Raw genomic sequence first — 57,671 nt, forward strand, 5'->3', positions numbered from 1 at the left:
TACGGGGAATGGCTGCCGCGCGGGCAGGGCGAAGACGTGGTGTCCGGACGCTCCGACGCACTCGCTCTGGCCGACCTGGATACCGCGCTACCGCAGGTGCACGCCGGCCTGCTCGCCGCCGCCGCGACACTGGAAGCCGACGGGGGAGATACGCAGGACATCGAGTTCACCGTGGAGAGCGGCACCCTGTGGCTGCTCCAGGCGCGGGCCGCGCAGCGATCTCCGGAGGCCGTGATCCGCCATGCCGTCCTGTTCGGGCGGGAAGGTCTGATCACCAGGAGCGAGGCGCTCGACCGGGTATCGCCGGACCAGCTCCGGACCCTGCTCACCCGCCGGCTCGACCCCGCCGAAGTCGCCGCGGCCGCCTCGCTGGCGACCGGGAAACCGGCCTGCCCGGGTATCGCGGCCGGTCGCGTGGTCACCGATCCCGACGACGCGCTGGAGCGCGCGGACCGGGGTGAGGCGGTGATTCTCGCCCGGCCGACCACCGATCCCGATGATGTGGCGGCGATGTCGGTGGCCGCCGCGGTGATCACCGAACTCGGCGGATCGACCTCGCACGCGGCGGTGGTGTGCCGGGAACTGTCCGTACCGTGCGTAGTCGGTTGCGGCCCCGGAACAGTCATGCCGCTGGCCGGGCGGATCGTCACTGTCGACGCCGCGACCGGCACCGTCTATCCGGGGGAGTTGACCGTTGTGCCCGCCACCCCGGCCGACGATCCCGATATCGAGCTGCTCACCCGCTGGGCACGCGCGGAATTCGAGGACGGCGCACCGGGTTCACTGCCCGAGCTGCTCCGCCGACGCACAAGAGAGAAGAGTCGATGAGCAGCCGCGAAATCGTCGAGGAGACCCTCGACAATACGACGATCGATCCGTCGGTCACCTGGACGACCGGCAATGTCGCGGAGGCGTTCCCCGGCGTTTTCACCACACTGGGCTTCACCTTCATCAACGCCGGTGTGGAATTGGCGACGCGCACCACGTTCAAGAACCTGGGCGTCCTGACAAAGAAGCAGGTCCACGTACCCGACCAGCCCGAGGAAATGTTCTGGACGCTGTTCGCCGGGCGCGCCGCGGCCAATATCGACAAATTCCGCGAGATCGCGAACATCACCCCGGGCACCTCGGCGACCGCGGTCGAACAGCAGCTCTTCGGCTACGTGCGGCCGGAGACCGTGGACGCGAACAGCGCGCGCCGCTATCCGGTCATCGCCGCCAAGGCGCCGGGAGCCGTCCTGCGGTTGCCCAAGCGCCACGACCGCGAATTCGCCGAGCTGCGCCGCTGGCGCCTGGCGCACCTGGACGGTATCGACACCCTCGACCATGCGGGCTGCGTCGAGTTGCTGGACGACGCGCGGGCACGTTTCCAGCGCATGCTGACCAAACATATGCTCGTCGCCTTCGTCAGTTCCGGACTCGCGGACCGGGTGACCGATATGCTGGCCGGCCTCGACCTGGGACATCTCGGGCCCGCGCTGCTGTCGGGAGTCGGATCGGACGAGAGCGAGGTCGCCCACGACCTCTGGGCCCTGGCCCACGAGCTGATCACCCTGCGCGAGTTCACCGATCGGCACGGCTACCACGGCACCAACGAAGGTCAGCTGAACGGGGTGACCTGGCGCGAGGATCCGGCCTCGGTACTCAACCGGCTCGCCGACTACCGCGCCATCCCCGCGGACAGCCCACGGGCGCCGCTGAACCGGAGCCGGGAGCAGATCGAGGCGCGGCAACGTGCCCTGGCCGAGGTCCAGTCGGCGCTGCCCTGGGGCAGGCGTGGTACCGCGGCCTGGACCGTACGGATGGCCGGGCGCTGGATCGCGCTGCGCGAACAGGGCAAAGCCGGATACCTGCTCACCTTCGATATCGCGCGGGCGGTGATGCGCCGGCAGGGTGCGCTGCTGGTCGCGGCGGGCGTGATCGACGAGGTCGACGATGTCTTCCACCTGTCCTACGACGAGGTGTGCGCCGGTGTCACGCAGGATCGGCGCGTGCCGGTCGCGGAACGCCGGGCGCACTACGACCAGCGGTGCACCTACCGGCTGCCGCAATCGTGGTCGGGCGTCCCGGCACTGAGCAAGGTGGGCGAGGAGGATGTGCCCGCGCTGGGCGTCTCCGAGGTCGTCACCGGGGTCGCCGCCAGCGGTGGGGTGGTGGAAGGCCGGGCGCGGGTGGTGCGCGATCCGTCGACCACCGAACTCGACGACGGCGATATCCTCGTCTGCGAGACCACCGATCCGAGCTGGGTGTCGCTGTTCCTCGTCGCGGCCGGTGTCGTCACCGACTACGGCGGCCTGCTCAGCCACGGTCCGATCGTGGCGCGCGAACTCGGCATTCCCTGCGTCTGCGGGACCGATAACGGCAGCTATCGGATCCGTGACGGGCAGCGTATCCGGTTGGACGGTGACCAGGGCACGGTCACTGTGCTCGGGTGACCCGCCGGCCGCGGTGCAACTCGAATCGAACCGGACGCTACGCGAGGGCGCCGCGCAGCAGGCCGGCGAATTGATCGACCATCGGCTCGAGCTGTTCCCGCGTGCCGACGAATCCCGCGTACATGGCCATTCCCCAGATCGCCGCGATCAGCATTTCCGTGACCGTGGGTATATCGATGTCCGGCCGGATCTCCCCCTCGGCCGCGGCGGTTTCCAGCGCCGCCCGCAGGAAGCCGCGGACGTAGTCGATCTGTTCGGTGGCCCAGTCGCCGAGGTCCGGGTTGCGCAGCGCGTCGAACAGCGAGGCCGCGAGGAACCGGGTGTGGACGGGGTCCCCGGCATCGACCTGCATGGCGGTGCGCAGGAATATCGCTATCCGGTCAGCGAGATCGGTCCGGGCCTGCGCATCGGCGATACCCGCGGTGAGCACACTGCCTTTATCCGATTCGAACAGCGTGCGGTAGAGGTCGTCCTTGCTCCGGAAATAATGGTTGATATTGGTGCGGGTGATATCGGCGCGGGCCGCGATATCGGTGAATGTCGTCCGGTGATAGCCGACTTCGCTGAACAGTTCACGCGCCACCCGCAGAATCCGTTCCCTGGTATCGGCTCCGTCGGAGCCGGCGGGGCGGCCTCGGCCGCGCCGCGGCCGTGCTGCCGGGTCGGACACCACCGCCCACCTCTCGTCCGCCCACATCGTGATCCCGTCGCCGGCCGTCACCCCGCTGCCGGCGATGCCGCCGGCGCGGATTCCCGGCGGTGGAACGCCCTTCCGCTCGGACAGCGCCGGCCCCAGTCTAGCTCGATCGTTGCCGCATTCGGCGCGAGCCGTGCGGAGCGGGCGCGCGCCACCACTTTCCGTCCGCCGAAGTCGCAGTACACAGTTCGCACTACGTCACGTCCGTTTGGAGTCTTTCTTGAGTACCTTCGAGTCCGGTGTGCCCGCCCCGGCCTGCCCAGTACGCCGCGATCCACCGTTCGATTCCGCCGAGCCGCGGATCCCGTTGTTCACACCGGAGTTCGCCGCCGATCCGCACGCCTACTACCGGGAAATGCGTGACCAGTACCAGCCGTTGATGCCCGTGGAATTGGCGCCGGGGGTGCCGGCGACGCTGGTGATCGATTATCAGGCCGCGGTGCAGATTCTCAACGATCCCGAGCATTTCTCCGCCGATCCGCGCACCTGGCAGAAAGATGTCCCCGCGGACTGCCCCGTCCTGCCGATGATGGAGTGGCGGCCGATGGCGACCCGGTCCGCCGGGGCAGAGGCGGCGCGCTACCGCCGGGCCACCACCGAGAGCGTCGCTGCGGTCGATCTCTACGCGCTGCACACCACGGTGGAGGAGATCGCGGTCTCGCTGATCAACACCTTCTGCGCCGACGGTCACGTGGACCTGATCGGCCAGTACACCTTCCCGCTGATCTTCGGCGTGCTCAATGTCGTGTTCGGCTGCCCGCCGGAGGTGGGACAGCGGATGGCGGCCGGGATGGCGTCGATCGTGGAGGGCGTCGATGCCGAGGCCGGTAACCAGATGATCAGTGGGGCGATGCTGGACCTGGTGACCCTCAAGCGGACCGACCCCGGTAACGACATCACCTCCGCACTGCTCCGGCATCCGGCCGGGCTCGACGATCTGGAGATGGTCCACCAGCTGGCGAGCCTGTACGGGGCGGGGATCGAATTCCAGCAGAACCTGGTGGTGAACACGCTGCTGGTGATCCTGACCGACGACAGCGTGGGCGGCGGTGTCCTCGGCGGCAGCCTGTCCACCCGCGAGGCGCTGGACGATGTCCTGTTCAACGACCCGCCGCTGGCCAACTACCTGCTCACCTACCCCCGCCAGCCGATCCTCATCGGTGACGCCTGGCTTCCCGCGCATCAGCCGATCGTCATCAGCATCGCGGCGTGCAACAACGACCCCGCGGTGCGCGCCGACGATCGCACCGGCAACCGCTCCCACCTGGCATGGGGTGCCGGTCCGCGCACCTGCCCCGCACAGTCGATGGCCTATCTGATCGCGCAGGACGCTATCGATCAGCTGCTCGACGCACTACCCGAGATCCGGTTGACCGAGCCGCCGGTCTGGCGGCCCGGTCCGTTCCATCGATCCCTGTCGTCGCTGCCGGTCGAGTTCCCGCCGTCCTCGCCGCTGCAGGTGTTCTGAACCGCGACAGGCCGGTGCCGGGCGATCAACCGACCGCCGCTCGTGCTGATCCAAGGGCTCGCGCTGGACCACCATGGATGGGACTCCGCCATTGCGGATTTCCGCGGTCGCTCGACCATCGTTTTCGATCACCGGGGGACGGGTGCGAGTGCGGACCGGTTCACCGGCGACTGGTCGGCCCGTGACTTCGCCCGCGATGTGATCTCGATCCTGGATGCGGCGGGCATCGATCGCGCCCACGTCTACGGGCATTCGATGGGCGGGCGCATCGCCCAATGGCTCGGCGCGGAGCACGCCGAACGGATCGTCTCACTCGTCCTCGGCGCGACAACGATCGGCGACTCGACCGGTGTCGCCCGCCCGGAACACGCGACGAAGTCGCTCGCGTCGGGAGATCCGGCCGAGCTCGCCGCGTTGTTCTACCCGCCGGCGTGGCTGCGCGAACATCCGGAAGAAGCAGGGAGCGTGCTGCCGGCAGCCGCTTCCCCGGCGGCGATGCGAGCCCACCTCGGCGCCGTCGCCCGGCACGACGGGCCCGATCCGCGACACATCGCTCCAGGTACGTTCGTGCGGCTTCGGCGTCGTTCTACACCGGAGCCGAGATTGCCGACGAGAAGGTCGAACCCGAGATCTACGCGGCGATCGACCGTGCAGTGCGGCGTGCCGTCGCCGATATCAACGCAGATGTCACGCCGTACCTGCACTACTTCACCGAGGAGATTCCCGAGGAGCTGGGCACGCTGGACGAATCGGATATCAGCGCCTGGCGGCTGCGCTTCGCCGACCCCCAGCCGTACGCACCCGAGCAGTTCGACCAAACCTATCGCTGGCTGCTGAAGTGGGGCCTGATCGAATCGGGCTCCGATTTCAAGAAGCTGGTCGACAACCGAGCGCTGTCGTCCTGAGCCGGGGATGACGCCGGGTGGCGCCTCCCGTGACGCGCCACCCGGCCTGCGCGTGGACCGTGCTCACATGGGCGGCGGCTCGATATCGCAGACACCGCGGTGGCGGGCGCGGGCGGCCTGATATTCGGGGTGGTCGTCGCCGAGTGTCTCGAAATAGCGTTCCAGGGTGTCGGTTTCGAGGGCGTCCGCTTCCGCCACCCGTCCCAGCGTGCGCAGGTCGAGCGCCAGGTTGACGGCCGTTTGCAGCGTGTAGGGGTGGTCGAGGCCGCGGATCCGGCGACAGCGATCCAGGACATCGGTGCCGAGTTCCGCGGCTTCCGCTGTCCGGTCCAGGCCGGCGAGGTCCGAGGCCGTGCCGGTCCGCGCCGCCAGAGTGTACGGGTGATCGGCGGACAGCCGGGAGGTGAAGATCTCGCCGGCTTCCTGGTCGAGGACCAGTGCCTCCCGGTAGCGGCCGGCGGTGCGGAGCGCGGCGGCGTAGTTCACCGCGCAGGCGGCCGTGTACGGGTGGGCCGGGTAGCTGTCCGCGCAGCGCCGGTAGGCCGTCTCCGCATGTTCGAGTGCCTGCTCGGTGTCGCCGAGGACTCGGTAGTCGTTTGCCACATTCGTGTGCGCGGCGAGGGTTTCCGGGTGGGTGGGTCCGTACACCTGCAGATGATTGGCGAAAACACTGCGCTGGGTTTCCAGCGCCTCCTGATACCGGCCGGCCTTGCGGTACGACACACCGAGATTCTTGCGCGCCCGCAGGACATGCTGCTGACGGGGGCTGCCCAGGAGTTTCAGGAAGTCGGCGAGGACTTGTTCCTGGAGGACCACCGAGGTCGCGGCCCTGCCGAGCTCGCGATAGTTGCGGGCGACGTTGTTCACGCAATGCAGCCGCATGATCGAGCTGTCGGCGAGCATCGGATCGTTCTGGAAGCGGTCGTAGTTCGCGGAATCGATCCGCATGGCGTCGGCGAAGCGGCCCATCACCCGGTAGGACACGGCCAGGTTGTGGGCGGCGCGCAACGTTTCGATATTGCCCTCGCCCAGGCATTCGAGTGCCCACGCATGGGACTGTTCGTTGAATTCGACGGCCGCCGCCCAATCGCCCGCCATGCGCAGGCACGCGGCAACCAGGTCGCTCGACCAGATGTACTCCTCCGGATAACTGGCCCGGACCTGCTCGACACCGTCGCGTGCCTCCGCGGCCGCCTCCCGCGCCCGCTCGAGGTCGCCCATCTCCCAGAGCGTGTTGCCGGTGACGATCCGAATCCTGACCACGCCGATATCGGTCTCGCCCAGCAGTTTCGACCACGCCTGGGCGGCCTGCAGACCCAGACCGGCCGCAGCGGTCAACTCGCCCTGGACCCGCAATGCCGCGACGACATGGCGGACCAGTTCCGGTAGTTGCGCGCACGGATCACCCGGCTGCGCGACCCGCGCGCACGACAGGACCTCGGTATGCATGATCTGCTGCCACAACCACAGGTATCGGCCCCACAGTTCAGGTAGGTCGGTGCGCTGCGGATTCGCGTCGCACAGTACCTGGTGCGCGATATGCCGGTTCGATTCGGCGAGATCCTTCGGCAGGAAATCGCGGACACCGTGCCACGGCACCGTATGAACCCGCAGGGCCCGCCCCCGCTCGGTCAGCGGATCGACGCAGATCTCGGCCACCGAATCGCGGACGGCCAGGTCCAGTACATTGCGCCGCCGGTGTTCGTTGGCCAGTGCGTCGGCGAGTGGTTCGGGCAACCGCACGCCCGCGCGGCGTTCCGAACCGGGCAGCTGGGAGGTCAGCAAGGCCATCGAAATCGACTGTCCGGGTGCGAAACACGCCAACAGCCGCAGCAGTTCGCCGGCTGCCCAGGCGTCCGATCCCACTGGTTCGTCGAGCAACGGTCGCAGCGAGTCACCGAAAATGGACGCGGCGCGCCGGTAGGACCTGGACAGTTCGTCGTTCAGCACCACGAACGGTGCCGGCTGAACTTGATCGAGCAGCGCTTCGTCCACCGGCTCGCTACCGCGCGCACCACGGTGGGCCAGGGCATTGAGCAGAACAGGGCTGCCGTCGAGGGCCGTGCTGAAACGCCGCGCCAGCTCCTCGGAGATATCGCCCACATGCCGGCGCAGAAAATCGGCGCCCTCGCCGACGGTGAACATGGGCACCCGAATCTGCTGCGGCGAACCCCAATCGGACACCTTGGAGGTCAGCAGGACATGTCCGGAGCCGTCCCACGGCACCATCTCCGACAGCAGTGCCGGTTTCCGGGGCAGCGGCAATTGTTCGCGGGCGCTGCGGTGGTGATCCGGAGTGACGTTGTCGTAGACGAGCAGGTAGCGCTTCCCGGTCCGGCGCAGCGCGGCGACCACATCGTTGTGCCGGCTCGCCCGGCGCGGGGATTCGGGCAGTCCGAGCGGCTCGGCCAACTGGCCGAGTTCGGTGCGCATCACGGTGCCGTTCTCACCCGAAATCCAGGCGATGAGATCGTATTGCGAACGGAAGCGGCGGACATAGGCCGCCGCCAGCCAGCTCTTGCCGCTGCCGGCCACCCCGGTGAGCACGGCCGCGCCGGTCTTGTCCAGACCGTCCCGGATCGCGGCGAGTTCCGTTTCCCGGCCGTAGAACCAGTCGGATTGATGCTGCGGCAGGGTTTTGCTCTGGTAGTCCACGAACATCTGCTCGTTCGGATACCGGACCCGCATCCGGCCGGCCCGCCCCAGGGTCTCGGGTGCCGTGGTCGCGCTGCCGGGCCGGCCGAACGCGCGCAGTACCTTCGCCTGGGCGGCGGTTTCGCTGGGCAACAGCCGCAGATCGACCGCTGCTATCCGCTCGGCGGCCGGAGGTACATCGGCCGTCGTGACGATCACCGCGAGGACGCCGGCCGGCTCGGTTCCGTATCGTGCCCAGTCCTCGGGCGTCGCACCGGTGGCGCGCATGAAGCTGTCGCTGATCACCAGGACCACTGTCCGGCCGGGGCCGGCGGACGGTAACCCGGCGCCCGGGTCGATACGCAGGAGCCCGATATCGAGCCCGGCATCGGCGCCGACCTGCTGTAACCACATTCCCCACACCGCGTCCTCACCCGCATGGGCGACGATGATCGGCTCGGCCGCGGCCGGCTCAGCGGGTGTATGCGCCACGTTCGGTACTCCCGTCACACTGTCTGCGCGGCCGGGTGGCCGTCGAAATCGGCTGCGGCGGTGTGCCGCATCAAGGTCACGAAACGCCGGCCGGCCGGTGTCAGCCGATCCGATTCGAGCAGGGTGTCGCATGCGGTCAGGGTCTGCCGGCGCACCGGATCGGCGTCGGGCACCGCCCCGGGACCGAGGTGTCCGGCGGCCAGTCGCAGAAAGCGGCTCACGGCCAGATGCGCGTAGCTACCGTGCAGGAGCGCACTCGCGGGTCTGGGCTCACGACGCCACGGTGACGGCAGATCAGCGGGGCCTTCCACGGCGATCAACGGCCGGATCTCCATCAGCACGCTCAGCTTCGAATGCTGGAATTCGTGCAGTAACCCGGCCGCCACCCGGACCGCGTCGGCCGGCAGGACCATGGCGGCGGCGCCGAACGAATCGGCGAGAGTGGAGGTCACGAACGGGTACGAATCGCCGGCCCGGGGCAGCACCGCGCGAATCCCGCGGGTCAGCGGGACGGCGAGTTCGGGAACCACGGCGACCAGCAGCTCCATCGCCTCCCCGAATATTCTTTGCCAGTCCTCGAATTCGGCCTCGTCCCACGGTGTCCAGCGGCCGTCGTACCCCGCGATATCCACCGCGGGCCACGCCGACGGGGTCGGCGGCAGATCGTCGAATTCGATATCGACGACACCGCTGGGCAGCCGTGCCGTCAATCGCCGGACCGGTGTCCAGCGGTATCCGTCCAGCGTGGCTGTTCCTCCTCCGTCGTGGCGGACGCGGGCGGGAAGTGTCGCGGGACCGGTCCAGCAGCCGAGACCCGGCAACACCACGGCATCACCGACTCGCGGTAATTCGAGTTCGAATTCCAGGCCGGCCCGCACCGCCGCCGCCGCGGCGAACGAGGTGAGATGCGCCAGCGGAGCGTCGGATACACCGTCGTCGCCGGTGCCGACCGCGCACACCGCCACCCAGGCGCCGAACCTGGGGTGCTGGAATATTTCCTGCGCCGCCGCGGCGTCCCGCCGCTGGACATCGACCAGGAGATCGAAACCGGTGCGCGCCGGCCGGCTTTGGGCACTGTCGTTCCCCTCGCGCAGGATCACGGCCAAAAAGGCCAGGTTCCGGCTGATCCGGGCACGCTCGAGCAGTGGCAGGATCTGCGGTGGGTCGGACAAGGTGGCCAGGGCATCGAGTTCGATATCGGATACGTCCAGGACGGATCCCCGGCCCGTGGTCCGGATACGCTGCTTTCCGGTCGTTTTCGATCTCATGATCACGTCCCGCCCCCCGCACTGTGGCCGGCGAAGACGATCCCCACCGCGGCGCGGCGGCGCAACGCGATCTGCACCGCGTGATTCACCTCGGGCCGGCTGTTCAGCAGCTCGTCGAGCGGCAGATCGGCCAAATCGGGTAGGCCGGGCGTGGCCTCGGGCTCCATCGGGCACCCCTCCCCGGATGAGCCGGGCCGATCCCGGCGACGGGACCGGATTCCGCCGATGAGTCGATTCGGCCCGGCTCTTCTCCTCATGTCATCTGCATTCAACATAACCGAATTGATCAATTGCCGGTAAGGCCCTGGAGATCGAGCGGCCTCCTGGCTCGGGAACAAGGTGATGTCACGGGTGCACACCGTGGCGAGGACCACCGCGATCAGCAATCCGGCGGGAGGTACCAGGTAACCGGCGATCTCGACGGCGAAAACGGTGGCGGCCAGTGGCGCCCGCACCGACGCACCGAGACAGGCCGCGACCCCGGCAATCGTGCAGGCCGCGGCCGGCCCGGGGTCCAGGCCGGTTTCCACGGCCAGCCGCCAGCACAGGGCGCCGGCCGTCCCGCCGATGACGATCGCCGGCCCGAACACCCCGCCGACACCGCCCGCGTGCAGGGTGACGGCGGTGGTCGCGATCTTGACAAACGGCAGGGCGAGCAGCAGCCACAGCGGCAGTGCGAGAACCGCGCTCTGTGAAAGTCCGAGCGACACTGCGCCGTAGCCGGTTCCGAGCGCCATCGGCACGAAGATTCCGACCGTCCCCACGAGGGCACCCGCCACCGCGGCGGTGATCACGGGCCGCTTCCGCGCCGGCCGGAGCAGGCGGCCGACCCGGTGGAAAGTCCCCACGTAGGCGCGGGCCAGGAGGGCACAGGCCAGACCGACCACCGCGAGTACCGCGGTGGCGACCGGATCCCACGGCGCCCCGAAATCGGTGATCTCGAACATCGGGTGGTAGCCGTAGACGAGAACGAAGACGCCGAAGGCGATCGGTGCGGCGGGGGCCGCGTACAGCAGGGCCTGCCCGCGCATACCCCGCCGCCGCAGCAGTTCGGCGCTCAGGATGGCGCCGCCGACCGGTGCCTGGAACAGCGCCCCCACCCCCGCGCCCAAGGCGGCGGCGACCACCAGGCTCGCCTCGTCCTCGGTCACCCGCAGCCGCCGCGTGATCGCGGCACCCAGTGAGGCAGCCACCTGCGCGACGGGGCCTTCGGTACCGCCCGAACCGCCGGAACCGAGAGTTACCGCCGTACCGGTCAATTTGGCCGCCGCGCCGCGGACGGTCAGGCCGTGCAGGTCACGGGAGTTGACCGCCCCGATCACACCGTCGGTCCCGTTGACCTGCGGCCCGCCGAAGCGGGACAGCAGCACCGCGGTCACCATGCCCCCGGCCACCAGTAGCGGGACCAGGAGCGCGCCCCGCCCCTCGAGCGGTCCGGCCGGCGCATGCCACAGTCCGTCGGCGATCGGTTCGAGCCGCAGCACCGAACCGAGCAGGACCTCGGTGACCAGTTCGAGCAGCGCGCGCAACGCAACAGCGCCGAGCCCGGCCGCGACCGCCGCCAGTAGCAGCGCGGCACACAGCGCACCCCACCGCCGGCCGGGCCCGGGACGCTCGGTCATTGCCGGTGGTCGTCGGCGCCGACCGAGTCGAGCATTCGCCGAGCCTCGGACAGGGCGATGCCGCTGTGTGTGCTCGCCCGGACGAGAGCGGTGGACAGATCGGCGGCGAAACGCGGCGGTAGCGCACCGGTACGGACGGCGCGGACCGCACGCTTCACCACATCGAGCAGGGCGGACTCGGCCTCGCCGGATTCGTCCGCCGCCGCCCCCGCCGCATGCCGGAAGTGTTCGACGACCCGGTCTTCCAGGTCACTGCTCGAGTTCGCCGACATGGTCGCGATATCGAGATACGCCCGCGCGAGTTTGAACATCAGTACGGCGCCACGGTCCGGTTCGTCGCTCTCGGTGTCGGCCGCCGCCGGATAGAGATCGACCGCTTCCCACGCATAGAGCGGATCACCGGTGATTTCGCAGCGCCGGAGCAGGGCGTCGGCGAGACGCTCCGACAGTTCCGCGCGCCCGGGGTCGTCGGGCTCGGTGCTTTCGACCGCCGAGCGCAGCACCCGGGTCGCGTCGGTCAGGAAGTCGGCACCGCCCACCACCTCGAACCGGTGCAGCAGCAGCTCGCCCAGCCCGATCATGGTCGCGGACCCCACCTCGGTGTCGTCGTCGAACTCGGCGAGGGCGGCCTTACCCACCGCGATCGCTTCGTCGAGGTCACCCGGGTTACCGCTGTCCTCCCACCGGCTCCGCAGCAGCGTGATCAGCCCGTTCAACAGTGCAGGCCGCTCGGGGTGACCCATCGGCAGGGTTCCCAGGGCGTGCCGGCACGCCGCGAGCCCGCTCTCGGTATCACCCAGCCGTATCGCCTCGTGCGCGGCCCGGGCCAGCGCCCGGTAGTGCTGTTCGTCGTCCGCATCGGGCGGTTCCGCCGGTGGATCGGGAAAGTTCGGGGCGATCCGGCGCAGGGTTTCGGGGGACAGGTACGCGAACGGCGAGCCGCCGGCCGAGGGCTGCGAAATCACCGCGCGGAACACCCGGCCGGGGACGTCGTAGTGCTGGGCGACGAACCGCGAGGCCGCGGCGAGGACCCGGGCCGCTTCGCTGCGCGGCAGGGCATCGCGCAGGATCTTCGCGACATCCGGCCGGAACGCGAAGACCCGGCTGTCCTCGGGGATGCTGTACGGCGGGGCGGAGCCGGTGCCCGCATCCTCGATCAGCCCACCCGCCAGGACCTCGGCGAGCACACTGCGTTTACTGCCCGGCAGCACCGCCTGCTGGACCAGCCGCATGATCGGCGGCAGCAGGGGAACCTGAGCCAGGCTCGCCGCCAGGCGGAACGCTTCGGGCGACGAGGCGGACCGGAACCTTCGCACCCGTTCCAACGGGTTACGGCCGAGTTCCTCGTCCTGTCGCACGGCCAGGGGCCGCGGCCGCTCCACCCGCGGATCCGGAAGCCGCAGCAGGGGATAGCCGGCCGAGCGCCGTTCACCGGACAGCAACTGTGCCCAGGGCCGGATCCAGCCGGGGGTCAGTTCGAGCACCGGAATCGGAACGACGGCCGGGTCCGCGGGGGCGATGAGCCGCAAGGGGGACGGGCGTTCGGGAACCATGGCGGTGACGCGGCCGTGTCCCCATTCGAGACCCGTCCGCCGCCACAGATTGCTGGGCAGCGGTTGGACGATCGCCACCGGGGACTGCGCCGCCAGCCGGGCCAATTCCGTTGCTGCGGCACCCGATACCCAGGCATCGCCGAGGCTGGCGGTGAACACCATGATGACGCGCCGGCCGGTCGGGTCCGACAGCGCCGACAGCGAGCGGTCCGGTGCACCGCGCGGCGTCGTGGCCAATCGTGGTGCGCCCGCGGCGTCTTCGTCGAGATACCACACCGCCACCCGGCGGAATCCGACCGTGTTCACCAGATTCCGCACCGCGTCGGCGAGTCCGCTCCAGGCGGCCATCGACGAATGCCGGTCGAACACCAGGGCCGCCTCCCGCTGACGGACCGTGTTCTCCTTGGTCATCGGCCAGGCGACCGCGGTGCGGGCGGTCCGTTCCACGGTCGCTTCCTCGTCGAAGACCCGCTCGTGTGGATCGGGAATCCGGCGAGCCAGCGGCCGCAGCTCACCGAGGACATTCGCTTCCGAATCCAGCGGCGAGGGCGCGGGGATATCGGCCTCGATCCGGTACGGCCAGGCGGGAGCACGGCCCACCGTTGACGGCAGCGGCGATTCCCGCGGCAGCACCTGCTGTGCGACGGCCGGGTCCAGCGTGACCGGAGGGGTATCCGCATCGAAATCCGCGGGTTCCGGTTCTTTCCCGGGCCCGGCCGAACCCGGCTGATCCGCGATGTACTTGGCGAGCCAGAGCGCCTCGGCGACAGTGCCGCCGTCGACATCGAGTCCGCGGAGCGCGTCGAGGAGTTCGGACAGGCTCGACATCTCAGCCTCCGGAGTCCGTGGGTTGCATCAGCCGCTCGGCCAGGCGTTGCCGGTCCAGCCGGTCCGTGCCGTCCACCCGGCCGGCCTGGGTCAGCACATGCAGCGCGATCAGCAACCGGTCGGTCGGCAGGGTCCCGAGTTCACTGCGCCGACGTACGAAATTGTCGATGATATCGCTGTATTCGTCTACCGCGGCACTTCCCAGGTGTGCGGCTACCACCCGTTCCAGCTGCGCGCGTTCGGGTTTCTCCAAGCGCAGGTGCAGGCAGCGGCGCAGGAAAGCGGGCGGGAACTCCCGCTCTCCGTTACTGGTCATGATGATCACCGGGAAGGCATTGCATTGCACGAAACCGTCACGGACAGCGACGCGTTCGCGGCCTTCGTGGGTGAAAACCTCGACCTCGGGCCGGTGGGCGCGGATCCGGCGCAGCTCGTCGATCTGGTATTCACCGTTCTCGAAGACGTGCAGCAGATCATTGGGCAGATCGATATCGGCCTTGTCGATTTCGTCGATCAGCAGCACCCGCGGCCGGTGGTACGGGAGCAGCGCGGTCCCGAGCGGACCGAGGGTGATGTAGTCGGCCAGACCGGCCGCGCCGTCACCTTCGGCGCGGTTACCGGGAAGCTGGGCCTCCTCGAACCGGCGCAGGGCATCGTAGTGGTACAGGCCGTCCTGCAGGGTGCTGCGACTGGTGATCGGCCAATGCAGCACCGGCCCCAATCCCAGCTCACGAGCGATCAGATAGGCCAGCGATGATTTGCCCAGGCCCGGGGCGCCGGTCGCCAGCAGCGGACGCCGGCACAGGAGCGCCGCATTGATCACGTCGAGATCGTCGGAACGCAGCTGATGGGCGCCGATTCCGCTGCGGCCGAGCTTACGATCCATCTGGGCGGGCTGGTCGGGTTGCGGTTGCGGCGGGGGAACCAGCGGCTGTCCGGTGAAGGTACGGGAGATCATCGGTGCGGGCACGGCATCCCAGCCGTCCGGGCGCGGCTCTCCCGAGCCGTGGAAGACATGCCACGTCGGCGCTGTCATATCAACTCCCTCGTAGCCGGCCCGGCGAGCGGAGGAGGACATCTGCTTTCCCCGGGTCGATCGATAATGCAAACGATCTTGCGCCAGAACTCGTCCCGATCCGCGGAACCGGCATGATCTCGCTGTTCGCGCCAGATCGCAGCGTACCAATCCACCGGTGATTGTTCATCGATGCGGGCACTCATGTCAGCTCGGAACGACGTGCCGTCACATACCTCGCCGCCGTCGGGGTGCTCGGCGCAACCCGAGGTATGCCAGACGGTCACCGGCAGTGCGTTCGAACCGGCCGCGGTGAGCACCGCGACGGTCGGCGGCTGGGAGACACCGACTCCGTCGGGCGGGCGGCGCGGGACGAACAAGTCCTGCACCGTGCGCAGGTCCTGTGCCCGCGCGTCGCGGCAGCCGAACCAGATCATCCCGTCGGATGCACTCTGTTCCAGGCGGTCCCAGCGCTCCTGGAGCTCGGCGACCTCCTCGTTGGTCTTCTCCCAGGTGCTACTGCGCCGGAGCCGCATCGTGAACTTGCTGAACGGGCGCTCCTTCGACCGGCGCCACTCGTAGAGTGGGTCGTCGGTCAGATGGTCGTCGGGCAGGGCGACCACGATCTCCACGGCTTCCGGCGGTTTCGCGATCTCGCCCAGTTTGCTGTCGAGGGCCCGTTTCAGTTCTTGTTTGGCGCGTTCGTAGCTGTCGAACCGCCCTTCGGATTTCGGTGAGATGATCTCGCGCCGACCCGTTTTCACAGCCAGCTCGTATCGGTGCGGGATAGGCGCGCGACTGTCCAGCCGTGGTCCCTCGTCCGGCACGATCACGCCGAACAGGGTGGTCATCTCGAACGATTCCGGGTGGGCGGCGGCGACAGGCTGCTCGAGTTCCGGATGAGCGGGGGAGGCGAGCTGTTCCGATTCCGGGCGCGTGGCCGTCATGCTCTTCTCGAATTTCGGGTATTCCCACGGCAGCAGGATCTTCCTCGGGAGCTCGTCCAGCCCGTGGACAACGTCGGGTGGAAGCAGGAGGAAGCCCGGTGCGAGCTTGCAGAACCTGGACAGTTCCATCTTCCAGTTCGTGCTCTCGGTGCCGATGTATTCGACGAGGTCGCGCAAGGTGGGTAGACGCTTCATGTCGGGCTCCAGCAACGAGTCACGGAACAACTCGTCGACAAGACCTTGTGGGGGAGGGCATTCCGTATCCGCCGGGATTCTGGCCAGCCAGCCGTGTGTTTCCACCATCCGACGACGGATCAGGACCTCTTTCCTTCTCTCGTCGTCCTCCTCTTTCTGCTCGCGCAGCAGATCGACCCACACCTGTTCGTCCCGATGGTGGGCATCGTGCGCGGTGACGATGTCCCGGTAGAGGCCGGGTTCGCGGCCGGGGTCGCGTTCGCGCCGCCGCAGACCTTCCAGCAGGCAGGAGACCGCACCACCCTGAGCGGAGTCGATGTTCTCACTCGCCTTGACCAACCCCACGACCCCGCCGAGCCGCACCGACCACACCGGTGCACCGGACATTCCGGGCCGCACTGCCCGATCGCCGTCGACGGTGTAGTAGTGCGGTTCCGGATTGTCCCGTACCCGGTACTTCTCGTAGTGCTCGAGAAACCGCTGCTGCTCGGAATAGCTTGCGTTGAGGGCGCAGATGAGCAGCTCGTCGTCGGCCTGGAGCACAGGTTCGGCCATGAGGACGGACGGTGCCCGGAGGTCGCCGGGCCGGTCCAGCCGCAGGACCGCGAGATCGTCGAAACCCCAGGGCGGGCCGTGCTGCCGCTGTGGGGTGGCGGCCGCGAGGGTGGCACCGCATTCACTGCCTTCGCCGAAGGTCAGCCACAGCCGGGGCCCGGCCGGAACCGCGACATGGGCTGCCGTCACCGCGTAATCCGGGGCGATCCGGAAGGCGGTACCGATCGGTTCGGCATCCGGCCGGTCGGCCGAGACCATGGCGGTAGCGGCCTTCAGCAGCTTCTTGAGATCGGGGTGTACCGGCACGGCATCGTCAGCCTTTGCCTACTCGGGGGGCGTTCCGGTGGATCCGGCGGCCGGCCCCCAGTCGAGCTTCACCTTGAGTGAGGCCTTCGCCCCGCCCGAGGCGAGTACCGCGACGACCTTGCCGGCGTCGAGCGATAGTTCCAGACCGAATTCGACGGATACCGTGTCCGGTTTCAGCCCCGCCACACTGTTGTGCACCGTAGCGGCGACGCTCTGGATCGTCGGACCGAGGTTGTCGAGCTTGAACCGATCGCGGAGCCCGACATCCACCCCGGAGGAACCGGACGTGTCCTTGTCGACCCGGGCGTAGATCACGGACCCGTCCGGCATCTCCACGCGCTCGATATGCGTCATCGGCTGCCCCCGCTCTCTGCGTTGCCGCGCAATCAACAGTACCGCCGGATTCGCCAGACAACGTCGAGAACGGCGGATCGCATGCAGGCACGCCCACAGCTCTCCCATCCGGATCACTCGAACCCTAACACCGAAACATAATGAGCGGCAATCGGTCTCCCGCCTCGGAATCAGGCCGTGTACTGGTATGCCGGGTAGGTGAGATACCCCGTGTCGCCGCCCTGGTAGTAAGTGGTCTCGTCGGCGGGGGCGAGGGGGAGGGCGTTGCGCAGCCGTTCGACGAGATCGGGATTGGCGAGGAAGGCACGGCCGAAGCTGATGAGTTCGGCGCCCAGGGCGAGCCAATGATCGGCGTCGGTGCGTCCGGTCTGCTTCGGGCCCATCGGAAGTGACGGGTTGATGATCAGGGTGCCCGGCCAGGTCCGGCGGAGGTCGAGCAGGGCCTCTTCGTCGGCGGTGTCCTCGAGATGGATGTAGGCCAGGTCGAGGCCGGCCAGTTCGGTCAGCAGCGCGGTGTACAGCTCGGGGACATCGGTTTCCGTGACACCCCAGAAGGTGCCGCCGGGGGAGAGCCGGATACCGGTTCCGGCAGCGCCCACGGCCGCGACGGTCGCCGATACCGCCTCGACGGCGAACCGGATCCGGTTGGTGATCGAGCCGCCGTACCGGTCCGTGCGCAGATTGGCGTCGGCAGAGAGGAATTGGTATCGGGCACAGCAGCTACGCTAAAACCTGACATCAATGTCAGAGGCAAGGCTTGTGTCACGAGTCACGTGGGAGGACGCGGTGCGCATCGGAGAGCTGTCGGCGCGGACCGGGGCCAGTGTGCGTTCGCTGCGCTATTACGGGGAACAGGGCCTGCTCACCAGTGCCCGCAGCCCCAGCGGGCAGCGGCACTACACGCCGGATGATATCGAGCGAGTGGAGCTCATCCAGCGGCTGTATGCCGCGGGCCTGTCCAGCCGCACCATCGCCGAAGTGCTGCCCTGCGTCGAATCGCCCAGTACCGATAATTCGGACGCCGCCATGGAGCGAATGGCGCAGGAGCGCGACCGGTTGTCCGAGCATATCGCCGACCTCACCCGGACCCGGGACGCGCTCGACGAGCTCATGGCCGTCAACCGGGCGCATCGCGAGAGTCTGGTGGAGCGGTAGCGGCGGGCCGGTCGCTACCGCCGATGCTCGTGCGGACCCGGTGCCGCAGCTGTCATTCCGTGGCGTCGAGCCAGGTCGTGTCGACAGGGCCCGGATGGTCCGGGTACGCCGCTGCGGCGGCTTGCAGAATCAGCGCGGCGGCCGCCGCACCCGGGTCGAGGACACCGCGCGCCACCTCGCCGACATAGCTCGCCCGGCCGCGTGCGGCCACCAGCGAGACCGTGGACGATGCCCCGGTCACCGCGGCGTCGGCGGTCGCCCGCAGTGCCGCCTCGGGCTCATCGCCGGCGGCGACGTGGGCGGCGAGGGTTTGGGCTGCCGGGGCGAGCGCGTCGACCATTGTCTTGTGCCCGACCTCGGCCTTTCCGTACCGCTGCACGGTGGCGAGCCCGGCGCTCAGGCCGGTGGAGAATTCCGCCGGGGAGGGTTCCGGGCCCCCGGTGCAGCGGGCGAGTTCGCGGAAGAACATGCCGAACAGCGGCCCGCTCGTCCCGCCGGTGCCGAGGAAACCCCGGGATACCGCGGTCAGCCACGCCGAGTACGAGCCGGGTGGCTCGGTGGCGATGTTCTCGCGCGCCCGGCGCAGCGCGGCTGCGATATTGGCGCCGAAATCGCCGTCACCGGCGCGTCGATCGAGATCGGCAAGGGCTTCGGTGCGGTCGAGGAACGCGTCGAACATCGTGTGCACCCATCGCTGCCCGAATCCCGCGGGCAGTGCTTCGTCGGTCATGAGCAGGCTCCTTCACCAAGTCAGGGCCGGGGTACGGACGGGCGCGTCCCACAGCGGAAGCAGATCGGTATCGGCGGGCAGCAGGGTGAGCGACACCCCGACCATATCGAGTGAGGTCACATAGCTGCCGACCAGAGAGCGGGCAATGGTGATCCCGCGCTCCGCGAGCCGATGGTGCACGGCACGGGCGGCGATCGAGAGCTCGATGGGGTAGGCGCCGCCGAGACCGTTGACGATCGCGATAACGGAGGATCCGCGCGCCGCTCCGAGGTCGGCAACCAGCGGATCCACCAGCAGCGATATCAGCGTATCGGCGTCGGCGAACGGGACCCGTCCCGTCCCGCGCTCGCCGTGGATCCCCACGCCCAGTTCGACTTCCCCGGGGTCGAGGGTGAAGGCCGGTTCGGTATCGCCGGGATGGGTGCCCGCGCTCAGGGCGAAACTCAGCGTGCGCGCGTTACGTGCCACGCGGCGGCCGAGTTCGGCGACCGTGCTCAGATCCGCCCCGGCTTCCGCGCTCGCACCGCAGATCTTCTCGACCGCGAGCACGGCGGCGGTGCCGCGGGCGCCCGGTCCGTCGTCGCTGCGGGTGGCGAGATCGTCGTCGACGAGTACGGTTTCGGTCGCGACCGCGTCGTCGTCACCGGCGAGTTCACCGGCGATCCGGAAGTTGAGCACATCACCGGTGTAGTTCTTCACGATCTGCACGACACCCCGCCCGGAGTCGGCGGCCACGGTGCCCTCGTGGACCTGCAGCGCCGTCGGACTGGCGAATACGGCGCCGGGCACCGCCACATCGAGCATGCCCTGCCCGACGAAGCCGGCGTGCAGCGGCTCGTGCCCCGATCCGCCGCCGGAGACGAGACCGACCTTGTCGTGCGCCGGGGTGGCCCGGGTGATGATTCCGCGGGCCCGGTCGTAGGCGATATGTGCCGGATGAGTGAGCGCGAGCCCTTCGAGCGCCTCCTCGGGAGCGTTCTCCGGCAGGTTGCGTATCTGTCGGCGCACGGTTCGTTCTCCTTCGATCGGTTCACGGAGTCTGTTTGTGCTCGGCGCGGCCCGGGGTGCTTGCCTTTGTCCCACGACCGACCGTGGTTGTGCACTTCGCGGCTCACCTCGGGGCCAGTGTGACAGCTTCGCCGGAGGGTGGTCCCGTGCACCGGGCACCGGCTCGCCGCGTTCGGCGGCGGCTGCCTCGCCGTGTGATCGCGGCAGGCGTCGGAGGTGGTGAGTTACCGTCCGGGTGCCGGACCGGAGGCATCGTCAGACCAAGGGCGGTACCGGCGCGAATGTCACCGGGAGCGAGGTCAATGAACGGTGGAACGGGCCGGGTCGCCACTCCGGACCCTCGGGGAGATCCAGTTCCATATCCGGTAGGGCGTCCAGCAGCTGATCGATGGCCTCCTGGGCCACCAGATAGGCCGGAGTCTGCGCCGGGCAGGTGCGCTGGCCCAGGCCCCAGGACAGATGGGAGCGGTTGCCGCGCTGATCGTCGGTGCGGATCGCGGGATCGTGATTACAGGCGGCGATGCTGATGACGACCGGTTGGTGGGCCGGGAGCCAGACATCGTCGATGAGGGTCGGCTGGCGCGGGTAGGTGATCAGGAAGTTGGCCATCGGCGGGTTGTCGAACAGCACCTCGTCCAGCGCGTCCCTGGTGGACAGGCTGCCGCCCAGCACGCTGCCGCCGACGCCGTCGTCCGCGAGGATCAGCAGCAGGGTGTTGGCGATGAGGTTCTGCTGGAGTTCGATCACCGCGCCGTACAGGCCGGCCAGCTGGTGGACCATCTCCTGCTCGTCGAGCTGGGATTCGTGCCGCAGGAGTCGCGTGGTGACATCGTCGCCGGGATCAGACCGTTTGTAGGCGACCAGTTCGGCGAGCGCCGAGTTGATCATTGCGTTGCCCTCGCCTGCGTCGACGCCTTCGAACATGGCGGCCATCCCGGCGGAAACCCGCTGCCCGATCTCCGGCGGACAGCCGAGGAGCGTATTGCAGACACCGAAGGTCAGCGGGAATGAGTACTGGAGGAGCAGGTCCGCGCTGCCCGTTTCGCAGAAGGAACTGATCAGGGGGCCGCGAGCCCTTCCACGGCCGAACGCATGCCGTGCAGGTCCACATCCGCCAGGGCAGCGACATTGGCCGACCGGTAGCGCCGGAAGGCATTGCCGGTACTGCGGGCCGGCACCGGCCGCCACTCCATGATCGGCAGCACCGGGCAGTCGGCGGGCATATCCTTCTGCCACGCGCGCGGGTCGGCGGGGAAATGCTCGTGATCGTTGAGGATGCGCACCGCCACCCCGTGTTCGATCACCAGGGTCGCGGGCACGCCGGGAGCCAGGTCGACCGGCACCATCGACCGGTGGCGGCGGCGCATCTGCCGGTACACCCGGTGCGGGTCGTCGGCGAATTCGGGGGCGTACAGCGGGATCCGCGGGCCGCCGTCGGCCGTGGGGGATCCGTGCACGGGGCGGGAGACGGGGGCGTCGAACTGTCGGGTCGTCACGGGGGCTCCATACTGTTTCACGCTGCGTGCCGAGAGAAGATGAGCGGTTCCGCCGACCCACGGCACCCTCGTGAACATTACGCGATCGAGACACATATTGCCTTGTGGCTCAGGAGATTTACGTGGAATGTCCGATCCTTTCGCCGACTGTCACCGGCTCTGAACCGGGTCCGCACGGCGATCGGTGAATTCGGTGGACGGCCTGGTCGCCACGGGTTGCGCGGTCGGTTTCCGGGCAGGCTTTCGGGCATACTGACACTCGAAGGCGGCTGTGTCAGGATGCTGCGCGCCGAGGTTCGGCGAGTGGTCGCTGCGACCACGTGAGGGACCTGCGCGCTGCCGGTGTCGGGTCGGTTGCGAAAGCACATTCACCATTGGAGACAGCCATGGGCGTTCTCGTCGATTCGCGGGGCGGTCCGCCGCCGTGTGCTGTAGGCGTGGATATCGGGCGCACGAAGATCGCGGCCGGGGTCGTGACGGGTGACGGCCGGATACTGGAACGACGAACCGTCGCGGCACCCTCACATCTGGACCAGCCCGCGGTCGCGGCCCAGGTGACCGCGCTCGTCAAAGAACTCACCTATGTCTGTCCCGAGGCGCGCCTGGTCGGGGTGGGGACACCGGAAGTGGTGGAATGGCCGTCGGGCTCGGTGCTCGACGCGGGGGGATCGGGGCAGAATTTCGCGTTGCGCGCGCTGCTCGAGGATTCGGTGTCGCTGCCGACCGTGGTGGACAGTGACGCCAATGTGGCGGCGTGGGCGGAGTATCGGAGCGGGTCGGCGGTCGGCACCCGGAACGCGGTGATCGTCACGGTCGGCACCGGCGTCGGCGGCGGGATCGTGGTGGACGGGCAGCTCTACCGGGGTTCCGCGGGGTTCGCGGGGGAGATCGGGCATATCGTGGTGCAGCCGGCGGGGGTGGCCTGTCAGTGCGGTAACCGGGGTTGCCTCGAAGCGCTGGCCTCGGGGAGTGCGCTGTCGCGCAACGGCAGGCGGGCGGCCGAAGCCGATCCGGACGGGATGATCGCGCGGCTGGCCGGTTCGATCGACCGGGTCACCGGGGAAACCGTTTTCGCGGCAGCCCAGCAGGGGGATGCGCGGGCCCGCGCGCTGTTCGACGAGCTGGGGCATTGGCTGGGGCTGGGAGTGGCCGCGATCATGCTGTTGTTCGATCCCGACGTGGTGGTCATCAGCGGCGGCCTGGCCCGCACCGGCCACCTGCTGCTCTCCCCGGCGGTGACGTCGATGCAGGCCAACTGCGCGGTGCGCGGCGGGCGGGTGCCGCGGCTGGAGCTGGCCGGTCATTCGGCCTCGGCGGGGCTGGTCGGAGCGGGAATGCTGGCCCTGGACACCTTCGCGGCACCGCGGTAGTTCACTCGCGTACCCGCGACCAGACGGTGGTCACCTCGGTGCGGGCGCCGCTGCCGATACTGTCCGCGGCGGCCTGCAGGATATCGAGGATATGCAGCGCGCGGCGCTTCCCCAGCAACGATTCCGACATGTCGTGGCCCCGCAACATATGGACCACTCCGATACCGCGCTGCCACGGAACCGCCGGTGCGGTCCGCGGTAGTACCGACCACGCACGGGCACCGTGTGGCCGGTAGCGCACCGTGCCCCGGCCTTCGAACATCGGCATATCGCAGATCAGCGAACCTTTCTCGCCGAGTATCTGCAGCGGTGGGGCGGTGGTGGCCGGCCAGTCGAAACTCATGGCCAGCGTGCCCACCGCGCCGGACCGGAACTCGATCAGCACCGCCACGGTGAGGGGGACCTCCGCACCCGCTCGTCCGCCACCGCCTGTCCCGGGCGACGCGTCCACCGCGGTCACGGCGACCGCGGGCCCGGCCAGATCGAGCATTGTCGTGACCCAGTAGGGACCGAGGTCGAGCAGTGGCCCGGCCCCGCGCTGGTAGAACATCTGCGGCCGGGGATGCCACGTCTCGTGTCCGGACCACGCCATCTGACCGTGCAGCAGTAGCGGCCGGCCGATGAGTCCGGCGTCCACCAGCCGCCGCAGCTGCTGCTGCGGGCCGCCGAACAGGGTGTCGGGCGCGCACATCAGGGCGATCCCACGCTCATCACTGCGCGCCACCAGCGCCCGCGCGATCCCGAGTTCGTGGGCGAGCGGCTTCTCGGTGTACACCGGAATGCCCAGGTCGAGCAGGGTTTCGGTGACGCTTCCGTGTTCTCGCGGTGGGGTCAGGTTGATCGCCACATCGGGGGAGTGGCGGCGCAGTCCGGCCGGCTCGGTCACCGCGACCGAATCCCAGCGGGCGGCGAAACGTTCGGCGCGGGCGGGGTTCACATCGAGGCAGGCGGTGATCCGGGCACCGTGGGCGCGGAGGGTGCGCGCATAGCTCGACGCGATATGTCCGGTGCCGATGATCGCCGCGCGCACGAAGGTGTCCGAGCTAGATTCGACGGGTGTCGCGGGCGTCCCGCGGGATCGTGCCGGACAGCCGGCGGACCTTGTCGACAGCGTCCAGCAGGTCGGCGGTATCGGGCCATCGGTCCAAGAAGGCTTCGTGCGCGATCACGATCCCGGCCTTCTCCGCGACGTGTTCACCCACCGGGCACCGCGCGTCCGCGCCCAGCGACCGCGGGCCGGGGTACTGCCGCCGCCCGGCCACCCACGCCGGTGCTCGATACACCACCGGATGCGGCAGGAACACCGGCACGCCCTCGGCGGCGAGAGCGGTGACGATCAGGTCGGTGCAGGTGCCGGCGAACTCCCGGGTGTCGATGGTCAGTGGGAGAGCGATGAAATTGCGGCGGGTGATCCGCGGGTCGGGGTCGTGCAGGGTGAGGCCCGGAATTTCGCCGAGACCCGCGCGAAAGTTCGCCACCTGGCGGGTTTTGGCCGCGATATGGTCGTCGACCCGCCGCAGCTGTGCCCGCAGGATCGCGGCCTGGAATTCGGTGAGCCGGTAGTTTCCGCCGAACCACCGGTCGGCCTCCGGTCTGCGCTTCCGCCCGCAATTCATGAGTCCGTAGAGACGGTCGGCGAGGTGCGGATCGGCGGTGACGGCGAGGCCACCCTCACCGGCGGTCATGGTCTTGGACTGCTGGAAGCTGAAGCAGCCGATCCGGCCGAGCGTGCCGGCGGCGCGGTGGCGCCAGCGCGCGCCGAAGACGTGCGCGCAGTCCTCCACAACGAACAGTCCGTGGTCGTGGGCGAGGTCGAGCAGCCGGTCCATATCGGCGATATGCGCGTAGGTGTGGACCACGAGAATCCCGCGGGTGCGCGCGGTGATCGCGGCCTCGACGGCAGCGGGGTCCAGGCACCACGTCCGCGGATCGATATCGGCGAACACCGGGACCCCGCCGTTGACGACCACGGCACGGGCCGGCGCGGTCCAGGTGAGCGCGGGCAGGATCACCTCGTCGCCCGGGCGCAGGTCCAGCGCGGCCAGCGCGATATCCAGCGCGGCCGTCCCGCTGGCCACAGGTATCGCGCACTCGATGCCCAGATAAGCCGACAGTGCTTGCGCGAGTTCGGCTTCGCGTGGACCGTCGAAGGACCAGTGACCGCTGTCCACCACCTCGAGCACAGCGCGTCGCTCGCTGTCGTCGTACCGCGGCCACCGATACGGTGTGGCGCGCACCGGAGTTCCGCCGTTGAGAGCGAGGCGTTCCGGCGGTGTGCCGCGGGACTCGGTGCGCGCGGTCATCGCGGTCTCGGATCGACTCGGCGGGCCCGGTCAGCCGAGACTGCGCAGATATGCGGGATCCCAGAACAACATTGCGGCGCCCTGCCAGCCACCGTGCAGCGGCTCGAAACTGTAGCCCACATTGCGTCCCCCTAGGACATAGTCGTTCCAGTAGTTCCAGAGGTGGTTGCGGAGCCCGAGGCGGTCGAGGTCGTCGATGACCGGGCCGCTGATCACGACATGCTCCAGATCCAGTGTGTTCACCAGGTTCGCGATACCGATGGTCAGCACCCGCGCGTATTCGCGCACGACAGTGTCCAGATACAGCGCGATCCGGGGATCGTGCGTCACGGCCCGCACGACCTCGCGCGGGACATCGGCCGGTGCCACCCCGCCGGTGGACACCCCCGCGGCGCGGACGAGATCACGGCCGGCCGGTGGACGGCCGAATGCGGTGGCCAGCCGGTCGAAAGTATCCGGGTCGCAGGCCAGCGCGAGGCGGGCCAGGCCCCGGATACCGGCGAGCGCCTCCCAATGCACCCCGGGCAGCTGGCAATCGCATCGATCGATCCCGACCGGCGTGCCGGCCGGCCCCGGCGCGATCAGTTCGGTGCCCAGATGCACGGTGGTGTGGCCGATCTCGCCCTCGCTGCTGTGGCTGCCGTAGTAGATCTCGCCGCCCAGGACCAACCCGGCACCGACACCTTCCACTACGAGCACGCAGGCGTAGTTGCGCCAGGCACCGGCATTGCGCGAACGCTGGTGCAGGTCGTGCCGGGCGAAGGAGCGCGAGTCGACGTCCAGATGGATTTTTCCGAGCAGATCCTGTTCCTCGAACTCGGGGTATCCGGAAGCGCCGAAACTGTGCCGAATCCGGGTCCGGTGCCGCACCCACAGAATTCGGGCCAGACCCGCGGCGAGTTGTTCGTTCACCGGGAAGGGCCCGGTGGTGGAAACCGAGGTTTTGGAACGGATATCGATGGAACTCGGCGTGGTGATCGCGATACCACCGACAAGTGCTCGCGGCCCGAGCATATGCTCGAGATCGGTGAGGAGATCGACGACCACCGCGGCCAGATCGTCATAAACTTCGCCGGTGCTCTCCCCGAACTCGAGCGTTCTGGTTCTGGTCGGAATCACTTCGGCCGGATGAATTCTCGCGAGCGGTGAATCATCCGGTTCCCGGCCCGTGGTGTATTCGACCGAGAGCGCACCGTAGTAAATGGCCTCGCGGGCGACTTCGATACCGAGGACCAATTGCCCGCCCAGGACCGCGGGCCCGGTGGACTCGATCCGCGGGATCGATGCCTGCCGCGCCGGCCGCCGCAGGGTGAGCAGCCCCGAGGCGATGGTGAGCCCGAGTAGAACGACACCGGCGGCGAAAAACCCGCCGGCGAGAATATTGCCGATTGTCGTACCGGCGAAACGGATATCGGTGAATGGCTGTTTCGTGGATGCCAGGAAAGCGGCTCCGAATGCCAGAAAACCGAGTAGGAGCAGCCGCAGAGTCCGTACGTCGAAGGCTCCTTCGAATGCCTCGCGCGCGTTTTCGATCACCTGACCGATCCAGTCGCGTTCATCGATGGGCATGGTCGAGACCTTTTGCGCGGGACAGCCGGACAACGCTGTTCCATCCAATAGTACGCGTCCGGAGTCCACCGCGGTGAAAGGTGCTGACGCATCCGGCTTTCAGGGCCGGAATTTTTCCGAATGCACAGAGGTCCGGATCGCCTGTCGGATCGGTCATTCCGGGGGCGTCCGATGCCGGTGATCCGGTATGCCGCCAGAAACCCTTTTCCGCACCGTCTCTCACCCGGCCGCAACCGCTCCACGGCGCCCCCCCGGTCACAGGACCTGGCAGCGTGCGACCGGTGGCGTTGGCGCAGTTCGTTTATCGCGACTTCCGGCGCCGTTGTCGGCGCGGCCGATTCACATCCGGGTGGATCGCGGTAGGCCACGATGATTGCCGGACAGGCGCCTGCCTTCCGCCGAACGCGGCCACCCGTTCCAGTGCTGCGGCGCCGATGCCGATCGGGCGCATATCCCCGGATATCCGCGGCCGCCGGCCGTGCCCGTCGCGCACCGCGATGGCGGGCATCGCTTCGTGGTCCGAGATGCCGATCGGGAACAGTGGTGACCGGGGTGTTCGCCCGGCAAGAAATCGCCGGGGTTTGCGGAGCGGGCTCGTGGAGGCCGACAATTGGTGCGGTCCGGTAGCGAGCCGACCGGGCGTTTCGACGATCGAGCCGGCGGCCGCGGGCGCTACTGCTCCGGAGGGCGCGACATGCCGTGATATCCGAGTTCCACCGCAGAACGAGGAGCAGACCATGACGCAGTCCGTATCCGGTGATCTGAAGACCAAGCACCGAGCCATATGGGCCTCGGGTGATTACCCGCGGGTGGCCGCCGATGTGATACCCGAGCTCGGGCGCCGCCTCGTGCACGCCTGCCCGATCGGGCCGGGGAAGAAAGTTCTGGATATCGCCGCCGGGGCGGGCAATGCCGCGATCCCGGCCGCGGTGCGCGGTGCCGAGGTCGTGGCCAGTGATCTGGCCCCGGAGTTGTTCGAGGCCGGCCGCCGCAATGCCGCCGAGGCCGGCGTAGAGCTCACCTGGGAGCAGGCGGACGCGGAAGCGCTGCCCTATGCCGACGGCGAGTTCGATGTGGTGATCTCGTGTGTGGGGATCATGTTCGCGCCGTTCCATCGGACCGCGGCCGATGAACTGGTCAGGGTCACCAGAAGCGGCGGGACGATCGGGCTGGTGAACTGGACACCCACCGGTTTCATCGGTCGCATGTTCGCCACCATGAAACCGTTCGCCCCGCCACCGCCCGCCGGGGCGCAACCACCGCCGCTGTGGGGGTCGGAGGAACACGTCACCGAATTGCTGGGGGACCGGGTGACCGGCCTGGATATGCGGCGGGAGCACGCGCTGGTGGACTGTTTCGCCGACGCCGATGCGTTCCGCGAATTCTTCAAGACCAACTACGGCCCCACGATCGCGGTCTACCGGGCGCTGGCCGGCGAACCGGAGCGGGCCGACCGCCTGGACCGGGAACTCACCGACCTCGCCGCCGAACACGACCTCGGCGACGGGCGGATGGAATGGGAGTATCTGCTGGTCACCGCGCAGCGCGTCTGACCGCGGACCGGCCGGGGATTTTCCGCGGTGTCCCGCGCGTTGAACCGGGGGCCGATAATGAGGGGGACGAAGGAGGAAGCGTGACGGAAACGCGTAAGGCGATCCTGGCCGGTGGCTGCTTCTGGGGTATGGAGGAGCTGATCCGGAAGCAGCCCGGGGTGCTGAGCACCCGGGTCGGTTACACCGGCGGGCAGAACGACCATCCGACCTACCGCAACCATCCGGGGCATGCCGAGGCGGTCGAGATCGTCTACGACCCGGCGCGGACGGATTACCGGGCTCTGCTGGAATTCTTCTTCCAGATCCACGACCCGACCACGAAGGATCGTCAGGGCAACGATATCGGTACCAGCTACCGCTCCGAGATCTTCTATCTGGACGACGAGCAGAAGCAGGTCGCACTGGAGACCATCGTCGATGTCGAGGATTCCGGGCTCTGGCCGGGCAAAGTGGTTACCGAGGTATCGCCGGCGGTCGAGTTCTGGGAGGCCGAACCCGAGCACCAGGACTATCTGCAGCATTTCCCGAACGGCTACACCTGCCATTTCCCGCGCCCGGGATGGAAACTGCCGAACCGGCGGACCACCGCATAGGTGGCGGCGGGATTCCGCGGACCGGCCGGTGGCGCCACAGGTCGCGGGCGTACCCGTGCGCTGGGTAGTGTCGGGCGAGTGAGTGGGTGGACGCGCAATAGGTTTCGCAGAATCGGCCGGATCGATCGAGCGGTGGGCGATACCGTTGCGCAACTGCCCGCCTCGAAAGCCGATGCGGGCCTGCTGCGGCTCACCGGCAGCGCCGATCACAGCGTTCTGTGGATGGCCACCGCGGCCCTGCTGGCCGCCCGGGGCGGGTCGACACGCCGGGCCGCGCTGCGCGGGGTCGCCTCGGTGGCCGGCGCCAGTTTCGTGACGAATATCGTGCTCAAATCCGTTTTCGCGCGCCGTCGCCCGGCCGCCGAATTGATGCCCGCCCATCGGCGGTTGTCCCCGGCGCCGACCTCGTCGTCGTTCCCGTCGGGGCACAGCGCCAGTGCGGCGGCCTTCGCCACGGCGGTGGCGATGGAGAGTCCGCGCTCGGCGTTGCTGGTGGCGCCGGTGGCGGCGGCCGTGGTCTACTCCCGGGTCCACACCGGTGTGCATTGGGGATCGGATGTGCTTGTCGGGGCGGCCGTCGGGTCCGGGATAGCGCTGGCCACCCGGCGCTGGTGGCCGGTGCGGGAATCGGATGAGGCGGAGGCGAGGCCCGTTCCCGAAGTGCCGGTGCTGGCCGACGGCAAAGGGCTCGTGGTCATGGTCAATCCGGTCTCCGGCGACCCGAACTACGACCCCACCGACGATATCGCCGCCGCCCTGCCCGCCGCGACAGTGCTGCGCACCCAGCCCGATCTCGACTGTGCCGTTCACCTCGAACAGGCCATTGCCGCGCAGCGGGAGCCGGTGCTGGCGGTAGGGGTGGCCGGCGGTGACGGCACCGTGGCGGCGGTGGCCGCGGTCGCGTTGCGCAAGAGTTTGCCGCTGGTCGTGATTCCCACCGGCACGCTCAACCATTTCGCCCGCGATCTCGGCGTCTACGATCTGCGCGAAGTGATCGACGCGACCGGTGTCGGTGAGGCCGTCGCGGTCGATATCGCCGCCGTCGAGTACGGCGACGAAAACAGCACACGAACAAGGCATTTGATCAATACCTTCAGTCTCGGTTCCTATCCGGACCTGGTGCGGTTGCGGGAGAAATGGCAGAAGCGCTGGGGTAAATGGCCGGCCTTCGCCGCGGCGCTGGTGGTCACCCTGCGCCGGGCCGAACCGATCGAGATCTTCCTGGACGACCGCTGGCAGCGCGTGTGGTTCCTGTTCGTCGGCAACGGCCCCTACCATCCGCACGGCGCGGTACCCGCCTTCCGCGACCGCCTCGATTCGGGGCTCCTGGATGTGCGCTGGCTACGCGCGGATCTGCGGTGGTCGCGCACACGCGCGGTGGTGGCGCTGGTGCTGGCCGCGATCGGGCACAGCCGGGTGTACGGCGAACGGCAACTGCCCGAGCTGCAGGTGCACCTGCCCGAACCCGAGACGCTCGCCGCCGACGGCGAGGTGATCGGCAGCGCGACCCATCTGCGGTTCGCCATGGCCGGCCAGCTGGCGATCTACCGGCGCGACGAATCGAACCCGCTCTGGGTCAACCGGAGCCGCCCGCACCACCGCCGGGCGCCGTGGCTGCCCGAGGTGTTCCGGATGCCGGTGGGCGGTCGTATCGCCTTGGCGATGCGCGGATTCGGCGCCGCGCGCCGGGTGTAGCCGGACGGTCGGCTACGGCGGCGCCGGGGACGCTGCCGCTGCCGGGGATCGCACCGGGAGTCGCCGGGTCACCAACAGGGCGGCCACTGCGAGCAGGGCGGTGACGGCGAAGGTGGTCTGCAGCGCGTTCAGGCGCGCGTCGGAATTGACCGAGATCACGGCGTCGGCGGCGGGCCCGGTGACCCCGGCGGCGCCGAGCTCCTCGCGCAACTGCGTATCGGAGAGAAATGGGACGCCGTCGGCCAGCTCGGTGGCGGCCTGCTGCTGCACCGCGGCGGGAACCTGCGGGTTGTTCTCGATGCCGGCGGCGACCGATGACGTGAGCGTCGCGATCAGCACGGAGCCGATCAGCGCGGTCCCCAGGGAAGCGCCGAGGTACATGGCGGTGTTCTGCAGCCCGCCCACCTCGGCGCTACGCGATTCGGGCACCGCCGACACCGTCACCGCGCCCAGCTGTGCGGCCAGCGCGCCCAGGCCGGCACCCATCAGCAGCATCGGCAGCGCGACGACCGCCGCGTTCGCGCCGGGATCCATTCCCGCCGCGAGCAGCAGTATTCCGATGATCATCGACACCAGCCCCCAGCGCACCACTCGCCGCGGGCTCGCGCGGGGGGCGAGTTTCGGGATCCCCACCGCCGTCGCGATCAATGCCACCGACAGCGGTAACAGCCGGGCGCCGGTCCCGAGGGCACTGAGTTGCAGCACCACGGACAGGAACAGCGGGACGGCGAAGAACACCCCGGCCTGCACACAGAACTGGGCGAAGAACATACCCAGCCCGCCGGTGAGTTGCCGGTTGCGCAGCAGGTCCGGGTCGAACAGCGGTTCGCGCGCGTTCCGTATCCGGGCCGCCAGCCATTCCCGGAGCAGATACAGCAGGAGCATTCCGCCGAGCAGCAACCAGACCACCGGCGACAGTCCGAATACGGCAGGTGCCCCGGGCCGATTCTGGATCCAGCCCCATTCACTGGACCTCAGCACTCCGTACACGATCATCCCGAGCCCGCCCACCGACAGGATCGAACCCACGACGTCGAGCCGGGCCTGTTCGGGGGGACTGTCGGCCATCCGGCGGAGCAGCAGCATGATCAGCACCACCACGACCACCTCGCCGAAGAACACCAGACGCCAGGAGGCGTACGTGGTCACGGCTCCGCCCAGGATCGGTCCCACGGCCACCGCGGCGGCCCCGGCGGCCGCGACCAGGCCGTACGCGGCGTTCCGGCGCTCGGCCGGGATATTCGCGGCCACCAGGGAGACGATCGCCGGCATGATCAGCGCGGCGCCGATCCCTTCCAGTAGCGACCAGCCCAGCAGGAGAACGCCCAGATTCGGGGCGAGACCCGTGACGAACGACCCCACCCCGTAGATGATCAATCCGATACCGAACACCCGGCGCCGGCCGCCGATCGCGCCGATCTTGCCGCCCGTGATCATCAGTGAGGCCATGACCAGGGTGTAGAGGGTGATGGCGGTCTGGATACCGGTGATGGTGGTGCCGAGATCCTGTGCCACCGTCGCCATCGACACGTTCATCACCGAACTGTCGAGCGTCATCAGGAACTGTCCGGCGCACAGCACGGCCAGCACCAGCCCGGAACCGGATCGGGTGGACGGTGCGGAAGGATTGTTCGGCGGCGGGCTCATCGCGTGCCGTGCCGGGTCCGGGGGCGTTCCCTTATCCGGCGGAGCTGTAGTCGAACATCCACGGGATGGAGAAACGGTCGGTCAGCATCCCGAACAGTTCGGTCCATTCCGTTTTGGCGAGATGCATATCCACGGTGCCACCGACGGCGAGGGCGTCGAACAACCGCCGCGCTTCGTCGGTATCGCTCAGCTCGAGGCATACGGTGAAGTTCGAGCGCGCCGACACATCGACGGTCTGACCGGGCGGACAGTCCGACCCCATCAGTACCTGCTCGACCCCGTTCAGCGGCAGCGCCACATGGGCCACGAGACTCTTCGCCTCCTCGGGCAGGTTCGCGGCCTCACTCATATCGCCGAAACGGATCAACTGGAGGTCGCCACCGAAAACGGACTGGTAGAAGGTGAACGCCTCCTCGGCGTTGCCGTTGAACATGAGGTACGGATTGACAGATTTCACGCGGATCTCCTTCTCAGCTGATTGCGGATGTGGAGGAAACCGGGAGCACGAGCAACCTGGGCCGTCTCCGCGCCGGCAACCGTACCGCCGAGACCGGCGAAGCCCGGAGATGCGACCGGAACCCAGCCGTCTGTACCCGGCGAGGCCCGCGGAGGGTTGGCCCGAACCCAATCGTACGGGTCCAGTGGCGACACCGAGCCCTACTGATCTCAGTCGAGTTCGACCGAACGCCCAATCGAAACCTCCCTGCATCGGCACCGACACCGAGGAGCGGCTCGATGACATGTAGGGCCCGAGGGCCGAAACTCCACGCGCCGGCGGGCCGAAAATACAACGCCTTCCCGGATCAGTCTGCCGTCTCACGTTGCCGGCTGCCCCGCTCGGCACCTCCGCGGTCCGGCGTAACCGCGGCAGCGACCCGCCGGGCGCCGCGGCGGTCCGGCGAGTCCAGCGTTCACCAGGGAATACTCGGACCGATCGCGCGGACCGGGCGATCGGCGCCCGGCCGAAATGCTGCTGGAGGTTTCCATGGCATTGACCCATCCGGCGCACTCCCCGGGGCCCGATCGCGCGGAAATCGCGGTGAATCCGGTGTTCGCCCGGGAACCGATCGAAGTACCACGCAACCGGCTTCCGGCCGGTGAGCTGGACAGCGATACCGCCTACCAGATCGTGCACGACGAACTGCTGCTCGACGGCAACGCCCGGCTGAACCTCGCGACCTTCGTCACCACCTGGATGGAACCCGCTGCGCAGACCCTGATGAGCGAATGTTTCGACAAGAACATGATCGACAAGGACGAGTATCCGCGCACCGCGGAGCTGGAGCGGCGGTGTGTGCGGATCCTCGCCGACCTCTGGCACGCCGAGGACCCCGACCACGCCGTCGGCTGTTCGACCACGGGCTCGAGCGAGGCGTGCATGCTGGCCGGTCTGGCGCTGAAACGCCGCTGGCAGCAACGGCGGCGAGCGGCCGGCCGGGCCGTCGACCGGCCCAATCTGGTGATGGGCAGCAATGTCCAGGTGTGCTGGGAGAAGTTCGCCGCCTACTGGGATGTCGAGGCGCGGCTGGTGCCGATGTCGGGGGAGCGGTTCCACCTGACCGCCGACGAGGCGGCGGCCCATTGCGACGAGAACACCATCGGTGTGGTGGCGGTGCTCGGTTCCACCTTCGACGGCAGTTACGAACCGGTCGCCGAGATCTGCGCCGCGCTGGACCGGGTCCGCGACGACCACGGCTGGGATATCCCGGTGCATGTGGACGGTGCTTCGGGTGCCATGTTCGCGCCCTTCTGCGATCCGGATCTGGAGTGGGATTTCCGGCTCGCACGGGTTGCCTCGATCAATACCTCGGGACATAAGTACGGGTTGATCTACCCAGGTGTCGGCTGGGTGCTGTGGCGCGATACCGCGGCGTTGCCCGAGGATCTGGTGTTCCGGGTCAACTATCTCGGCGGCGAGATGCCCACCTTCGCGCTGAACTTCTCCCGGCCCGGCGCGCAGGTGGTGGCGCAGTACTACACCTTTCTGCGGCTCGGCCGCCGCGGTTACGAACGGGTGCAGGGCTACTGCCGGGAGGTCGCCGCCGCACTCGCCGACCGGATCGCGCAGCTGGGTGCCTTCCGGCTGATCACCGACGGGCGACAGCTTCCGGTTTTCGCCTTCACCCTCGCCCCGGACGAGACCGGCTACTCGGTTTTCGATGTGTCCGCCGCCTTGCGGGAACAGGGCTGGCTGGTCCCTGCCTATACCTTCCCGGCGGACCGGGAGGACCTGGCCGTGCTGCGCATCGTGGTCCGCAACGGTTTCAGCCACGATCTGGCGGATCTGCTCATCGGCGCATTCGAACGCGCGCTACCGCGCCTGCGCGCTCAGCAGGCACCGCAGCGAGGTGCCGAATCCGCCGCGTTTTCCCACGGCGCGGATACCCACGTCCAAGGCGCCCACCATCGGGCGGAGTAACTGGGTGACCGTGGGTACGCGGTGCCCGGGGCAGGCGGATGGAGTGGTGAGTCGGCGGGTTCACGCCCGGCGTGTCCCCGTAACTCTTTCCGGAGAGTTACGGACTGCAGCTTGCCTGCGTCGCGGCGGGCGCTCAGGCAGCCCGTCGTCCGCAGGACCTGCCCGCGCCCAGCCGGTCCGGAGGTGCGGAGCTGATCGCCGACTGCTCCACACCTCCGGACCGACTGTCGGCGCAGTGCTGCCGATGGCATGACCTATTCTCTGAATAGCGTGCCGTTATTCAGCGGTCAGAAGGCGCTTCCGGTGCCGGGGAGGTAGATCCGGGGCACCGGCAGGCCGTGGCGGCCGTGGTTCCAGCCGCGGTCGTGGTCCCAGCCGCGGTTCCAGCCCGGGCCGCCGTGGCGGTGCCGGTTGCGGTGGCCGCGGTCCCAGCCGGACCGGTCGTCGGACCACCTGTTCCAGCTGTGGTTGCCGCGGTCGTGGTGCCGGCCGTGATTATGGCCGAAACGGCCTGGGCGGCTGACATCTTCGATCTCGTCGCTGGGTGTGACCGCGACCGGGTCGGCGAGGGCCGGGGTGGCAGTGATCGCCAGGGGTGCCAGGGCGATGACCGCGGCGGTGGCGATGCGGATGGCGAATCGGTGGGTGCGGGGGGTTCGGCGCATGGTTCGGTCCTCGGTCGTTTCGCCGCTGGGGCGGTGAGTCGGTCTTCGGGCAATCGCACCGGGGGTGCGGCTTCGGATACCGCCAACCGTACCGTTAAACAACGGCGCATTCAATAGGTGTTCGTTAATTGATTCTGACCGAGTGACCGGGTGCCGGTGTCGCGCAGTGGTTTCAGCAGTTCACCGGCTGTCCGGGGCCGAGCCCGCCACCGACGGCTCGATCCGCAATACGCATCGGGTGCGGCTGTAGATGGTCGGCATGCACTCGTTGCAGTGCACACACGCCGATTCGGTCGCGGCATCGGAGTGTATGCGCCGCAACAGATCCGGCTCCCGGAGCAGCGCCCGTCCCATGGCGACGAACTCGAAACCCTCGGCCATCGCCAGCTGCATCGACTCCAGATCCGTGATCCCGCCCAGCAGCACCAGCGGCATGGACAGTTCACGACGGAACTGACGTGCGCGCTCCAGCAAATACGCTTTCTCGTAGGGGTATTCGCGCAGGAACGCCCGGCCGATCATCCGGAAACCCCACCGTGCCGGGCCCGGCAGGGTTTTCGCGAACTCCCGGCGCGGCGCCGCGCCGTGGAACAGCAGCATCGGATTCAGCAGCGAACTACCCGCGGTCAGCTCCAGCGCATCCAGCGTCCCATCGGACTCCAGCCAGGACGCCACCTGAAGCGATTCCGGGAGCGTGAACCCGCCGCGAACCCCGTCCTCCATATTCAGTTTCGCGGTGACCGCGATCCGCTCGCCCACCGCCGCGCGCACCGCGCGGGCGATCTCGCGGGCCAGCCGGGCCCGGTTCTCCAGCGTGCCGCCGTAGCGGTCCTTGCGCCGGTTCAGGAGCGGGCTCAGGAACGAACTCGCCAGATAGTTGTGCCCGAAATGGATCTCCACCGCGTCGAAACCCGACTCGACCGCCAGCAGTGCGGCGTCCGCGTGCGCGGTGACGAGCTCACCTATCTCGGCTTCGCTCGGAACTTTCGCCGCGGCCATCCCGAGGGGGCTGAAGAACCGGCTCGGTGCCACCGCGGGCACCCGATTGGACGCGGCATTGGCCACCGGACCCGCGTGCCCGATCTGCGCACTGACCGCCGCGCCCTCGGCATGCACCGCGTCGGTGAGCCGGCGCAGCCCCGGGACCGCCTCCGGGCGCATATAGATCTGATGCCGGTCGGTGCGGCCACCCGGGGCGACCGCACAGTAGGCCACCGTCGTCATCCCGACCCCGCCCGCCGCGACCTCGCGGTGGAACTCGATGAGATCATCGGTGACCAGCGCATCCGGAGTGCGGCCCTCGAAGGTCGCGGCCTTGATCACCCGGTTGCGCAGGGTCAGCGGGCCCAGGGTGGCGGGGGCGAATACGTCATTCATGAGTCTCCTTTGCGGTCAATCCGGCGACGACGAAATCCCGCAGCGACGCCACGGCGTGTCCGGTGATCGGCCGGCCGTCGGCGGCGTCCGTCCCGAATCGCATGATGATCAGATCGAAGGCGAGCATCCAGCGGCGCCTGCTGTCCCGTTCCGTCACGTGTGGCAGCAGGCCGGACCACGAATCGAGCCGGAACCACTGCTGTTGCCAGAGGTCGAGGCCGACCTGCCGGCCGAGAACGCACTGCGCCAGCAGGCGCAGATGCAGGCGGCCCACGGGGTCGGCCGCCAATTCGGTGAACGGTTCGAGGATCGCGTCCACGATCTCGGGAATCGGGCGGGGTTCGCTGGTGACGGCGGCCAGCCGATCGGCCCACAGCGCACCCAGGCGGTCTTCCAGCAGGGCCACCACCAGGGCCTCTTTGGACCCGAAGTGATAGTGGACGGCCGCGGCGTTGGCCCCCGCCGCGGCGCAGACGCGGCGCACCGAAACGTCTTCGTAGCGCTCGGTGAGTAATAACCGTTCGGCGGCGGCGAGTAAACGTTCCCGGGTGGCGGCCGAGACTTTCTGGGGCATGGCAGTAGTGAACCACCACGCCCGACAGAATTCAATCAGTGATTGAAATATTGATTGAAACTGCTGGTGGTCCCAGGTGAGCGAGTCGTCGGCCGAGGGCAAACGGTCCGGCCGAGTGACCCCGCCGCCGGGCTCAGTCCGCCGGCCGGGTGACGGTCGACCGCTCCGACCGGCTGGCGGCGACGAGCCTGCCACGGCGCAGGACGAACCGGTCGGTGGGCGCCGCGGCAATAGCGTCCTCGAGACCGGAGGCCCGTATTGCCAGGAGATCGGCATATGCCCCCGGCGCCGGCCCGGCCGCCGGTAGTCCCATCACCTCGCGTGCACCGCTACTGACCGCCCGGTAGGCCTCCTGCGGAGTGAGGTGCGCCGCGGTGACGAGCAGCATGGCGGTTTCGAGCGCGTCGGCCCGGCCCAGCGGGTTGAACGGGTCCCGCACGTTGTCGGCGCCGCCCGCCACCCGTACCCCGGCATCGAGCAGTGCGCGCACCGCGGTGATACCGCGCGGCGTGGCCACCGGATGGTCACGCCCCTGCAGGTAGAGGTTGGTCATCGGCAAAGTGACCACGCCGATACCCGCCGCCGCGACTGCGGCGCTCACCCGCGCCTGCACCTCCGGCGCGGTCATGCCCAGGCTGACACAGTGGCTCGCGGTGACGGGCCGCGCCGGCGGCCGATCCCCGACCAGGTGCGTGAGTTGTTCGAGGGTGAGCATTTCGGGGTCGAGCTGTTCGTCGGTGTGGATATCGACACCGCACCCTCGCTCCTCGGCGATCCGCAGGAGCCGCCGGAGATTCGCGGTCGGCTCGGGGGTGTGGTGCGGATGCCCGCCGACGAAATCGACCCCGAGGTCCAGCGCGGCGTGGATCGCGGTGTCGTCCACCGAGTACGGGGCCAGAACAACCAACTGGATATCCATAGCGGCGGCGAGTTCCGTCCGCACCCGCACCAGCGCTTGCACACCGCGGAGGGGGGCGTCACCCGGTAGCAGATTGACATGCGAGCGGATGGCCGTCGTGCCATTGGACAGCAGGCGCAGCGCTGTCCGGCGGGCGCGATCGGCGATACCGTCCACCGTCAACCGGGGGTTGTATTCCTCCCAGGCCGCGATCGCGTTCCCGAGATCGCCCGGTGGGGGCCGGATCTCGTCGAACGAGAACGCCTTGTCGAGATGTGCGTGCGGTTCGGCCGGTGCCTCGAGCAGGAGGTATCCGCTGAGGTTCAGATCGTGCTCACCCGCGGGCCGGTTTTCGGCGGGGACCACCGCCGCCACCCGATCGCCGGTGATGTGCACGTCCACGAGCTGTCCGTCGACGGTCGCGGCATTGCGCAAGGTCGCCACCCGGCGCCCGTCGGCGCGGCGGAAATTACCCGGCGAAGTCTCGTTTGCGGATCGCACAGTGCACTCCTTTCACGATATCGACCACCTGGGTCACCGAGAAATCGCCGGCCGCGCTGAGGTACAGGTATGCCTCGCTGGGAGTCATGCCGGTGCGGAAGGCGAGGAAATCGACAGCGGTCCGGGCACATTCGCGCATGGCGATATCGAGGCTCTCGTCCATGCCGAGCAGGATCCAGTGCTCGTCCGTCTCGGCGAACGGAGTTGCCGGGAGCTGCCCGGGAAGGGGCTTCAGCACCGACAGCCGCGCCGTCACGCGTAAGGACCCTTCCAGTGCCGTCAACGCGATCTCGCCGTTGCCCTGCGCGAAATGCGGATCGCCGAGGAAGAAGCCGGCTCCGGCGATCTGCACAGGGAGGAACAGGGCCGAACCGGCGACGATCTCCCGGAGATCCATATTCCCGCCGAACGACCCGGGCGGGATGGTACTCAGTTCTTCCTCGCCGGACGGGGTCACACCGCACAGTCCCATGAAAGGCCGGATATCGATCGATGCGCGGCCCTTGTCGTACCGGAATTCGGCGCGACCCGGACTGCCCAGAGCGCAGAATCTGCTGAAAACCGCGGGAAGGCTGTCGTCGGCCTCGCGGGGCAATGTCTCGGGCAGCGCGCCCCGGCGATGCCGGCTCGAGATGATCCCGTAGGGGACCCGCGGCGCCAGGTCGAGGAAATCGACCCGCAGCCAGTCACCCGGTTCGGCGCCGCGGATATGCACGGGACCGAGCACGATATGGGGGCCCTTTGGCATGATCATCCGGTGCAGATCCGATTCGGCGAGGTCGACGGCATCGGGCAGGACGTCCCCGCGCGCGACGCCGAACTGCCCGAAGTAGGCGATCGGGTCGCGACCCTGATCCTCCATCAGGCCCTCCTGCGACACCGTGTCGAAGGTGACGGTCTCGCCGCTGCCGACCGCCAGGACCGGTGCCGTCCGCGCAGTGGGTAGCGTTCCCCAGCTGACGGTTTCCGGGGTACACCATAGATAGTGATCGGCCGTTCCCGGATCCCGTCCGGCGGTCAGGACTTCCCTCATGCGTGATCCGCCAGGGGGGAACGGTGTTCGCGCCAGCCGCCGGGGCCGGTGATCTCGCAAACCGGATCGCCGGGTCCGGGCAGCCGCCGGCAGACCATACTCAGCGAGCCCCGGCCGTCTTCCAGTTCGATCACCGAGAGTTCCAGTTCGGCCGGTTCACGCGGCAGCAGTTTGTCGCGGAGATCGGCATAGGACACTTCGTAGATTTCGCCCGGCACCGCCCAGCCTCCCTCGGAAACCATTGCGAGCCCGGGGAACACATCGTCGAACGAGAAGAACCGGTACCGCGGTGCGGTGCGCACGGCACCGCGGAATCGAGCGGAGGCGAGGGCGTCGTGCAGCGATCCGCCGCGCATGGCCTGGCCGTTGACGAACATGAGGACGAGATCGTCGGACATGGTGGAGCTCCTGGGCGGCAAGGGCGTACGGGGACGCGAGATCAGATCAGGGTGGTGTTGCCGGGGCCGCGTAGCGCGTGCACCCGTGCGGCGGTGACGGCGCGTTCCGGATCACCGCTGGAGAGGTCGTCCAGGAGCACACGATGCTGGGAGACCGGTTCGTGGCCCGGCTGCTGGACATAGTCGTCGGTGGGATAGAGGAAGGCCTGCCGTTGCAGGAACGACGAGGTGACCGGCGTGAACGCGGCTCGGTTCACGGACATGTGGAATTCGAGATGGGCCATCGAATACTGCGGGCTGGCGACACCGTGCTCGGCCAGCGCGGCACCGAGCGGTTCCAGCAGTCCGTACAGCGCCGCCCAGTCCACGCTGTCCACTTTGGCGGTGAGCATCCTGGCCGCCACCTGATCGAAGGCCACGCGCAGTTCGTGCAGTTCGGCCCGCACATCGGCATCGAATTGCACGACCACCAGCTGACCGCGCCGCACCCGTTCGACCAGACCTTCACTGGTGAGCCGCTGTAGTGCTTCCCGGATCGGTGTGCGGCTCGTGCCGAGCTCCTCGGCGATCTGCTCTTCGGTCAACCGGATACCGCCGGCGTATTCGCCGGTGATGATCTGCTGCCGCAGGAATCGATACACTCGCTCGCGGACGCTCAGCTGTTCCTCGGCGGGCCGGGTACCGGCACTGCTCGCCGGGGTCACCGCGGGCTCGCGCTCAGCAGTGCCGCGCGGCAGGTGTTGGTGACCCGCTGCATGAACGTTCCCGACATGACGTTCATGCCGGACCGCAGCGCGGTGGTCTGCAGCGCGGAGACGCGATTGTTCAGGTCGAAGTAACAGTTGCCCGGCCGGGTGAGTTCCGCGAAATCGAACACGAAAGGATCTTTCTCGGAGGTATCCGTTTCACCCCATGTGGTGGTGTTGATGATCAGCGCGGGAGCCTGCTCGGCGCACAATGCCTTCAGTTCGCCGGGCGCCACCGCATCGGCGCCGAACCTTGCGGCCCACGCGGCCAGTGCTCCGGCGTTGCGGGCACTGCCGATCAGGCGCGCCTCCGGCCAGGCGCGGCGGCAACCCAGCGCGACCGAATTCGACGATCCGCCCGACCCGAGAACGAGCACCGTGTCCGGAGTCCGCCCGCCCAGCACGGTTTCCATCGCCGCCTGCGCCGCCCAGGTGTTGGTGTTGACACCGGCCGGGCCGCCGGTACCCCGGACGACGGTGTCCACGACACCGGTCCGGACCGCGGAATCGGTCCGGGTCGCCAACTGCTCGGCCACCTGTTGTTTCCATGGGCTGAGCACGAGGGCGAGATCCCAGGACCGGTCCGTGAGCAGCATCGCCGGATCCGGGAACGGCATGGTGTCGGCGGGCTCGACTCCCGCGGCGGCCAGCGCATCGTGCAGCAGGGCGCCGCGCAGTGCACCGGCGGCGGTGGTGCCGATTCCGGCGATCACGGCGAACGACCCGCCGCAGGTTTCGGTGGACCGCCCGGGTGTCACGCCGGCGCGGGTCACTTCGTCCAGGCATCGGGCCACCGCGTTGCGTACGGTGGCGGCCCCGTCGCCGCCGGAGTCGAGCAGAGATATCGGTGATTCGGTCACGCCTTCTCCCTTGTGCTGGTTTCGGTGGGTGGTCATCAGCGTGCGACAGCGGCCGGTTCGCGTACCGGAAGGACCTGCCTGCCCGTCGGTTCCCCGATGATTTCACCCTTCTCGTACACGAGCCGCCCACGAACATAGGTCGCGACCACGGACCCGGTGAGCGGCCACCCGTGATACGGCGTGACAGTGTGTTTCGAATGCAGCGAGGCGGCATCGAGGGTGGATTCGGCGGTCGGATCGACGAGCACGAAATCGGCGTCGTAACCCGCGGCGATCTGCCCCTTCCCGGCGATCGACCACCGCTGTGCGGGCCGGTAGGCGCACAGCCGCACGATATCTTCCACGGTCAGTTTTCCCTGAGCCGCGGCAGTGAGCAGGAGCGGCAGCATGGTCTCCACACCGATGAAGCCGCCGTAAGCCTGCCAGACATCGGTTTCGGCCTGTTCGTCCGCGGTGTGCGGCGCATGGTCGGTGGCGATGATATCGACATCGCCGCGGGCGATCCCGGCCCACAGGGCGTCCACGTCGGCGGCGGGCCGGATCGGTGGATTGAGTTTCACGAGATTGCCGTGGGTGTCGTAGGCGGTGTCGTCGAGGAACAGGTGCGCGACAAGGGTTTCGATCGTGACCCGGTGTCCCTGAGCGCGCAGATCCATCACCCGCCGCAGGCCCGCTGCGGTCGACAGATGGTGGATATGGAGTTTCGCACCGGCCTCGGTGGCCATGGTGACGATGCGGGTCACGGCCTCGACCTCGACGAAGGCCGGTCGGCCCTCCAGATGCGCCCGCGGGTCTTTGCGGCCGGAGTCGCGTAACCGGTCGCCGAACATCCGCAGCAGGTGGTCGTTCTCGGCGTGCACCCCGACCACCAGATCGGCCGCGGCGGCCGCCTCGAGTCCGCGGAAGATCGCCGCGTCGTTCGGGCAGCGGTTGTCGCCGGTGGTCTGGCCCATGAAGAGTTTGAAACCCATGGCGCCCAGTTCGGCCATCCCGGCGATCTCGCCGTCGTTGTCGTGGTCGATCATGCCGTAGAGCCCGAAATCGACATAGGCCTTGTTCCGGACCAGTTCCAGCTTCTGCCGGTACCGCTCGGCGGTGGCGACCGGGGGTTTGGTGTTGGGCATATCGACGACCGTCGTCACGCCGCCCGCGGCGGCCGCCCGGGTTCCGCTGGCGAAATCCTCCTTCTCGGTCATCCCGGGTTCGCGCAGGTGGACGTGCATATCGACGAGGCCCGGCAGAACCATCAAGCCGGTGGCATCGACCGCCGGGATACCCTCGGTGGCGAGACCGTCACCGACGGCGAGTATCCGTCCGTCCCGTACGGCGATGTCCTGGTGGCGGCGTCCGTCGTGGGAGACCACGGTGGCACCGGTGACGACGAAATCCGGCGCGGTGGTGAATGCGGGCATGAGCGGGCCTTTCGGAGGGGGTTCAGGCGAGGGCGAGGTCGGGGTTCTCGGCGAAGACTTCGCGGATCGGTCCGAGGTCGAACAGGTCGTCCACGGTGAGGTTCAGTCCGCCTGCCGCGATCGCCTCGATATTCGCGGCGGCGGTGTCGTCGGAGATCGCGACGATCTGCTGCCGGTCCTCGCCGTTACGGATGAGTTCGTTACCGGCGAGACAGCAGTCGAGGGTGGCCGCGCGGTCGAGTTCGAGCGTTCTGCCGTAGTCGTCGACGGTGATATCGGTGGCCAGGCGCGGGTCGGCGAGAACATCCTTCCAGCCGCGGATCTCGGCCTTCAGGAAGGCTTTGATCTTGTCCCGGTTGTTGTCCAGATTGTCCTGCGTGGTGATGTAGGTCTGGCCCACCAGCGGGAAACCCATATCCGCCAGCAGGGTGGTGTGGATATCGAAGCCCTTGTGGCGCAGATCCACGGGCTGGCTGTTGATGAATCCGAGGTAACCGTCGATCTCGCCGGCGGTCATGCCGATCGGGTCGCCCTGGACGGGGACGGTGTTGATCCGGGATTCGTCCAGTTCCAGAGCGGCCATGAAGTTACGCCACACGGGTTCGCTGGACGACGCGCAGCCGATCGTTTTGCCGTAGAGGTCCTGTGGACCGTTGATCGGTTTCGCCGCCATCGACATGATGCATCCCGCATATCGCTGATACACCGCACCGATGATCTTCAGCGGCGCTCCTTTGGCGACTGCCGATCCCACAATCGGCACCTGGGAAACGCCGGCGAATGTGCGACTGAGCACATCGGATTCGATGGGCGGTGCGGTCGGCCCGCCCGCGACGAGATCCGCCCCGGTGAAACCGGCGTCGAGATAGTAGCCGTTGCGGTCGGCGAAATAGCTCCCCGCGAACTGAGTGTTCTTGATCCAGGCCAGCCGCTGAGAGGCAACGCCGAATCCGCCCCCCGAGTCGGTGGTCGCGCCACCCGAGACACAGGCGCTCAGGGCGGCCGAGCCGGCCAGCGCGAGGCCACCGGCCGCGAGGCTGCGGGTCAGGAACCTGCGGCGATCGAATTGTGCAGACATGGGTGCTCCGATGATCGTTGGTGCGTGGGTGGAACGGGTGCGCTCAGCGAGGAGCGCTCATCCGGGCGGCGACGAGATCCTCGGCAACGGCGACGACTTGATAGATCACGACGCAGACGACGGTGAGTACGACCACCGATGCCCACAGCCGGTCGAACTGGAATTCGTTGGCGGCGCGCAGCATCTGCCCGCCGAGGCCCTCTCCGGTCGCCAGCCATTCGGCCAGCAGCGCGCCGACGACCGAGGTCGTCACCGCGACCCGGGCCGCGGCGAACCAGGTCGGCACGGCGTGCGGAAGCGCGACTTTGCGGAAGATCTGCCAGGTGGAGCCGCCGAACGCGGTGAGCATGTCGAGATCGGCCCGGGGTGCGGCACGGATTCCGTGCAGCATGGTGAGCAGTGCCGGCACGACGACGACCACGGCGCCGATCACCGCGGTGGCGAGAGCGCCGCGGCCGAAGATGAGCACCAGGATCGGTGCGACGGTCACCATCGGGATCGCGTGCACGGCGGTCACCGTCGGCGTGAACATGGACTCGACGGTTCGCGAGAAATAGAACAGGAGTGAAACCGCCGCCGCCAGCGCGAGCCCGAGGAGGTACCCGTAGGCGGCATCGGCCAGGGTGCGCAGCAGGTCGGAGATGATCGCGGAGCGATTGGCCGCGGCCTCCGGGGCGGAGAACAGGTAGGTGACCACATCGCCCGGTGACTTCGCGACGAACGGACTGACCTCGACCACCCGGAGGAATATCGTCCAGACGGTCACGATGGCGGCCACCGCGCCGGTCAGGGTGACCACTGTCCGGACCGCGCTCCGGGTCACGGGATGCCCTGTCAGGGTCGCGTTACTCATACCCGGGCCTCCGATTCGGTAGCGGCGGCCCAGGGGGTGGCGAAGCGCTGCACGGCCCCGACGGCGAGGAAGCAACTGCCCGCCAGCACACTGCACACCAGCGTGATCCCCCAGGTGCGGACGACCTCACTCGACTGCTGTGCGACCACCAGTGCGGCGCCCAATCCGCGCTCCTGCCCCATGAATTCGCCGATGATCGTGCCGAGCAGCGCCGCCGGAACCGCGATTTTCAAGGACGTGACGATATCGGGCAGGGCATACAGCAACTGGACCTTGCGCAGCACGAGAAATCTGCCGCCGCCGTAGGCGCGTACCAGATCCTCGCTGACGGGGTCGGCGTGCCGTAGTCCGTTGATCGTGCCGACCAACGTGGTGAAGAAAACGGAGACGGCCGCCATGATCGCCGAGGTCACCGGTCCGTTGAAACATGCCGCGAGGATGGGGGCGATGGCGATCAACGGGACACAGGCCGAGGCGATACCGATCTGGAGGACCAGCTTCTCCACCACCGGCACGGTGAGTACCAGCGCCGCGCAACCGATCGCGGCCAGATTGCCCCAGAAGAAACCCGCGGCCGCCGACGCGAGGGTGACCGGGAGATGCAGGCCGTAGAAGTCGGCACCGTCGGAGATCAGCCCTCCGGCGATATCGACCGGAGCCGCGATGGCCGGGCCCAGTACTCCCGTAGCGCCGATCAACTGCCAGGCGGCGAGGACTATCAGTGATCCGCCGACCGGCAGGTATCTCCTGCTGCCTCTACCGAGCATGCGCGAGGCCCCTGTGTGGCTACGCTTCGCTGCCGCCTCCGGGCCCGACTCGCTCATGCTGTGTCCATCGAGCATGAGCGAGGGCCCTGCGTGGTTACGCTTCGCTGCCGCCTCCGGGCCTGACTCGCTCATGCTCGCACCTCTGCAGTGGCCGGGATGATTTCGCCGGAGCCGAACAGGACAGCGGAGAGCAGATCGACGTATTCGTGGAAAGTGCTGGTGCGCATCATTTCCGGGGTGCGGGGCCGGGGCAGGTCGATCTCGACCACCTTCTGGACACGGCCCGGACGGGGGCTCATCACCACCACCGTGTCCGAGAGGAATACCGCCTCCGAGATACCGTGCGTGACCATCAGCGTTGTCGCCGGGCGTTCGGTCCAGATGCGCAGTAGTTCGATATTCAGGTTCTGCCGGGTCATATCGTCGAGTGCGCCGAACGGTTCGTCCAGTAACAGGACCCGTGGTCGCACGACGAGCGCCCGGGCGATAGCCACCCGTTGCCGCATGCCACCGGACAATTGCGCCGGCCGGGCGTTCTCGAACCCGGTGAGGCCGACAAGATCGATCAGTTCCTGAATGGCGGCTTCGTCCACTGGCTTCTTGGAAACCTCCAGGGGCAGCCTGATATTCGTGCGGACCGAGCGCCACGGCAGCAGCGCCGCATCCTGGAACGCGATACCGAGATGGTCGTGCCTGCGCATATCCCGCGGCGTTTCACCGTGGACCAGCGCCGTGCCGGCCGTCTGCGGTTCCAGCCCGGCCAGGATGCGCAGCACGGTGCTCTTACCGCAACCCGAGGGGCCGAGGAGGGTGACGAATTCTCCTTCGCCGGACTGGATGTCCACACCGTCGAGGGCGGTGACCTCGCGGCGCCGGCCGACCTTGAATTTCTTGGTGAGACCACCGATATGGATTCCGGGTGCGGTAGGCGAGACCATACGTTCTCCTCGTGTGAAGCCCTCCGGACTTGTATCCGAGTTTGGATCCAAGCTCGTATCCAAAAGCTACGAGGCGTTCGTTTCGTCCCCATGAATCACGGGCACGAGTGGATTACGTTCCGCTCACCGCGTCCGTCGCGACCCGCGGCCGGGGTCGGCGCCGAAGCGTGTCCGGCCGGACGTGGATCAGGCGCCCATCCCGCCGGCGAACGGCTGCGCTCGCCATTGCTCGACGGCGGGTTTCAGGTACTCGGCCAGCGCCGCAAGTTGCGGTGTGAGGGCAAGGGTGGCGATGGCCCGCAGCGGCGGGCCGGGCGGTCGTCGGCGGCAGCGGTGCCGGTGGATTTGCCGCCGGAGATAGGGCGCATAATAGAGGCCGGAAACTGGCCGCTTCTCCTGCGAATGTTGCTTATACCGACCACCGAGCCGAATCGGGAGCAACCTTGTCCCTCGCCACCACAACCCGCCTGAATATCCGCGGCCACGCTCGTGCGGCGCTGGAGTTCTACGAGTCCGTGTTCGGCACCGTGACCGGTCCGGCGGACGGCCGCGACCGTCCCGACTGTGTCCGGATCATCCGCCGAGCAAGTGCGGTGGTGTGACCTGTGACCGTGCTGGATGCCCGTGCGCTCAACCGGGCGACGCTCGCCCGGCAGTTACTGCTCGAACGGGCCGATTTGCCGGTGTTCGACGCTGTCGCGCACCTGTGCGGAATGCAGGCACAGGAACCACAGGAACCGTTCGTCGGGCTCTGGTCACGGCTCCGCGGCTTCGCCCCGGCTGCCCTCGACGATCTGATGACCACCCGGCGGGTGGTGCGGACCCACCTGATGCGCCGCACGGTTCACCTCGTCACCGCCGACGACGTACTGGCATGGCGGGCGCGGCACGGCGCCATGCTGCGCCAACGGGTACTCGGCGTCTACCGCCGCGAGCTCGACGGTGTGGATCTCGACGAACTCGCGGCCGCGGCCCGGGCGGTGCTGGCAGACGAACAACCCCGCACGATGCCCGAACTCGGGCGGACGCTCGCCGCGCAATGGCCGGCCGCCGGCCCGCGGGCACTGGGCGAGGTGGTGATGGCGGCCCTGGTCCCGATGGTGCAGCTACCACCGCGCGGGCTGTGGCGCCGGAATGCGGGCGCGCGCACGGTGCCCCTGTCCTCGTGGCTGGGTCGCGAGATCGACCCACCTGCCCCCGCCGGCTCGGATCCCGTCGGCGAAGCACTGATCGTTCGCTATCTGGCCGCATTCGGCCCCGCCACGGTGGCGGATCTGCGCGCCTGGTGCGGGCTCGCCGGACTCCCCGCTGCAGTGGCCGCGATCCGCGAGAGACTGATCACCTACCGCGACGAACACGGCCGCGAACTACTCGACCTCCCGGACGCGCCTCGCCCCGACCCCGATACACCCGCCCCCGTCCGGTTCCTGCCCGCCTTCGACAACGCGATCCTCGGGTACCACGACCGCGGCCGGATCATCGACCACGCCCACCGTGGCCTGTCGGTCGCCGGTGAGCGTGTCGTGCTGGTCGACGGCCGGGTCGCCGCGACGTGGACCGTCGATGCCGGTACCGTGCGCGTCAGTCCACTGCGTCGCCTGTCCCGAGCCGAGCGCACCGAGGTTGGCGAACAGGGCCGCGAGCTGACGCTGTTCCTCTCCGGATGCCCGTGAAGGTCAGCCGGCGGTGCGGATCTGGGTCAGGAATTCGGTGTTGGTCTCGGTCTGCCCGAGACCGGTCAGCAGCAGTTCGAGCGCTTGCCGGGGGTCGCGGCCCGCGAGGGTCTTTCGCAGTGATTGCGTGGCGGTGCGCTCATCAGGGGTGAGGAGCAGGTCTTCTTTGCGGGTGCTCGATCGGTCGATATCGATGGCGGGGAAGAGGCGGCGGTCGGCGGCGTGCCGGTCCAGCTTCAGTTCGGCGTTGCCGGTGCCCTTGTATTCCTCGAAGATCACGGTGTCGGCGAGTGAGCCGGTCTCGACCAGGGCGCTGGCGATGATGGTGAGCGAGCCGCCGTTCTCGATATTGCGGGCGGCGCCGAGGAATTTCTTCGGCGGTGCGAGGGCCGCGGCGTCGACCCCGCCGGACAGGATGCGGCCGGACCCGGCGGCGGCCAGGTTGTATGCGCGGGCCAGCCGGGTCAGCGAATCGAGGAGCACCACCACGTCGCGGCCCATTTCGACGAGACGTTTGGCGTGTTCGATGGCCAGTTCGGCGAGCGCGATATGGTCGCGGGCCGGCTGGTCGAAGGTCGCGGCGGCGACCTCGGCCGGTACCGCGCGGGACAGATCGGTCACCTCTTCGGGACGTTCCCCGACCAGCACCAGCATCAGCTGGCATTCGGGATGATTCTTGGCGATACCGTGCGCAATGGATTGCAGCACAGAGGTTTTGCCCGCCTTGGGCGGGGCGACCACCATGGCGCGCTGGCCCTTGCCGATCGGCATCACCAGATCGGTGACGCGTGTGGTCAGCTCATGCGGTTCGGTTTCGAGCCGCAAGCGGTCCTGCGGGTAGATGGGGACCAGGTCGGCGAAGTGCGGTCGCGACTTCGCGTTTCCGGGCGGTAGGCCGTTGATGCTGTCGACCCGGACGAGTGGCGGCAGTTTCGCGCTGTCACGTTTGGGTCCGACTGTCCCGGTGAGGGTATCGCCGCGCCGGAGTCCGTACTCGCGGATCAGTCGTGGCGGCACATGAGCGTCGCGCGGTCCGGGTAGGTAGCCGTCGACGCGCAGCGAGCCATGGTTGTCGGTGATATCGAGGATGCCCGCGACCGATGTCCGGCCGTCCTCGGACGAATGATCGTGTCTGTGAATAGTATTGTCCTGCATGATATTTCTCCTGAAGGGTGATTGCGGAACCGGCTCGGTGCCGTGAAAGTCGCATACGACTCTCGCCGCATGCGGCGGCGACGTGGGCGTTACTGCGGATGAAATCCGTCCGGCACCGGACACTGTCGGAGTCGCGGCGGTCGAATACCGAAGTAACGAATGCGGAGCCTTGTGGGAGGGAGTAATCCACCTACGTCCACAAGATGAAGACCGCACCTACAGTAACGGCAGCCCGTACAACACGCAACAGTGCCGAGTTGTTCCCCAGGTCGCGGCGGGCCACGACCTCGGGCGCGGCGCTGACGCCTCGGGCCGCCCGCGTGGAGCTACGTCGGCTTACCGGTCGCTGCGGGCGTCAAGGCCGGTCGCGGGATGACGGGCGCTATCGGGACGAAACGCGGAGGACCGGGCGGCCCGCTGATGTGGCTTCGAATACACTGCTCGGGCTCCCGCAGCCCGGACGCGAAGCAAGGTATAGCCCGGCGCGCCGGTGACATCGTCTCGCTGGACGATGAGTTCCGCACCCGAAACCGGTCTCAATCCGCGTACCCGTTCGACCGCACCCGAGGAGAACGCAATGACCACGACCTATACCTTCGACGTCTTCTCCAGCCTCGACGGCTACGGCGCGGCGAGCGGCGACTGGACCGGTTACTGGGGGAAACAAGGCCCGGAGCTGCTCGACCACCGCCTCGCCTTGTACGCGGAGGACCAGCGAATGATCTTCGGGGCGAACACATACCGACTGTTCACGGAGATGCTCGCCGCGAGCAGCGAGGATTCCGAGGTGCGCGACCCATGGGTCACCCGGATGCGGAACCTGCCGGCCACGGTCGTATCGACCACCCTCGAGGGGCCCCTCGACTGGCCGGACGCGACCGTCGCGAGCGGCGACGCCGTCGACGTTGTCGCCCGGCTCAAAGAGGAGTCCGAAGTACCGCTCCGCTCACACGGCAGCCTGTCGATGAACCGGGCCCTGATGGCGGCGGGCCTGGTCGACCGCGTCCAGGTCACGCTCTTCCCGGTGATCACCGGCCGGACCGGACTGGACCCGATCTTCCAGGGTGCCGAGGATTTCGACCTCGAACTGATCGAAAGCCGGACGCTCGACGGCAATATCCAGGAACTCAGCTACCGGCCCACGCTGCACACCTGAGTACACATCGCCCGAGGTGCGGGTACGCCCTTTCGCTCGGGAAGCCCGCCGGCTGATTCACCTGTGCCAGGGAGAGCTCTCAGAACCGGAACCGGACGATGCGGGTGGACCGCGTCATACCCGGTAGCAGGTTCAAGAGCCGGAATATGCGGCGGGCGTTCGCGGGCGCCTTGGCCATCAGCACCGGTGAGTCGTTCATCGGTGCCTCGTCCACGTATTCGAGTCGCGGGTGCCACTCGGCCAGTGCGGCCGGATCGTCGAATCCGCAGTGGAACTGCGTATCGTATTTGCGCAGCGTAGGGTCCCATTTCGAGGTGCGCCACGCCCAGACCGCCACCGTGTCGAACTGCAACTGGCCGCCGGGGAAGGCGTCGACGATGTCGGTCAGCAGCCGCCGGAGGCCGGCCTCGGTCAGGTAGGGCACCAGTCCTTCGGCGATCATCAGGACCGGCCGGCCGCGGGGAATTCGGTCCAGCCAGGTCAGGTCGGTGACGCTGGAGCCGATCAGGGTGTAGTGCTCTCGCGGGGGCAGGAATCGGTGCCGTAGTTCGATGGTGGAGGGGTAGTCCAGGTCGAACCAGTCGACGGTGGCAGGCGGGTCGATCCGGTACACGCGGGCGTCGAGGCCGCAGCCCAGATGCAGCACCACGGCGCCGGGGTGATCGGCGAGGAAGCTCCGCGCCCAGTCGTCGTGCGCCTTGGCGCGCACCACGGCGGGAAGGCCCAGCTGGTTGGCGCCGAATCTGCGCTTGTCGTAGCCGGGGTCCAGGCGGTGCATCGTCTGCTCGGCGTATTCGTCGCCGAGGATCGGGTCCGGCAGCCGGTTGTCCAGCGCCTTGGCCCGGAGAACGGGGCTGAGGGTTTTCTGCACTCCGACAAGTTCGGTGTCCGGCACGCCGCCGACGCTACTCCAGGAGTTTCCCGATGTCTCTCGGTGCGGAAGGAAGCGGGAGGGGATGGCATCGCCGGGGGCGCACATCGCTCGACGCAGGTCCGGCCGGAACCTGCCCTCCTTATCAACCCAGGTACGGGTCCGGCCGCTGTTCGGTGTGATGTCGTAAACGAAGTCGGACCGTCTCGTGCACCGGGACAGTTTCCAGTTCGGCCGGTGTCAAGAAGCGGACTTGGGTCGATTCCGCACTGACCTCGAGAGAGCCGCCGATCACCCGGCCGTAGAACGTGATGTTGAATTCCTGCCTGACCTCGCCGTCCGCGTAGGCGATCACGTGTTGCGGATCGGTGTAGATACCCAGGAGCCCGGTTATTTCGATATCGAGCCCGGTCTCCTCCTTGGTTTCCCGGACCACGCACTGCTCCAGGGTTTCCCCGATCTCCATGACCCCTCCGGGAAACGACCAATTCCCGGAGTCGCTGCGCCGTTGCATCAGAACTGCGTCGCTGGCATCGACGACGAGGGCCGAGCCTCCGGGAACCAAGTTGTTCGGCTCGGGCGCTTCGCTATCACGGTAGTAGTCACGCCGTGATGCCATCGGAACCTACCTCGTGCAAGTGCGGTGTCACTGCGCCCCATATCTGTTCGGCTTGGTCTTCGTACGATGCGAGATGCCTTGTGGCGACAGCTTTCTGAGATGCAGAGCCGGGTGCTGGTATCCACGGGCGCGGACCAAGTACGGAGTTACGATCATCTGATCATCGAATCTGAACACCGAGTTGTACAAGTGTGTTGTATGCAACCCGATTCGGCATCCTGGAGTTGTGGCCAGCGGGCCGAGCATGCTGAGGGCGTTTCGGATGCGGCCCGGCAACGTCCTTTGCATCTGTTCGAGTGCATCCCGTTCGGCTACGTGCGGGCACTCGGGATCGGCAAAGGCAAGCCGCCCTCGTCGTCGCGGTTGTGATCGATGCGCGGCCGGCAGTGGTGGGCGGTTGTCCCTGAACTCGACCCGGCCCGGATACACCTCGCGGCAACCCCACCCGGTCAGTGGCGAATCCCGAAATCGCTCGATGCTTCATTGTGGACGGCAGCGCTCGCCCTCGACGACGCCAACCATCCACACCTGCTCTGCCTATCTCATGCTTCGCCTGGAAATGCCTGTTCCTAACAGGTTCCGACCCTGCTTCGGGTGCTGCTTTGCGCCCATCGGGATTCGAATTCTGGTCAACGCGAGATCCTTCGGATAGAAGGGGTGGTGTGAATCGGAAGGCCACCGCCGCCGCGTATCGGCGTTTTGCGGGGTTCGAGGCTCGGGAGGTCCGGGCGCATGCTCTGGGAAGGTATGCCGCGATGGTAATCGTTCGGCGGTCGCTGCGATCCGGTCCGTGGCAGCCGCCGGACCACTAAAGTGAGCGGAGCTCGGTTTGTGGGGTGAGGAGGGTGCGATGCCTGCGAAGGTGGCCGGTGATCGGCGGCGTCCGACTCAGGAGCGGGCCAAGCTGACCAGGGAACATATCCTGGATACCGCTGCGCGGTTGTTCGGGGAGCGCGGAATCGCGGAGACGTCGACCAATCGGATCGCGGCCGAGGCCGGGCTGAGCATCGGTACCGTTTACCGGTATTTCGCCGATCGCACCGTGATGGTCGAAGAGTTGCTCGGACGGCTGCTGGAGAACATCGAGCGGCGGCTCACACGGCGGGTTTCCGACCTTTCGGGAATGACGATGCACGAGCTGGCCGCGGAAATCCTGACCATGATCACCGAGGAGCTCGTGGCCAATGCGCGGCTGGTGCGCGCCTTGGTGGCGGGTGTGCAGTTCTACAGCAGCGGGCTTCCGGAGTTCGAACCGCGGCTGCGGCTGCTGATCAAGGTGATGATCATCCAGGTGCTCGGCCCGGGGGACGACCGCGAATACGACCTGATGGCGTTCGTGATCATCAACACCGGCTTCGCCGCGGTGTTGCGGGCCTCGGCGCTGGAGGTCGACGCGGAGGAGCGGCAGGAGTCCATAGCGATGACCGCGCGCATGATCGGCGCGTGGATCGAGGCCGAGCGCAAGAAGTGAGCGGTTCTCCACGTTGCGGTCCTCCGGGTCTCGCCCGGAGATCACTTTTCGCACGGTTTCCGCTGGTAGGGGTTCTTTTGGTGAGCGCTCGGCGTATCCGGAAAGCGGAGTAGAAGGTGAGCGGTCGGCCGAATTACCGTTTCGGGGAGTAGCAGATACGCCCGGTAAGGAGGTCGCCTGTGACGACCGAGAGCATGACGTGCACCGCATGCGAGGTTCCGGATCGGCGGTACTCCCCTCAGGAGGTACGCAGGCTGTCCCGGGAACTGGTCGGGGTGCTCAGCAGTTCGGTACCACCGTTCACCGATCTCCCCGCCGACGTCATCTCGGGCGAAGTCGCCCGGGCGGTCCGGGTCTGCCTGGGGTGGGCGGTTCGCCGCCTGGACGGTGACCGGCTGCCCGACCGTGTCGATCCGCTGTACGTCGCGGCGGCCGGGTGGGCGCGGGCGGGTATCCCGATCGAGACCGTGCTGCATGCCCTGCACCAGGGCTTCAAGGCCGGCCTGCATATGCTGTTCGCCCGCGCGAACCCGGCGGGCAGCGAGTCGATCGTCACCGGCGCCGCGACCACACTGGAATTGCTCGACCTGATCACGGCCGCCATCGGCAAAGCGTATGTCCACGAGGACAAAGCGCTGGCCGAGGAACACCACACCGCCGTGCACGTCCTGACCTCGGCGCTGCTCAGCGGCCGTGCCACCGCCAAAGTGGCCCGCCAATGCGGGATCCGGATCGCGAGCGACTATTACGTCCTCGCGGTCGCGCTACCGCCGCATACCGAGGAAAAGCGGGCGGGCCGTGATCCGCGTTTCGTCGCCGTCCGGAAGTTGCGTCGCGTGCAGGCCGCGCTGGCCACCGAACTTCGCGGGAATGCCCTGTCGTTACTGTCCGTCGACGGCGGCACCGTGCTGGTGCCCGCGACGCTGTGCGCCGAACCGGAACTCGACGATATCGTGGCGCGGCTGGCCGAGGCGGCCGAGGTGCCGATCACCGCGACGGTGCTGTGCGCGCGCACCGACGATATCGCCGTATCGGCGAATCATGTGCACGAATTCCTCGACACGGTGAAACGCGTGGGCCTGGGCCCGGGCCTGCACCGGTTCGCCGAACTGGCGCTGCAACATCAGCTGACCCGGCCCGGGATCGGCCGCGACATCTTGGATGCGCGGCTGCGGCCGCTCGACGCGCACCCCGAGCTGATGGAAACCGTGCGGGTGTATATCGGCACGGACTTCAACCGGCAACGCACCGCGCGCCGGCTGCATATCCATCCGAATACCGTCGACTATCGGATGCGCCGGATCGGGCAGCTGACCGGGCTCGATCTCTCGCAGGCGGCGGGGCTGTGGTATCTGCGCTCGGCTCTGGTCGTCAGTTCGAGTCGTCTGTCCGGATAGTGACGGGGCTGTTCGGGCGTTCCGCTGACTGGCGCCGGCCCGGCTGCCGAGAATATTCGAGCGCGCGTGTGCGATGCGTGCGCGGTTGGTGGAGGTGTGGATGATGGCGCGACGGGTGCCCACGGGCCGGGTCGTCCGGGGTGGCCGGCTGGGCCGGCTGGCCGCGGAGCAGGCGGTCCGGGGGCTCGGGACCCGGCTGTCGATGATCGGCCGGACCGACGAGGCGCGGCGGGTACTCGCCGAACGATCCACACTGCAGGCGGCGCAGCAACTCGTGACCGTGCTGGGCGGGATGAAGGGCGCCGCCATGAAACTCGGGCAGATGCTGTCGGTTCTCGATCTCGACCTGGTCCCGGAATCGCATCGCGAGCTTTTCCGGGTGAAACTGGGGGAACTCCGGGATCGCGCCCCGAGCGTTCCCTTCACCGAGATGCGCAGAACGATCGAAGACGAGATCGGGCCGTTGGCACGGATTTTCGCCGATTTCGACGAGAATCCGATCGCCGCGGCGTCGATCGGCCAGGTCTACCGGGCGAAACTCCGGGACGGCCGGATGGTCGCCGTGAAAGTGCAATACCCCGGGGTGGCCGAGGCTATCGCCGCCGATATGCGCAACCTGGAATTCTTCAGCAGCTTGTGGAAATCCGTGCTGCCCAGCGCGGCCGACGCCGGGGTGCTGGACGAGATCGCCCGCAATCTCGATTCCGAACTCGATTATCTGCGGGAAGCCCGGACCCAGCACTTGATCGCCGCCCGGTACCGCGGCCATCCGTTCATCACGGTGCCGGACAGCATCGGGGAATACTGTGCGCCGCGCGTTCTCGTGACCGAACTCGTGGAAGGACGGCCCTTCGAGCAGCTGCGGGAGCTGCCGGACGCGGATCGTGCCCACATCGGAGAGCTCGTCTACCGCTTCTATGTGAGTTCGCTGTTCTTCGACAACGAATTCTGCGGTGACCCGCACCCCGGCAATATCCTGCTCGCCGCCGACGGTCGCGTTGCTTTCGTCGATTTCGGGCTCTACAAGTACATGGACCCGGCTCATGTCGATCTGGAGCGCGCCTGTTTGCGCGCGGCGGGTGAATACCGCGCCGAGGATCTGTACGAATCCTGGGTCGGTCGCGGCATCGTCGATCCGGGCTCGGGGGTGAGCCCGCGGGAATGCCTGGAATATGTCTGGTCCGCGGCCGGCTGGCATCTGCTCGACGAGGAGATCACCATCACCCCCGCACTGGCGACCGGTGCGCTGGTACTCGCCGTGGACCCCCGGGCCGCGCAATTCCGTGGAATGCGCAGTCAGTACCTACCGCCCGAGCACGTTTTCTCCAGGCGAGCGGACCTGTTCACCTTGGCCGCGCTGGGTCAGCTGGAGGTGACCGGCAATTGGCACCGGATCGCGCGGGAATGGCTGTATCAGGAGCCGCCGGCCACCGAGATCGGACGCGAGATATCCAGGTGGCAGTGCAGCTTGCGGTAGGTGTGGGCCTACCGGCTGCCCTCGGACGCAGGGCACTCGAGCCACCGTGGCGGCCGGTGTCGTCAGGGACCGGCCTGAGGGCGGCGGGCGAGGATGGAGGCGATGCCCGCGGCGGCTGCCTGGACCGACGACGCGTGGGCTTCGGGCCGGAAGCGGGTGACCGGGCCGGTGACCGAGATCGCGGCGGGCGGTTCGTCGCTGCCGTCGAGGATAGCGGCGGCTACGCAGGCGATGCCGAGGGTTGATTCCTCGTGTTCGTAGGTGACTCCGGTTTCCACGGAGTGGGTCAGTTGCGCCCGCAGCAGGCCCGGCGCGACCACCGTCCGGGGTGTGCGGCGGACGAGGGGGCCGGTGAGGATCCGGTCGATGGTTCCGGGGCCGGAGTGGGCGAGCAGCGCTTTGCCGATCGCGGTGCAGTACAACGGCATTCGGCCGCCGATCCGGGAGGGGGCGCGGGCTTGGCGGTGGCCGCCGATCTTGCTGATGTAGACGACTTCGTCGCCGTCACGGACGCCGAGGTGCACGGTTTCGTGGGTGCGGGTGAACAGGTCCTGCAGGAAGGGGATCGCAACCTCGAGCAGGGTGCGTTCGGTGGCCGCGCGCATGCCGAGTTCGAACAGGCCGCGGCCGAGGCGGTAGCCGTCGGGGGAGGAGCTGAGCAAGCGGGCCGCGACCAGGTCGCGGCTCATCCGGTGCACGGTGGCTTTCGGCAGGCCGGTGCGCCGGGTGAGTTCGGACAGTCCGACGGCCTGATCCTCGACGCCGAACGCCTCCAGGATCAGGAGTGCCCGGCCCAGGACGGACCGGTCGTCGAGTGGTCGTTCCGGCATGGTGCTCTTTCTCTCGGGGTCGGTCCGGTCAGTGGACCATTCTACCGCTGAGCTGCGCCGCGACGGTGTGGCGTGCACCGGGAGTGCGGGCCGGATGGGACTAGGGTGAG

Annotated in this window: 50 protein-coding genes and 1 pseudogene (1 of these 51 cut by a window edge); 16 read left to right on the forward strand and 35 right to left on the reverse strand. The window is 68.2% G+C overall.

From position 1 onward, the window contains the following. On the forward strand, nt 1–828 hold the 3' portion of the coding sequence (locus tag ACIA75_RS10225) for a pyruvate, phosphate dikinase (RefSeq protein ID WP_397102131.1). The gene continues 666 nt to the left of window position 1, outside the view; the window shows 828 of its 1,494 coding nt (coding positions 667–1,494); its start codon lies off the left edge, out of view; it ends in the stop codon at nt 826–828. After that, entirely contained in the window at nt 825–2,435 is a 1,611-nt protein-coding gene (locus ACIA75_RS10230) for a PEP-utilizing enzyme (protein ID WP_397102133.1), read from the forward strand. Before ACIA75_RS10225 ends, ACIA75_RS10230 begins: the two co-directional genes overlap by 4 nt. 37 nt (nt 2,436–2,472) lie before the next feature. Here the strand turns inward: ACIA75_RS10230 and ACIA75_RS10235 are convergent, their stop codons facing one another. After that, the gene (locus ACIA75_RS10235) at nt 2,473–3,105 is read right to left on the reverse strand and encodes a TetR/AcrR family transcriptional regulator (RefSeq protein ID WP_397102135.1); all 633 of its coding nucleotides are present in this window, start codon (nt 3,103–3,105) and stop codon (nt 2,473–2,475) included. A 247-nt stretch (nt 3,106–3,352) separates the two neighbouring features. Between ACIA75_RS10235 and ACIA75_RS10240 the strand changes: the two genes are divergently transcribed. Then, on the forward strand, nt 3,353–4,600 hold the full coding sequence (locus ACIA75_RS10240; protein WP_397102137.1) for a cytochrome P450: 1,248 nt from the start codon (nt 3,353–3,355) through the stop codon (nt 4,598–4,600). 42 nt (nt 4,601–4,642) lie between these two features. Next, nucleotides 4,643–5,437, forward strand: a complete 795-nt coding sequence (locus tag ACIA75_RS10245; RefSeq protein ID WP_397102139.1) for an alpha/beta fold hydrolase — start codon at nt 4,643–4,645, stop codon at nt 5,435–5,437. Nucleotides 5,438–5,568: 131 nt separating this feature from the next. On the opposite strand, the gene fxsT is transcribed toward ACIA75_RS10245, so the two are convergent. The 8 genes and pseudogenes from fxsT to ACIA75_RS10285 all read right to left on the reverse strand — a co-directional run. Further along, nucleotides 5,569–8,631 carry an FxSxx-COOH system tetratricopeptide repeat protein gene (gene fxsT / locus ACIA75_RS10250; RefSeq protein WP_397102141.1) on the reverse strand — a complete coding sequence of 1,021 codons (3,063 nt, stop codon included), beginning with the start codon at nt 8,629–8,631 and terminating at the stop codon, nt 5,569–5,571. 14 nt (nt 8,632–8,645) lie between these two features. Continuing rightward, nucleotides 8,646–9,899, reverse strand: a complete 1,254-nt coding sequence (locus ACIA75_RS10255) for an aKG-HExxH-type peptide beta-hydroxylase (RefSeq protein ID WP_397102143.1) — start codon at nt 9,897–9,899, stop codon at nt 8,646–8,648. A gap of 2 nt (nt 9,900–9,901) precedes the next feature. Beyond that, nucleotides 9,902–11,521, reverse strand: coding sequence for a chloride channel protein (locus ACIA75_RS10260; protein ID WP_397102145.1), 1,620 nt, complete (start codon nt 11,519–11,521; stop codon nt 9,902–9,904). Beyond that, entirely contained in the window at nt 11,518–13,902 is a 2,385-nt protein-coding gene (locus ACIA75_RS10265) for an SAV_2336 N-terminal domain-related protein (protein WP_397102147.1), read from the reverse strand. Before ACIA75_RS10265 ends, ACIA75_RS10260 begins: the two co-directional genes overlap by 4 nt. A gap of 1 nt (nt 13,903) precedes the next feature. Continuing rightward, a complete protein-coding gene (locus tag ACIA75_RS10270) occupies nt 13,904–14,938 on the reverse strand; it encodes an AAA family ATPase (protein ID WP_397102149.1) in 1,035 nt (344 codons plus the stop codon). Continuing rightward, nucleotides 14,935–16,920 (reverse strand): serine protease, encoded by a 1,986-nt coding sequence (locus tag ACIA75_RS10275; RefSeq protein WP_397102151.1) that lies wholly within the window; start codon nt 16,918–16,920, stop codon nt 14,935–14,937. Before ACIA75_RS10275 ends, ACIA75_RS10270 begins: the two co-directional genes overlap by 4 nt. Nucleotides 16,921–16,938: 18 nt before the next feature. After that, nucleotides 16,939–17,274: a CU044_2847 family protein gene (locus ACIA75_RS10280; RefSeq protein WP_397102153.1), complete on the reverse strand. Its 336-nt coding sequence runs from the start codon at nt 17,272–17,274 to the stop codon at nt 16,939–16,941. A gap of 170 nt (nt 17,275–17,444) precedes the next feature. Continuing rightward, nucleotides 17,445–17,966: pseudogene (locus tag ACIA75_RS10285) on the reverse strand (alkene reductase); the annotation flags it as partial. 67 nt (nt 17,967–18,033) lie between these two features. On the opposite strand from ACIA75_RS10285, the gene ACIA75_RS10290 reads away from it, so the two are divergent. Next, entirely contained in the window at nt 18,034–18,429 is a 396-nt protein-coding gene (locus ACIA75_RS10290) for a MerR family transcriptional regulator (RefSeq protein WP_397102155.1), read from the forward strand. Nucleotides 18,430–18,481: 52 nt separating this feature from the next. Here ACIA75_RS10290 and ACIA75_RS10295 read toward each other — a convergent pair whose 3' ends face one another. The 4 genes from ACIA75_RS10295 to ACIA75_RS10310 all read right to left on the reverse strand — a co-directional run bounded on the left by ACIA75_RS10295 (nt 18,482) and on the right by ACIA75_RS10310 (nt 21,663). Beyond that, complete coding sequence (locus tag ACIA75_RS10295; RefSeq protein WP_397102157.1) at nt 18,482–19,159, reverse strand: DAK2 domain-containing protein; 678 nt, start codon at nt 19,157–19,159, stop codon at nt 18,482–18,484. Between the two features lie 12 nt (nt 19,160–19,171). Then, entirely contained in the window at nt 19,172–20,167 is a 996-nt protein-coding gene (locus tag ACIA75_RS10300; RefSeq protein ID WP_397102159.1) for a dihydroxyacetone kinase subunit DhaK, read from the reverse strand. Between the two features lie 255 nt (nt 20,168–20,422). Continuing rightward, complete coding sequence (locus tag ACIA75_RS10305; RefSeq protein ID WP_397102161.1) at nt 20,423–21,091, reverse strand: hypothetical protein; 669 nt, start codon at nt 21,089–21,091, stop codon at nt 20,423–20,425. 134 nt (nt 21,092–21,225) lie between these two features. After that, complete coding sequence (locus ACIA75_RS10310) at nt 21,226–21,663, reverse strand: hypothetical protein (RefSeq protein ID WP_397102163.1); 438 nt, start codon at nt 21,661–21,663, stop codon at nt 21,226–21,228. 386 nt (nt 21,664–22,049) lie between these two features. Between ACIA75_RS10310 and ACIA75_RS10315 the strand changes: the two genes are divergently transcribed. Continuing rightward, entirely contained in the window at nt 22,050–23,033 is a 984-nt protein-coding gene (locus tag ACIA75_RS10315; protein WP_397102165.1) for an ROK family protein, read from the forward strand. Between the two features lies 1 nt (nt 23,034). Here the strand turns inward: ACIA75_RS10315 and ACIA75_RS10320 are convergent, their stop codons facing one another. Genes ACIA75_RS10320 through ACIA75_RS10330 form a run of 3 tightly spaced genes read right to left on the reverse strand, consistent with a single transcriptional unit; the run spans nt 23,035 to nt 26,905 of the window. Beyond that, nucleotides 23,035–24,063: a Gfo/Idh/MocA family protein gene (locus ACIA75_RS10320; RefSeq protein ID WP_397102167.1), complete on the reverse strand. Its 1,029-nt coding sequence runs from the start codon at nt 24,061–24,063 to the stop codon at nt 23,035–23,037. A gap of 13 nt (nt 24,064–24,076) precedes the next feature. After that, nucleotides 24,077–25,336, reverse strand: coding sequence for a DegT/DnrJ/EryC1/StrS family aminotransferase (locus tag ACIA75_RS10325; protein ID WP_397102169.1), 1,260 nt, complete (start codon nt 25,334–25,336; stop codon nt 24,077–24,079). Nucleotides 25,337–25,366: 30 nt separating this feature from the next. Further along, the gene (locus tag ACIA75_RS10330; protein WP_397102171.1) at nt 25,367–26,905 is read right to left on the reverse strand and encodes an ROK family protein; all 1,539 of its coding nucleotides are present in this window, start codon (nt 26,903–26,905) and stop codon (nt 25,367–25,369) included. A 737-nt stretch (nt 26,906–27,642) separates the two neighbouring features. Between ACIA75_RS10330 and ACIA75_RS10335 the strand changes: the two genes are divergently transcribed. The 3 genes from ACIA75_RS10335 (at nt 27,643) to ACIA75_RS10345 (ending at nt 30,746) form a co-directional block, all read left to right on the forward strand. Further along, nucleotides 27,643–28,458 carry a class I SAM-dependent methyltransferase gene (locus ACIA75_RS10335; protein ID WP_397102173.1) on the forward strand — a complete coding sequence of 272 codons (816 nt, stop codon included), beginning with the start codon at nt 27,643–27,645 and terminating at the stop codon, nt 28,456–28,458. An 80-nt stretch (nt 28,459–28,538) separates the two neighbouring features. Further along, entirely contained in the window at nt 28,539–29,051 is a 513-nt protein-coding gene (msrA, locus tag ACIA75_RS10340; protein ID WP_397102175.1) for a peptide-methionine (S)-S-oxide reductase MsrA, read from the forward strand. Between the two features lie 132 nt (nt 29,052–29,183). Further along, nucleotides 29,184–30,746 carry a bifunctional phosphatase PAP2/diacylglycerol kinase family protein gene (locus ACIA75_RS10345; RefSeq protein ID WP_397102176.1) on the forward strand — a complete coding sequence of 521 codons (1,563 nt, stop codon included), beginning with the start codon at nt 29,184–29,186 and terminating at the stop codon, nt 30,744–30,746. Nucleotides 30,747–30,758: 12 nt separating this feature from the next. On the opposite strand, the gene ACIA75_RS10350 is transcribed toward ACIA75_RS10345, so the two are convergent. Together ACIA75_RS10350 and ACIA75_RS10355 are read right to left on the reverse strand one after the other, a co-directional pair. Beyond that, nucleotides 30,759–32,393 carry an MFS transporter gene (locus ACIA75_RS10350; protein ID WP_397102177.1) on the reverse strand — a complete coding sequence of 545 codons (1,635 nt, stop codon included), beginning with the start codon at nt 32,391–32,393 and terminating at the stop codon, nt 30,759–30,761. 31 nt (nt 32,394–32,424) lie between these two features. Continuing rightward, the gene (locus ACIA75_RS10355) at nt 32,425–32,850 is read right to left on the reverse strand and encodes a VOC family protein (RefSeq protein WP_397102179.1); all 426 of its coding nucleotides are present in this window, start codon (nt 32,848–32,850) and stop codon (nt 32,425–32,427) included. A 528-nt stretch (nt 32,851–33,378) separates the two neighbouring features. On the opposite strand from ACIA75_RS10355, the gene ACIA75_RS10360 reads away from it, so the two are divergent. Continuing rightward, nucleotides 33,379–34,812: a glutamate decarboxylase gene (locus tag ACIA75_RS10360; protein WP_397102182.1), complete on the forward strand. Its 1,434-nt coding sequence runs from the start codon at nt 33,379–33,381 to the stop codon at nt 34,810–34,812. Between the two features lie 287 nt (nt 34,813–35,099). Here the strand turns inward: ACIA75_RS10360 and ACIA75_RS10365 are convergent, their stop codons facing one another. From ACIA75_RS10365 to ACIA75_RS10425, 13 genes are all read right to left on the reverse strand, one after another. After that, nucleotides 35,100–35,477 carry a hypothetical protein gene (locus ACIA75_RS10365; RefSeq protein ID WP_397102184.1) on the reverse strand — a complete coding sequence of 126 codons (378 nt, stop codon included), beginning with the start codon at nt 35,475–35,477 and terminating at the stop codon, nt 35,100–35,102. A 180-nt stretch (nt 35,478–35,657) separates the two neighbouring features. Beyond that, on the reverse strand, nt 35,658–36,854 hold the full coding sequence (locus ACIA75_RS10370) for an NADH:flavin oxidoreductase (RefSeq protein WP_397102186.1): 1,197 nt from the start codon (nt 36,852–36,854) through the stop codon (nt 35,658–35,660). Next, nucleotides 36,847–37,428: a TetR family transcriptional regulator gene (locus ACIA75_RS10375; RefSeq protein WP_397102188.1), complete on the reverse strand. Its 582-nt coding sequence runs from the start codon at nt 37,426–37,428 to the stop codon at nt 36,847–36,849. The genes ACIA75_RS10370 and ACIA75_RS10375 overlap by 8 nt, the downstream gene beginning before the upstream one ends. Before the next feature lie 133 nt (nt 37,429–37,561). Continuing rightward, entirely contained in the window at nt 37,562–38,827 is a 1,266-nt protein-coding gene (locus ACIA75_RS10380) for an amidohydrolase family protein (protein ID WP_397102190.1), read from the reverse strand. After that, nucleotides 38,796–39,860, reverse strand: coding sequence for an acetamidase/formamidase family protein (locus ACIA75_RS10385; protein WP_397102193.1), 1,065 nt, complete (start codon nt 39,858–39,860; stop codon nt 38,796–38,798). Before ACIA75_RS10385 ends, ACIA75_RS10380 begins: the two co-directional genes overlap by 32 nt. Continuing rightward, nucleotides 39,857–40,258, reverse strand: coding sequence for a gamma-glutamylcyclotransferase (locus ACIA75_RS10390; RefSeq protein WP_397102195.1), 402 nt, complete (start codon nt 40,256–40,258; stop codon nt 39,857–39,859). Before ACIA75_RS10390 ends, ACIA75_RS10385 begins: the two co-directional genes overlap by 4 nt. 41 nt (nt 40,259–40,299) lie before the next feature. Beyond that, nucleotides 40,300–40,962, reverse strand: coding sequence for a GntR family transcriptional regulator (locus tag ACIA75_RS10395; protein ID WP_397102197.1), 663 nt, complete (start codon nt 40,960–40,962; stop codon nt 40,300–40,302). Then, a complete protein-coding gene (locus tag ACIA75_RS10400; RefSeq protein ID WP_397102200.1) occupies nt 40,959–41,864 on the reverse strand; it encodes a hypothetical protein in 906 nt (301 codons plus the stop codon). The genes ACIA75_RS10395 and ACIA75_RS10400 overlap by 4 nt, the downstream gene beginning before the upstream one ends. Nucleotides 41,865–41,899: 35 nt before the next feature. Beyond that, entirely contained in the window at nt 41,900–43,276 is a 1,377-nt protein-coding gene (gene allB / locus ACIA75_RS10405) for an allantoinase AllB (RefSeq protein ID WP_397102202.1), read from the reverse strand. A gap of 22 nt (nt 43,277–43,298) precedes the next feature. After that, the gene (locus ACIA75_RS10410) at nt 43,299–44,354 is read right to left on the reverse strand and encodes an ABC transporter substrate-binding protein (protein ID WP_397102204.1); all 1,056 of its coding nucleotides are present in this window, start codon (nt 44,352–44,354) and stop codon (nt 43,299–43,301) included. A 43-nt stretch (nt 44,355–44,397) separates the two neighbouring features. Further along, the gene (locus ACIA75_RS10415) at nt 44,398–45,207 is read right to left on the reverse strand and encodes an ABC transporter permease (protein ID WP_397102206.1); all 810 of its coding nucleotides are present in this window, start codon (nt 45,205–45,207) and stop codon (nt 44,398–44,400) included. Continuing rightward, nucleotides 45,204–46,106 (reverse strand): ABC transporter permease, encoded by a 903-nt coding sequence (locus ACIA75_RS10420; protein WP_397102208.1) that lies wholly within the window; start codon nt 46,104–46,106, stop codon nt 45,204–45,206. Before ACIA75_RS10420 ends, ACIA75_RS10415 begins: the two co-directional genes overlap by 4 nt. Beyond that, a complete protein-coding gene (locus tag ACIA75_RS10425; RefSeq protein WP_397102210.1) occupies nt 46,103–46,912 on the reverse strand; it encodes an ABC transporter ATP-binding protein in 810 nt (269 codons plus the stop codon). The genes ACIA75_RS10420 and ACIA75_RS10425 overlap by 4 nt, the downstream gene beginning before the upstream one ends. 443 nt (nt 46,913–47,355) lie before the next feature. On the opposite strand from ACIA75_RS10425, the gene ACIA75_RS10430 reads away from it, so the two are divergent. Together ACIA75_RS10430 and ACIA75_RS10435 are read left to right on the forward strand one after the other, a co-directional pair. Next, nucleotides 47,356–47,514, forward strand: a complete 159-nt coding sequence (locus tag ACIA75_RS10430) for a hypothetical protein (RefSeq protein WP_397102212.1) — start codon at nt 47,356–47,358, stop codon at nt 47,512–47,514. 3 nt (nt 47,515–47,517) lie between these two features. After that, a complete protein-coding gene (locus tag ACIA75_RS10435) occupies nt 47,518–48,585 on the forward strand; it encodes a winged helix DNA-binding domain-containing protein (RefSeq protein WP_397102214.1) in 1,068 nt (355 codons plus the stop codon). 3 nt (nt 48,586–48,588) lie between these two features. On the opposite strand, the gene ACIA75_RS10440 is transcribed toward ACIA75_RS10435, so the two are convergent. Continuing rightward, the gene (locus ACIA75_RS10440; protein WP_397102216.1) at nt 48,589–49,740 is read right to left on the reverse strand and encodes a transcription termination factor Rho, short form; all 1,152 of its coding nucleotides are present in this window, start codon (nt 49,738–49,740) and stop codon (nt 48,589–48,591) included. Nucleotides 49,741–50,317: 577 nt separating this feature from the next. On the opposite strand from ACIA75_RS10440, the gene ACIA75_RS10445 reads away from it, so the two are divergent. Beyond that, nucleotides 50,318–50,896: a dihydrofolate reductase family protein gene (locus ACIA75_RS10445; protein ID WP_397102218.1), complete on the forward strand. Its 579-nt coding sequence runs from the start codon at nt 50,318–50,320 to the stop codon at nt 50,894–50,896. Between the two features lie 79 nt (nt 50,897–50,975). On the opposite strand, the gene ACIA75_RS10450 is transcribed toward ACIA75_RS10445, so the two are convergent. Beyond that, a complete protein-coding gene (locus tag ACIA75_RS10450; RefSeq protein WP_397102220.1) occupies nt 50,976–51,791 on the reverse strand; it encodes a class I SAM-dependent methyltransferase in 816 nt (271 codons plus the stop codon). Nucleotides 51,792–51,912: 121 nt separating this feature from the next. Continuing rightward, nucleotides 51,913–52,386 carry an NUDIX domain-containing protein gene (locus ACIA75_RS10455; protein ID WP_397102222.1) on the reverse strand — a complete coding sequence of 158 codons (474 nt, stop codon included), beginning with the start codon at nt 52,384–52,386 and terminating at the stop codon, nt 51,913–51,915. Nucleotides 52,387–53,236: 850 nt separating this feature from the next. Between ACIA75_RS10455 and ACIA75_RS10460 the strand changes: the two genes are divergently transcribed. The 3 genes from ACIA75_RS10460 (at nt 53,237) to ACIA75_RS10470 (ending at nt 56,731) form a co-directional block, all read left to right on the forward strand. After that, on the forward strand, nt 53,237–53,857 hold the full coding sequence (locus ACIA75_RS10460; RefSeq protein ID WP_397102224.1) for a TetR/AcrR family transcriptional regulator: 621 nt from the start codon (nt 53,237–53,239) through the stop codon (nt 53,855–53,857). Between the two features lie 179 nt (nt 53,858–54,036). Further along, the gene (locus tag ACIA75_RS10465; RefSeq protein ID WP_397102228.1) at nt 54,037–55,254 is read left to right on the forward strand and encodes a PucR family transcriptional regulator; all 1,218 of its coding nucleotides are present in this window, start codon (nt 54,037–54,039) and stop codon (nt 55,252–55,254) included. Between the two features lie 103 nt (nt 55,255–55,357). Further along, nucleotides 55,358–56,731 carry an ABC1 kinase family protein gene (locus ACIA75_RS10470; RefSeq protein WP_397103441.1) on the forward strand — a complete coding sequence of 458 codons (1,374 nt, stop codon included), beginning with the start codon at nt 55,358–55,360 and terminating at the stop codon, nt 56,729–56,731. A gap of 62 nt (nt 56,732–56,793) precedes the next feature. Here ACIA75_RS10470 and ACIA75_RS10475 read toward each other — a convergent pair whose 3' ends face one another. Next, complete coding sequence (locus ACIA75_RS10475) at nt 56,794–57,561, reverse strand: IclR family transcriptional regulator (RefSeq protein ID WP_397102230.1); 768 nt, start codon at nt 57,559–57,561, stop codon at nt 56,794–56,796. Nucleotides 57,562–57,671: the final 110 nt, after the last annotated feature.

It is taken from the genome of Nocardia sp. NPDC051750, from assembly GCF_044453135.1.
In the GTDB taxonomy this organism is placed as follows: Bacteria; Actinomycetota; Actinomycetes; order Mycobacteriales; family Mycobacteriaceae; genus Nocardia.

Excerpts from the sequence above, each read along its gene's own strand:
- ACIA75_RS10370 (WP_397102186.1), bottom strand. The coding sequence starts at position 36,854 with ATGAATGACGTATTCGCCCCCGCCACCCTGGGCCCGCTGACCCTGCGC.
- ACIA75_RS10385 (WP_397102193.1), bottom strand. The coding sequence starts at position 39,860 with ATGAGGGAAGTCCTGACCGCCGGACGGGATCCGGGAACGGCCGATCAC.
- ACIA75_RS10350 (WP_397102177.1), bottom strand. The coding sequence starts at position 32,393 with ATGAGCCCGCCGCCGAACAATCCTTCCGCACCGTCCACCCGATCCGGT.
- ACIA75_RS10315 (WP_397102165.1), top strand. The coding sequence starts at position 22,050 with ATGGGCGTTCTCGTCGATTCGCGGGGCGGTCCGCCGCCGTGTGCTGTA.
- ACIA75_RS10255 (WP_397102143.1), bottom strand. The coding sequence starts at position 9,899 with ATGAGATCGAAAACGACCGGAAAGCAGCGTATCCGGACCACGGGCCGG.
- ACIA75_RS10265 (WP_397102147.1), bottom strand. The coding sequence starts at position 13,902 with ATGTCGAGCCTGTCCGAACTCCTCGACGCGCTCCGCGGACTCGATGTC.
- ACIA75_RS10425 (WP_397102210.1), bottom strand. The coding sequence starts at position 46,912 with ATGGTCTCGCCTACCGCACCCGGAATCCATATCGGTGGTCTCACCAAG.
- ACIA75_RS10415 (WP_397102206.1), bottom strand. The coding sequence starts at position 45,207 with ATGAGTAACGCGACCCTGACAGGGCATCCCGTGACCCGGAGCGCGGTC.
- ACIA75_RS10440 (WP_397102216.1), bottom strand. The coding sequence starts at position 49,740 with ATGCAGGACAATACTATTCACAGACACGATCATTCGTCCGAGGACGGC.
- ACIA75_RS10455 (WP_397102222.1), bottom strand. The coding sequence starts at position 52,386 with ATGGCATCACGGCGTGACTACTACCGTGATAGCGAAGCGCCCGAGCCG.
- ACIA75_RS10295 (WP_397102157.1), bottom strand. The coding sequence starts at position 19,159 with ATGACCGACGAAGCACTGCCCGCGGGATTCGGGCAGCGATGGGTGCAC.
- ACIA75_RS10375 (WP_397102188.1), bottom strand. The coding sequence starts at position 37,428 with ATGCCCCAGAAAGTCTCGGCCGCCACCCGGGAACGTTTACTCGCCGCC.
- ACIA75_RS10280 (WP_397102153.1), bottom strand. The coding sequence starts at position 17,274 with ATGACGCATATCGAGCGCGTGGAGATGCCGGACGGGTCCGTGATCTAC.
- ACIA75_RS10335 (WP_397102173.1), top strand. The coding sequence starts at position 27,643 with ATGACGCAGTCCGTATCCGGTGATCTGAAGACCAAGCACCGAGCCATA.
- ACIA75_RS10420 (WP_397102208.1), bottom strand. The coding sequence starts at position 46,106 with ATGAGCGAGTCAGGCCCGGAGGCGGCAGCGAAGCGTAACCACGCAGGG.
- ACIA75_RS10260 (WP_397102145.1), bottom strand. The coding sequence starts at position 11,521 with ATGACCGAGCGTCCCGGGCCCGGCCGGCGGTGGGGTGCGCTGTGTGCC.
- ACIA75_RS10270 (WP_397102149.1), bottom strand. The coding sequence starts at position 14,938 with ATGACAGCGCCGACGTGGCATGTCTTCCACGGCTCGGGAGAGCCGCGC.
- ACIA75_RS10325 (WP_397102169.1), bottom strand. The coding sequence starts at position 25,336 with ATGACCGCGCGCACCGAGTCCCGCGGCACACCGCCGGAACGCCTCGCT.
- ACIA75_RS10360 (WP_397102182.1), top strand. The coding sequence starts at position 33,379 with ATGGCATTGACCCATCCGGCGCACTCCCCGGGGCCCGATCGCGCGGAA.
- ACIA75_RS10330 (WP_397102171.1), bottom strand. The coding sequence starts at position 26,905 with ATGCCCATCGATGAACGCGACTGGATCGGTCAGGTGATCGAAAACGCG.
- ACIA75_RS10365 (WP_397102184.1), bottom strand. The coding sequence starts at position 35,477 with ATGCGCCGAACCCCCCGCACCCACCGATTCGCCATCCGCATCGCCACC.
- ACIA75_RS10460 (WP_397102224.1), top strand. The coding sequence starts at position 53,237 with ATGCCTGCGAAGGTGGCCGGTGATCGGCGGCGTCCGACTCAGGAGCGG.
- ACIA75_RS10410 (WP_397102204.1), bottom strand. The coding sequence starts at position 44,354 with ATGTCTGCACAATTCGATCGCCGCAGGTTCCTGACCCGCAGCCTCGCG.
- allB (WP_397102202.1), bottom strand. The coding sequence starts at position 43,276 with ATGCCCGCATTCACCACCGCGCCGGATTTCGTCGTCACCGGTGCCACC.
- ACIA75_RS10305 (WP_397102161.1), bottom strand. The coding sequence starts at position 21,091 with ATGTTCGAAGGCGTCGACGCAGGCGAGGGCAACGCAATGATCAACTCG.
- ACIA75_RS10445 (WP_397102218.1), top strand. The coding sequence starts at position 50,318 with ATGACCACGACCTATACCTTCGACGTCTTCTCCAGCCTCGACGGCTAC.
- ACIA75_RS10230 (WP_397102133.1), top strand. The coding sequence starts at position 825 with ATGAGCAGCCGCGAAATCGTCGAGGAGACCCTCGACAATACGACGATC.
- ACIA75_RS10475 (WP_397102230.1), bottom strand. The coding sequence starts at position 57,561 with ATGCCGGAACGACCACTCGACGACCGGTCCGTCCTGGGCCGGGCACTC.
- ACIA75_RS10470 (WP_397103441.1), top strand. The coding sequence starts at position 55,358 with ATGGCGCGACGGGTGCCCACGGGCCGGGTCGTCCGGGGTGGCCGGCTG.
- ACIA75_RS10390 (WP_397102195.1), bottom strand. The coding sequence starts at position 40,258 with ATGTCCGACGATCTCGTCCTCATGTTCGTCAACGGCCAGGCCATGCGC.